The 54326-nt window shown below is 59.7% G+C and carries 55 protein-coding genes, 2 tRNA genes, 1 pseudogene and 1 riboswitch (1 of these 59 running past the window's edge); of the genes and pseudogenes, 26 read left to right on the top strand and 32 right to left on the bottom strand.

All coding sequences use genetic code 11. The annotated features are described in order from the left end of the window. The 4 genes in view from AC27FC_RS12370 to AC27FC_RS12355 are tightly spaced (at most 9 nt apart) and all read right to left on the bottom strand, a layout consistent with a single transcriptional unit that may run on beyond the window. Nucleotides 1–696, bottom strand: partial view of an AMP-binding protein gene (locus tag AC27FC_RS12370; RefSeq protein WP_196354637.1) — the 5' portion only. Its footprint begins 738 nt before the window's first position; the window shows 696 of its 1434 coding nt (coding positions 1–696); it begins with the start codon at nucleotides 694–696; its stop codon lies beyond the left edge, outside the window. Next, nucleotides 693–1811 (bottom strand): MBOAT family O-acyltransferase, encoded by a 1119-nt coding sequence (locus tag AC27FC_RS12365; protein WP_196354808.1) that lies wholly within the window; start codon nucleotides 1809–1811, stop codon nucleotides 693–695. Before AC27FC_RS12365 ends, AC27FC_RS12370 begins: the two co-directional genes overlap by 4 nt. Nucleotides 1812–1820: 9 nt before the next feature. Then, nucleotides 1821–1943 carry a hypothetical protein gene (locus AC27FC_RS12360; protein WP_023335174.1) on the bottom strand — a complete coding sequence of 41 codons (123 nt, stop codon included), beginning with the start codon at nucleotides 1941–1943 and terminating at the stop codon, nucleotides 1821–1823. Further along, nucleotides 1940–3076, bottom strand: a complete 1137-nt coding sequence (locus AC27FC_RS12355) for a D-alanyl-lipoteichoic acid biosynthesis protein DltD (RefSeq protein ID WP_196354807.1) — start codon at nucleotides 3074–3076, stop codon at nucleotides 1940–1942. The genes AC27FC_RS12360 and AC27FC_RS12355 overlap by 4 nt, the downstream gene beginning before the upstream one ends. 276 nt (nucleotides 3077–3352) lie before the next feature. On the opposite strand from AC27FC_RS12355, the gene AC27FC_RS12350 reads away from it, so the two are divergent. Then, nucleotides 3353–3440, top strand: a tRNA-Ser gene (locus tag AC27FC_RS12350). A gap of 44 nt (nucleotides 3441–3484) precedes the next feature. Here AC27FC_RS12350 and AC27FC_RS12345 read toward each other — a convergent pair. Genes AC27FC_RS12345 through hpxO form a run of 3 tightly spaced genes read right to left on the bottom strand, consistent with a single transcriptional unit; the run spans nucleotide 3485 to nucleotide 6638 of the window. Further along, on the bottom strand, nucleotides 3485–4420 hold the full coding sequence (locus AC27FC_RS12345; protein WP_196354636.1) for a PDR/VanB family oxidoreductase: 936 nt from the start codon (nucleotides 4418–4420) through the stop codon (nucleotides 3485–3487). A gap of 11 nt (nucleotides 4421–4431) precedes the next feature. After that, nucleotides 4432–5466 (bottom strand): molybdenum cofactor-independent xanthine hydroxylase subunit HpxD, encoded by a 1035-nt coding sequence (gene hpxD / locus AC27FC_RS12340; protein WP_196354634.1) that lies wholly within the window; start codon nucleotides 5464–5466, stop codon nucleotides 4432–4434. Nucleotides 5467–5483: 17 nt separating this feature from the next. Next, nucleotides 5484–6638 (bottom strand): FAD-dependent urate hydroxylase HpxO, encoded by a 1155-nt coding sequence (hpxO, locus tag AC27FC_RS12335; RefSeq protein ID WP_196354632.1) that lies wholly within the window; start codon nucleotides 6636–6638, stop codon nucleotides 5484–5486. Between the two features lie 239 nt (nucleotides 6639–6877). Here hpxO and uraD point away from each other — a divergent pair, with 239 nt between their 5' ends. Next, complete coding sequence (gene uraD / locus AC27FC_RS12330) at nucleotides 6878–7378, top strand: 2-oxo-4-hydroxy-4-carboxy-5-ureidoimidazoline decarboxylase (RefSeq protein WP_196354630.1); 501 nt, start codon at nucleotides 6878–6880, stop codon at nucleotides 7376–7378. Then, a complete protein-coding gene (gene uraH / locus AC27FC_RS12325; protein ID WP_196354629.1) occupies nucleotides 7375–7698 on the top strand; it encodes a hydroxyisourate hydrolase in 324 nt (107 codons plus the stop codon). Before uraD ends, uraH begins: the two co-directional genes overlap by 4 nt. Here the strand turns inward: uraH and guaD are convergent. Both guaD and AC27FC_RS12315 read right to left on the bottom strand, forming a co-directional pair. Then, nucleotides 7678–8997, bottom strand: coding sequence for a guanine deaminase (gene guaD / locus AC27FC_RS12320; protein ID WP_196354627.1), 1320 nt, complete (start codon nucleotides 8995–8997; stop codon nucleotides 7678–7680). The two genes, uraH and guaD, sit on opposite strands and share 21 nt — an antisense overlap. A 99-nt stretch (nucleotides 8998–9096) precedes the next feature. Next, nucleotides 9097–10593, bottom strand: coding sequence for an NCS1 family nucleobase:cation symporter-1 (locus tag AC27FC_RS12315; protein ID WP_029741848.1), 1497 nt, complete (start codon nucleotides 10591–10593; stop codon nucleotides 9097–9099). A gap of 144 nt (nucleotides 10594–10737) precedes the next feature. Between AC27FC_RS12315 and AC27FC_RS12310 the strand changes: the two genes are divergently transcribed. The 3 genes and pseudogenes from AC27FC_RS12310 (at nucleotide 10738) to puuE (ending at nucleotide 13145) form a co-directional block, all read left to right on the top strand. Then, complete coding sequence (locus AC27FC_RS12310; protein ID WP_010429412.1) at nucleotides 10738–11454, top strand: GntR family transcriptional regulator; 717 nt, start codon at nucleotides 10738–10740, stop codon at nucleotides 11452–11454. Then, nucleotides 11454–12328 (top strand): annotated as a pseudogene (gene hpxA / locus AC27FC_RS12305) (allantoin racemase). The gene AC27FC_RS12310 and the pseudogene hpxA overlap by 1 nt, the downstream one beginning before the upstream one ends. After that, entirely contained in the window at nucleotides 12246–13145 is a 900-nt protein-coding gene (gene puuE / locus AC27FC_RS12300) for an allantoinase PuuE (protein ID WP_224435153.1), read from the top strand. Before hpxA ends, puuE begins: the two are co-directional and overlap by 83 nt. A gap of 48 nt (nucleotides 13146–13193) precedes the next feature. Here the strand turns inward: puuE and hpxZ are convergent, their stop codons facing one another. The 4 genes from hpxZ to hpxW are packed head-to-tail and all read right to left on the bottom strand — an operon-like array spanning nucleotide 13194 to nucleotide 16753. Next, a complete protein-coding gene (gene hpxZ, locus AC27FC_RS12295; RefSeq protein ID WP_196354625.1) occupies nucleotides 13194–13580 on the bottom strand; it encodes an oxalurate catabolism protein HpxZ in 387 nt (128 codons plus the stop codon). Continuing rightward, the gene (locus AC27FC_RS12290) at nucleotides 13577–14974 is read right to left on the bottom strand and encodes an AtzE family amidohydrolase (protein ID WP_196354623.1); all 1398 of its coding nucleotides are present in this window, start codon (nucleotides 14972–14974) and stop codon (nucleotides 13577–13579) included. Before AC27FC_RS12290 ends, hpxZ begins: the two co-directional genes overlap by 4 nt. After that, nucleotides 14971–15159 (bottom strand): oxalurate catabolism protein HpxX, encoded by a 189-nt coding sequence (hpxX, locus tag AC27FC_RS12285; protein ID WP_033145148.1) that lies wholly within the window; start codon nucleotides 15157–15159, stop codon nucleotides 14971–14973. The genes AC27FC_RS12290 and hpxX overlap by 4 nt, the downstream gene beginning before the upstream one ends. A 10-nt stretch (nucleotides 15160–15169) precedes the next feature. Beyond that, nucleotides 15170–16753, bottom strand: a complete 1584-nt coding sequence (gene hpxW, locus AC27FC_RS12280; RefSeq protein ID WP_196354621.1) for an oxamate amidohydrolase — start codon at nucleotides 16751–16753, stop codon at nucleotides 15170–15172. Nucleotides 16754–16896: 143 nt separating this feature from the next. Here hpxW and hpxU point away from each other — a divergent pair, with 143 nt between their 5' ends. The 7 genes from hpxU to hpxK all read left to right on the top strand — a co-directional run bounded on the left by hpxU (nucleotide 16897) and on the right by hpxK (nucleotide 23268). Next, nucleotides 16897–17736, top strand: coding sequence for a MurR/RpiR family transcriptional regulator HpxU (hpxU, locus tag AC27FC_RS12275; RefSeq protein WP_087822306.1), 840 nt, complete (start codon nucleotides 16897–16899; stop codon nucleotides 17734–17736). Between the two features lie 191 nt (nucleotides 17737–17927). Then, on the top strand, nucleotides 17928–18710 hold the full coding sequence (locus AC27FC_RS12270) for a transporter substrate-binding domain-containing protein (protein ID WP_023311064.1): 783 nt from the start codon (nucleotides 17928–17930) through the stop codon (nucleotides 18708–18710). A gap of 4 nt (nucleotides 18711–18714) precedes the next feature. Beyond that, a complete protein-coding gene (locus AC27FC_RS12265; protein ID WP_087822307.1) occupies nucleotides 18715–19380 on the top strand; it encodes an amino acid ABC transporter permease in 666 nt (221 codons plus the stop codon). Continuing rightward, nucleotides 19380–20036 carry an amino acid ABC transporter permease gene (locus AC27FC_RS12260; protein ID WP_071884868.1) on the top strand — a complete coding sequence of 219 codons (657 nt, stop codon included), beginning with the start codon at nucleotides 19380–19382 and terminating at the stop codon, nucleotides 20034–20036. The genes AC27FC_RS12265 and AC27FC_RS12260 overlap by 1 nt, the downstream gene beginning before the upstream one ends. After that, on the top strand, nucleotides 20017–20754 hold the full coding sequence (locus AC27FC_RS12255) for an amino acid ABC transporter ATP-binding protein (protein ID WP_032638731.1): 738 nt from the start codon (nucleotides 20017–20019) through the stop codon (nucleotides 20752–20754). The genes AC27FC_RS12260 and AC27FC_RS12255 overlap by 20 nt, the downstream gene beginning before the upstream one ends. Before the next feature lie 13 nt (nucleotides 20755–20767). After that, on the top strand, nucleotides 20768–22009 hold the full coding sequence (locus AC27FC_RS12250) for a pyridoxal-phosphate-dependent aminotransferase family protein (RefSeq protein WP_487160223.1): 1242 nt from the start codon (nucleotides 20768–20770) through the stop codon (nucleotides 22007–22009). After that, on the top strand, nucleotides 22006–23268 hold the full coding sequence (gene hpxK / locus AC27FC_RS12245) for an allantoate amidohydrolase (RefSeq protein WP_196354618.1): 1263 nt from the start codon (nucleotides 22006–22008) through the stop codon (nucleotides 23266–23268). Before AC27FC_RS12250 ends, hpxK begins: the two co-directional genes overlap by 4 nt. Here the strand turns inward: hpxK and AC27FC_RS12240 are convergent. Continuing rightward, complete coding sequence (locus AC27FC_RS12240; protein ID WP_029741838.1) at nucleotides 23234–24235, bottom strand: magnesium transporter; 1002 nt, start codon at nucleotides 24233–24235, stop codon at nucleotides 23234–23236. The genes hpxK and AC27FC_RS12240 overlap by 35 nt on opposite strands. Nucleotides 24236–24295: 60 nt before the next feature. Next, a riboswitch (M-box (ykoK) riboswitch) is annotated at nucleotides 24296–24465 on the bottom strand. A 159-nt stretch (nucleotides 24466–24624) separates the two neighbouring features. On the opposite strand from AC27FC_RS12240, the gene AC27FC_RS12235 reads away from it, so the two are divergent. Beyond that, nucleotides 24625–25128: a DedA family protein gene (locus tag AC27FC_RS12235; RefSeq protein ID WP_048976701.1), complete on the top strand. Its 504-nt coding sequence runs from the start codon at nucleotides 24625–24627 to the stop codon at nucleotides 25126–25128. 1 nt (nucleotide 25129) lies between these two features. Here the strand turns inward: AC27FC_RS12235 and AC27FC_RS12230 are convergent, their stop codons facing one another. Beyond that, entirely contained in the window at nucleotides 25130–25879 is a 750-nt protein-coding gene (locus tag AC27FC_RS12230) for an SDR family oxidoreductase (protein ID WP_033145156.1), read from the bottom strand. A 100-nt stretch (nucleotides 25880–25979) separates the two neighbouring features. Here AC27FC_RS12230 and AC27FC_RS12225 point away from each other — a divergent pair, with 100 nt between their 5' ends. Continuing rightward, nucleotides 25980–26339, top strand: coding sequence for a winged helix-turn-helix transcriptional regulator (locus AC27FC_RS12225; protein WP_023311072.1), 360 nt, complete (start codon nucleotides 25980–25982; stop codon nucleotides 26337–26339). Between the two features lies 1 nt (nucleotide 26340). On the opposite strand, the gene AC27FC_RS12220 is transcribed toward AC27FC_RS12225, so the two are convergent. Together AC27FC_RS12220 and AC27FC_RS12215 are read right to left on the bottom strand one after the other, a co-directional pair. After that, nucleotides 26341–27135, bottom strand: coding sequence for an SDR family NAD(P)-dependent oxidoreductase (locus AC27FC_RS12220; protein ID WP_033145158.1), 795 nt, complete (start codon nucleotides 27133–27135; stop codon nucleotides 26341–26343). A 125-nt stretch (nucleotides 27136–27260) separates the two neighbouring features. Next, nucleotides 27261–27704 (bottom strand): winged helix-turn-helix transcriptional regulator, encoded by a 444-nt coding sequence (locus AC27FC_RS12215; RefSeq protein WP_032658095.1) that lies wholly within the window; start codon nucleotides 27702–27704, stop codon nucleotides 27261–27263. A gap of 152 nt (nucleotides 27705–27856) precedes the next feature. Between AC27FC_RS12215 and agp the strand changes: the two genes are divergently transcribed. After that, nucleotides 27857–29098, top strand: a complete 1242-nt coding sequence (agp, locus tag AC27FC_RS12210; protein ID WP_033145159.1) for a bifunctional glucose-1-phosphatase/inositol phosphatase — start codon at nucleotides 27857–27859, stop codon at nucleotides 29096–29098. A 33-nt stretch (nucleotides 29099–29131) separates the two neighbouring features. On the opposite strand, the gene AC27FC_RS12205 is transcribed toward agp, so the two are convergent. After that, a complete protein-coding gene (locus AC27FC_RS12205) occupies nucleotides 29132–29359 on the bottom strand; it encodes a YccJ family protein (protein WP_008499832.1) in 228 nt (75 codons plus the stop codon). Between the two features lie 20 nt (nucleotides 29360–29379). Then, nucleotides 29380–29976 carry an NAD(P)H:quinone oxidoreductase gene (gene wrbA, locus AC27FC_RS12200; protein WP_094934934.1) on the bottom strand — a complete coding sequence of 199 codons (597 nt, stop codon included), beginning with the start codon at nucleotides 29974–29976 and terminating at the stop codon, nucleotides 29380–29382. Nucleotides 29977–30366: 390 nt separating this feature from the next. Between wrbA and AC27FC_RS12195 the strand changes: the two genes are divergently transcribed. Next, nucleotides 30367–30537, top strand: a complete 171-nt coding sequence (locus AC27FC_RS12195; protein ID WP_023311077.1) for a con-10 family general stress protein — start codon at nucleotides 30367–30369, stop codon at nucleotides 30535–30537. Nucleotides 30538–30654: 117 nt separating this feature from the next. Further along, nucleotides 30655–31578 (top strand): DMT family transporter, encoded by a 924-nt coding sequence (locus AC27FC_RS12190; RefSeq protein ID WP_063439637.1) that lies wholly within the window; start codon nucleotides 30655–30657, stop codon nucleotides 31576–31578. On the opposite strand, the gene rutG is transcribed toward AC27FC_RS12190, so the two are convergent. From rutG to rutA, 7 genes are read right to left on the bottom strand one after another with little or no spacing between them, the layout of a single operon-like run. Beyond that, a complete protein-coding gene (gene rutG / locus AC27FC_RS12185) occupies nucleotides 31566–32888 on the bottom strand; it encodes a pyrimidine utilization transport protein G (protein ID WP_048979074.1) in 1323 nt (440 codons plus the stop codon). The two genes, AC27FC_RS12190 and rutG, sit on opposite strands and share 13 nt — an antisense overlap. 21 nt (nucleotides 32889–32909) lie before the next feature. Beyond that, complete coding sequence (rutF, locus tag AC27FC_RS12180; protein ID WP_094934936.1) at nucleotides 32910–33404, bottom strand: NADH-dependent FMN reductase RutF; 495 nt, start codon at nucleotides 33402–33404, stop codon at nucleotides 32910–32912. Between the two features lie 9 nt (nucleotides 33405–33413). Continuing rightward, nucleotides 33414–34004: a malonic semialdehyde reductase gene (locus AC27FC_RS12175; protein ID WP_047061542.1), complete on the bottom strand. Its 591-nt coding sequence runs from the start codon at nucleotides 34002–34004 to the stop codon at nucleotides 33414–33416. Between the two features lie 9 nt (nucleotides 34005–34013). Next, complete coding sequence (gene rutD / locus AC27FC_RS12170) at nucleotides 34014–34814, bottom strand: pyrimidine utilization protein D (RefSeq protein WP_167818231.1); 801 nt, start codon at nucleotides 34812–34814, stop codon at nucleotides 34014–34016. 7 nt (nucleotides 34815–34821) lie between these two features. After that, nucleotides 34822–35208 carry a pyrimidine utilization protein C gene (gene rutC, locus AC27FC_RS12165; protein WP_010429508.1) on the bottom strand — a complete coding sequence of 129 codons (387 nt, stop codon included), beginning with the start codon at nucleotides 35206–35208 and terminating at the stop codon, nucleotides 34822–34824. 11 nt (nucleotides 35209–35219) lie between these two features. Continuing rightward, on the bottom strand, nucleotides 35220–35909 hold the full coding sequence (gene rutB, locus AC27FC_RS12160) for a pyrimidine utilization protein B (RefSeq protein ID WP_033145167.1): 690 nt from the start codon (nucleotides 35907–35909) through the stop codon (nucleotides 35220–35222). Continuing rightward, entirely contained in the window at nucleotides 35909–37000 is a 1092-nt protein-coding gene (gene rutA / locus AC27FC_RS12155; RefSeq protein WP_094934939.1) for a pyrimidine utilization protein A, read from the bottom strand. Before rutA ends, rutB begins: the two co-directional genes overlap by 1 nt. Before the next feature lie 245 nt (nucleotides 37001–37245). Between rutA and rutR the strand changes: the two genes are divergently transcribed. Further along, nucleotides 37246–37884 (top strand): HTH-type transcriptional regulator RutR, encoded by a 639-nt coding sequence (gene rutR / locus AC27FC_RS12150; protein WP_023311087.1) that lies wholly within the window; start codon nucleotides 37246–37248, stop codon nucleotides 37882–37884. A 73-nt stretch (nucleotides 37885–37957) separates the two neighbouring features. Here the strand turns inward: rutR and AC27FC_RS12145 are convergent, their stop codons facing one another. Both AC27FC_RS12145 and putA read right to left on the bottom strand, forming a co-directional pair. Then, nucleotides 37958–38350: a lysozyme inhibitor LprI family protein gene (locus AC27FC_RS12145; protein WP_094934940.1), complete on the bottom strand. Its 393-nt coding sequence runs from the start codon at nucleotides 38348–38350 to the stop codon at nucleotides 37958–37960. A gap of 51 nt (nucleotides 38351–38401) precedes the next feature. Further along, nucleotides 38402–42364 (bottom strand): trifunctional transcriptional regulator/proline dehydrogenase/L-glutamate gamma-semialdehyde dehydrogenase, encoded by a 3963-nt coding sequence (gene putA / locus AC27FC_RS12140; protein WP_232959936.1) that lies wholly within the window; start codon nucleotides 42362–42364, stop codon nucleotides 38402–38404. Nucleotides 42365–42786: 422 nt separating this feature from the next. On the opposite strand from putA, the gene putP reads away from it, so the two are divergent. Next, entirely contained in the window at nucleotides 42787–44295 is a 1509-nt protein-coding gene (gene putP / locus AC27FC_RS12135) for a sodium/proline symporter PutP (protein WP_039261698.1), read from the top strand. A 116-nt stretch (nucleotides 44296–44411) separates the two neighbouring features. Further along, a complete protein-coding gene (locus tag AC27FC_RS12130; protein ID WP_028019107.1) occupies nucleotides 44412–44831 on the top strand; it encodes a DUF3574 domain-containing protein in 420 nt (139 codons plus the stop codon). 70 nt (nucleotides 44832–44901) lie between these two features. On the opposite strand, the gene AC27FC_RS12125 is transcribed toward AC27FC_RS12130, so the two are convergent. Further along, complete coding sequence (locus AC27FC_RS12125; protein WP_029740188.1) at nucleotides 44902–46086, bottom strand: NupC/NupG family nucleoside CNT transporter; 1185 nt, start codon at nucleotides 46084–46086, stop codon at nucleotides 44902–44904. A 251-nt stretch (nucleotides 46087–46337) separates the two neighbouring features. Between AC27FC_RS12125 and efeU the strand changes: the two genes are divergently transcribed. From efeU to phoH, 4 genes are all read left to right on the top strand, one after another. Beyond that, nucleotides 46338–47171: an iron uptake transporter permease EfeU gene (gene efeU / locus AC27FC_RS12120; RefSeq protein WP_033145172.1), complete on the top strand. Its 834-nt coding sequence runs from the start codon at nucleotides 46338–46340 to the stop codon at nucleotides 47169–47171. Nucleotides 47172–47211: 40 nt separating this feature from the next. After that, nucleotides 47212–48339, top strand: a complete 1128-nt coding sequence (efeO, locus tag AC27FC_RS12115; RefSeq protein WP_094934942.1) for an iron uptake system protein EfeO — start codon at nucleotides 47212–47214, stop codon at nucleotides 48337–48339. 5 nt (nucleotides 48340–48344) lie between these two features. Further along, the gene (gene efeB, locus AC27FC_RS12110) at nucleotides 48345–49628 is read left to right on the top strand and encodes an iron uptake transporter deferrochelatase/peroxidase subunit (RefSeq protein ID WP_094934943.1); all 1284 of its coding nucleotides are present in this window, start codon (nucleotides 48345–48347) and stop codon (nucleotides 49626–49628) included. 500 nt (nucleotides 49629–50128) lie between these two features. Further along, complete coding sequence (phoH, locus tag AC27FC_RS12105) at nucleotides 50129–50917, top strand: phosphate starvation-inducible protein PhoH (protein ID WP_008503509.1); 789 nt, start codon at nucleotides 50129–50131, stop codon at nucleotides 50915–50917. A 221-nt stretch (nucleotides 50918–51138) separates the two neighbouring features. Here phoH and AC27FC_RS12100 read toward each other — a convergent pair. From AC27FC_RS12100 to AC27FC_RS12090, 3 genes are all read right to left on the bottom strand, one after another. Then, a tRNA-Ser gene (locus tag AC27FC_RS12100) sits at nucleotides 51139–51226 on the bottom strand. A 137-nt stretch (nucleotides 51227–51363) separates the two neighbouring features. Then, entirely contained in the window at nucleotides 51364–52041 is a 678-nt protein-coding gene (locus tag AC27FC_RS12095; protein WP_025755865.1) for an isochorismatase family protein, read from the bottom strand. Between the two features lie 21 nt (nucleotides 52042–52062). Continuing rightward, nucleotides 52063–52923: a pirin family protein gene (locus tag AC27FC_RS12090; RefSeq protein WP_196354610.1), complete on the bottom strand. Its 861-nt coding sequence runs from the start codon at nucleotides 52921–52923 to the stop codon at nucleotides 52063–52065. A gap of 109 nt (nucleotides 52924–53032) precedes the next feature. On the opposite strand from AC27FC_RS12090, the gene AC27FC_RS12085 reads away from it, so the two are divergent. After that, entirely contained in the window at nucleotides 53033–53938 is a 906-nt protein-coding gene (locus tag AC27FC_RS12085) for a LysR family transcriptional regulator (RefSeq protein WP_487160222.1), read from the top strand. Nucleotides 53939–54326: the final 388 nt, after the last annotated feature.

Below are 54326 nucleotides of genomic sequence, written 5' to 3'. Positions count from 1 at the left end.
AAAAGAAGGGGTGGAAACCCAGGCGGAGACCGCGTTGCTTTTCAGTCGCTCCAGCCAGTTCTCTTTCTGAATGTCCTCTTTGGCGTTCAGCACGATGTGTCCGCCCATCGCCAGATTCGCCAGCAAAGGGATCAGGGAGAGGTCAAAGCTGAATACCGCGTGGTTCATCAGGACCGGTTTTTCCGGCAGTGAAAAGTCCTGGCTGACCCATTTCATGAAGTGCCATACGCTTTCACGCCCAATCTGTACGCCTTTAGGTTTACCGGTGCTGCCTGAAGTAAACATGATGTAGGCCAGATCCTGCTCCTCCAGTACCTTGCCCGGTTCCCCGGTGGCGATGAACTGCCGGGTCACGACGTCGTAATAGTAAGGGGCGCTGGCCAGATGGCAGATCTCCCGAAGGCGCTCCTGCGGATAGATGCAGTCCACCGGGATGTACGGAATGTTGTGCAGCAGGCAGCTATAAATTGCCACGGCGAACTCGGCCTGCTGGTGACCGTACAATACGACCGGCGTACCGGCAACAGGCTGGCAGCGCTGATAGCGCTGCGCCCAGTCCGTCACGGCAGCGGAAAGCTGTAGCCAGCTTAAGGCTTCGTCGCTGCCGCTGATGACCAGCTGCTGCGGGGAGGCGGGATCGCACAATGCCGCACGTAAGAAATCCTGCAGTTCCTGAAGATCGGAGTGATTTTTCATAGAGGTGACATTCCACTAAAGATGTAAAGGGATCCCGCGGCGCTTCCCAGCGTCAGAATTCGCCCTAAAAACGCAACGGCCGGATACTGCAGGCCGCGGTGCAATGCCGGGCTGCGTTTGGCTGACCACAGCAGCATATTGTGAGCGACGGAAATCGCGCCAAACAGCGCGCCGCTGATGACGTAATGGCGTTCCAGGCCATTCCATGCCCCCATGCAGAATAAGGTGCAAAAAATACCGATATTTTGCGCCAGCGTTTTGTTCTGACGGAAAAAGTTCAATTTCATCAGGTTCATATAAACGGGCATAAACACCACATCGCGCAGCCATTCAGACAGGCTGATGTGGAAGCGGCGCCAGAAATCCTGCGGGTTCTTTGCCAGAAGCGGCATGTTGAAGTTTGCCGGAATATTGAGTCCAAACAGGCGGCCTGCGCCGATGGCCATATTGCTGTAGCCCGCAAAATCAAAGTACAGGTAGGTGCTGTAGGCAATCGACATCACCACGCCCACGGTCAGCGTAAACGGCTTATGGCTCCAGGGTTGCACGACAAGCGAATCAATCAGCATGGCAAACAGGAACTTCTGGACAATGCCGGTAATGATTTGCTCCAGCGCGACTAAAAACTGTTCGCGGTTAAGGGCAAATACGGGCTTGCTGACGTCACTCATCCACGTCCGCCAGCGGTACATTGGGCCGGCCAGGATAATAAAGGGCATAAACAGATAACAGAAATAGTGCAGGAAATTCTGACCTTCTTTTTTACTGCGATAGAGCAGCACGTCCAGCGCGCGGAACGTCATAAAAGAGAGGCCGATCATGCCCCAGTGGTTATTTAAATGTAATTTCACCAGCAGTAGCGGCAATAATGTCAGAACGACCGCCTGCCACGTTTTTAACCATCCCTTCTCTTTAAGCGTGGCAAAAACATAAAAGCTGAAAAAAACGGCGGCGGGGACAATATAATCGCCCTGAAATATATATCCCCATCCCAGCGCCGTTAACACCGAGAGCGCAGATAACCAGGTCAGACGATGGCGCAATACGCGATTAACCAGCGCAAACGCCAGCGCGGATGAAAACAAATAAACAAAAAACATTCCTGAGCTGTACATCATTCGGCCTCAGAACTTTTGATATTCAAAATGCAGCTGCATGCTCATGCTGTCATCGACAGAGGTCCACGCGACGATGGTGATCGCCAGCAGGAGATAAAGGAAAAAAAGACGGATCGCGATTTTCATCATTTAAAACTCTGTGCAATAAAGCGAATCATAGGAACCCAGGCCAGTTCGGAAGGGTGCAAACGATCCCAGTTCCAGCCATTCTGATAAGGCATGGCGTACATATCTAAATAAGGGATCTGGTTTTTTTCCAGAATGGTTTTTATTTGTTTATCAACCGGACGGAAGGTATCGGTATTGTAAAGCGCCCAGGGGTTAACCGGGTCGACGATAGCAATGACCTGCACGTGGTGTTCCTTAAGCAGCTGGACGGTTTTACTGAAGGCGGCGATTTGCGCAGGCACAACCGGCGTGTCATCCCACTGCTGCCGCGTACTGTCCTCCTCGTAAATCGTTTTGTCCATCCACAGGGTGGCCGCGCTCTGCTGGCGTTTTTTATTTAACTCGCGCGCATTCGCCAGCTCTTTATCCCAGTCGGGGGCAATGTGGGCGGCTGGCTGCTGCGGCCAGGGCTGTACCGTCTGGGGCGTGATGTTGAGCAGCGCCAGCCAGTCGTTTTTTATTAGGGTGCAGACGTTGGCAAACTGGAAGCTCAGCTCGTCCCACATCAGATCGGGGTGCCAGCCAAAGACGCGCATTTGGCCGAAGGTTAAATGGCTTATTTCTTTACTATCAATATGCTTTAAATAATTAACCAGCAGCGGGCGCGCCTGCGGATCCTTCATCAGCGGATTAAAAATAGAGCCGGGGAAATTATCGGCATAGATAGCCGGTGGCAGCCCTTTTGAATAAAAGCTGTCAGGAGCCAGAAGCAAAACAACTTTACTGTTTGCGTTAAGGCTATTTTTAAAACGAGAGAACAGTAAAAATTGCGTTTCATCATCGACGAACGCATCGCCATACGCCACGACGGGTTTGTGTAATTGCTTATTAAAGTAATTATATACAGCGTAATGTTCATCTTCTGAGGTGGCCACCTCAGACGCGCCAATGAAGAAAATAGCATTCCCTTCTAAGGCATGGGAAATAGTCGCAATTTTTTCCGCTTGTTCTTTCGGCGTGCCCACCATTGATTTAATCAGCGGCTGGAAGGTGAGGGGCGGATTGAAGCTCGTCACCAGCGGGTGAACACAAAGGAACAATATGGCCAGGGTCGCCATCAGGATATGTAAGCAAAGCGTATTTTTGATTTTCATCATCAACCAGTAACACTGCATGGCAGTAATTTCTAAATCTGCGGGTACTCAGATTTATAACAATTACACAACAAATGACCGTTTATTTTTGTGGCATTCTATACCAGAGCGATTTAAAAGGATGAGCGTTGCTGTGTAACGGTATGTACAAGGGGGCTGTGACCGATGCGCGGCAAGCGTCTGGGTGATTTTTGCGCAGTCAAACGCCGGCAGGTCAAAATAGAAAAATTCCTGCTTTACAAGGGGCTAATAGATGTTTATAGTGCGCCTCACTTTGGAAGCGTGGCCGAGCGGTTGAAGGCACCGGTCTTGAAAACCGGCGACCCGAAAGGGTTCTAGAGTTCGAATCTCTACGCTTCCGCCAAATTTGAAAACCCTGCGATAGCAATATCGCAGGGTTTTTTCGTTTTACAGGGCAATCACCAGCTCCCCGGAATGGCTCCGCGAACAGCACAGCGCCACCTGCTGGTCCGTCCCGCCTTTTTCCGCCTCCGACTGCACGCTATCCCGGTGATCCACCACGCCGTCAATCACCGGCGTCAGGCACGCCCCGCAGATCCCCATTTCGCATGACAGCGGTACGTCCACGCCGTTCTCCTGTAGTACCTGAGCGATGGTCTTATCCACAGGCACCGGCCAGCGCTCCCCGGTGGAGGCGAGTTTGACCGTAAAGATCTCGCCCGCGTCACCGCGTGTGGCAGGGACCGCGGGCTGAAACGCCTCGCTGTGGAGATGGCCATCATCCCATCCCCTGGCCGTCGCCACGTCTTGCACTTTTTCCATAAACCCTGCCGGGCCGCAGATCCAGGCGTGAAGCCCCGCCTCAGGTGCCGGGAGATGCTCTGCCAGCGCCGTGCGCGGGCTGGCGGTATGAATCTGGCACTCACCGAACCGGGAGAGTTCGCGCGCAAAGGCCGCGCTTTCGCGGCGTTTGACGTAATAGTGCAGCGTAAACGGCGTTCCGGCCGCCTTCAGCTGCAGGGCCATCGCATACAGCGGCGTAATGCCAATGCCTGCCGCCAGCAGCAAGACCCGCTCAGCCTGATGCAGCGGAAACAGATTGCGTGGGGCAGAGATCGCTAATTTCTGCCCGGGTCGCAGCGTCTCATGAACGTAACGCGATCCGCCGCGCGAGGCGGTTTGCCGCCCCACGCAGATAAGATAGCTCTCGTCTCCACACGCACCGGTCAGGGAATACTGGCGCACCGCGCCGCAGGGCAAGTGCACATCAATGTGCGCGCCGGGCTGCCACGCCGGCAGCGCGTTACCGTCTTCAGCCACCAGCCTGACGGCGAGGCTTTTGTCGCCCTCGCGCCACAGCCCGTCAACAATTACGCTCAGCATATCGGCCTCCGTCATACGAGGAAAAATTCGCCAAAGCCCATCTTCTTCAGTCCCCGACGGTAGGCAATTGAGCTCTTATCGGCGGGAATATGGGCTTCCAGCGTCAGATCCAGCGGCAGACTTTCCGGGCGCTGGGTTTCGACCATCAGGCGATCCTCTTCAAAAATGCGCAGATTGAAGGCATGCACATCCTCCACCGGAATATGCAGGTCAAAGTTACGCGCGATAGGGGCGAACATGCGGGTGACGCGCGATGACACGGGCGACGCGGCGTTCATGATGACCAGTCGCGATTCTCCCGGAAAATGAATCGTCAGGGTGGCGGTAAACGGCAGATGCATTTCAAAATGGCGCAGCCACTGGAACCCTTCCGGCGCCTGCACGGGTGAACTGGCGGGATAGTTGCTCACGGAGCTCCAGTAATCGGCAACAAAACCGAACGGCGTCTCCTGCGGCTGATAGGTGGGGACCCGCTGATTATTGGGGTCGGCAAAGGTATCGGTGTGGATCCAGGCAAAGTGCGCCACGTCCAGAAACCCCTCTACCTGACGACCGGCAAAGCCGTTCACCTCAAACGCCGGGCAGTTGATCTGCTGAAATCCGTCGTCATCCCAGTGCGGCATGGTGGGCAGCGGCACAGGATTGTCCGGGTCAAACGCCAGGCAGGTCCAGATCAGGCCGAAGCGCTCCTCCACGGCGTAGTTAATCAGGTTCAGCTTCGCCGGAACGGGCTGGTCGGGGCTGGACGGAATACGGTTGCAGCGCCCGTCTTCTCCAAAGCGTAAGCCGTGGTAGGGACAGATAATCCCGTACTCATCGTGAAAGCCGAGCGTCAGCGGCACGCCGCGGTGCGGGCAGACGTCACGGGCGACCACGACCTGGTCCTTAATCCGGTAAATCACCAGCTGTTCATCCAGCAGGGTCGCCTTGACCGGCGCCGGACCGACGTCGCAGGCGCGCGCGACCGGATGCCAGCATTTCGCCAGGCGCAGCCAGTCCTCTGGCTCAAACGTGCAGTGGGCGGGTGGAGTCGGTTCTCTTTTCATCGTTGTCCCTCTTGCGTTCAGCCTAACGGGCCGCCCTGAATGGTCTCGCACAGACCGTTGATGATGCGCTCACCGGTCTCCTCTTTGAGCTCCTGATACCAGGCCTGCGTCAACGCCATGTCTTTCCCGTGGGTGACGTCGCAGCGTTTACGCGCCTTCAGCACCAGGTCGCGCACCCGGTCGCAGCGCAGCGCTTCGTACTGGCGCAGCGCCAGCGTAATGCTGTGGTTTTCACGCAGGCACTCACCCAGCACCACGGCGTCTTCCATCGCCGCACAGCCGCCCTGGCCGATATCCGGCGTGGTGCTGTGCGCGGCATCGCCGAGCAGCGCGACGTTGCCGCGCACCAGGCTGTCGAACGGCTCAATGTCGTGGATTTCAATGCGGTTGGTCGTTTCAGGATCCAGCGCCGCGATAAGCTTCTGCACCGGCGGCGCCCAGCCGCGGAAGTAGCCCGTGAGGTCGGCGCGCAGGGTGGTGCGATCCTCCGCCAGGCCCGCGGGCAGCGGTACGTCAAAAAAGAAGTAGAAACGTCCGCCGGAAACGGGCATCAGCGACACGCGTTTGCCTTCGCCAACGAAGGTGGTCCACTGGTGCGCCGGGGCGATCTCTTCGTCAATCTTCACCAGCCCGTTCCAGTTCACGTACCCGGCGTAGCGGCGCTCCGGGGTATACCCCAGCACGTACGGGCGCACGGCGGAGTGGCTGCCGTCGGCGGCAATCAGAAAATCGCCGGCTGCCGTGGTGCCGTCGGTGAAGGTCACGCTCACGCCCGCGCCGTCTTCGCTTACGCGTTCGACGCGCTTGCCGAACTGCACCCTGTCGGGCCCCCAGAAATCCAGCATTTCGCGCTGAAGCTCAGCGCGCGAGACGGGGCAGGGGCGCCCGCCGGTACGCTCAACCAGCGGGGCAAGGCTGAAGCGGGTCAGAGTCTCGCCGCGCCGGTAATCCTTGTAGGCCATAAAACGCATCGGACCGCCGTACGTCTCGATGATGTCGCCCATGCCGAGGTGCTGCATGCATTTCACGCCGTTAGGCCAGATGGAGATGGCCGCCCCGACGGGCCGGATCTCTTTGACGGCTTCAAACACGGTACAGTCGATGCCCGCTTTCTTCAGCGCGATGGCGGCACTCAGGCCGCCAATACCCGCACCAATGACGATTGCTCTCATGCTTCTCTCCTTTTGCAGGGTGTAAAGACATTCAGCAATTTGCGTACCAGGCTGCAGAGTGGAGAAAACGGCGTTGTGGGGGCGACGTTTGCACTGCTAAGGTGCGCAAACGCGGTGAGCGTGCCTTTTTTTGAATCAAAAATTTCCAGTTGAGCTATACGGAATCGACTGTTTCACGCCCGCGCTCAGAGTGGCGTGGTTTGTGCAACAGCCCGGAGGAAGACAATAAAGGAGACGCTATGATCGCACTGCACGACTTCAATCATCTTCCCCACGAAAAGGCGTTAGCGCTGATTCACCCCTGCGTGGCGCTCCCCGGCTGGGCCGATGCGCTGGTTCGCTGGCGACCCTACGCCAGCCGGGACGAATTGTTCAGTACGGCAAACGCGCTGACGCAAAACTGGGACGAAGCGGCGCTGGCGCAGGCCCTGAGCGCCCATCCGCGCATCGGAGAAAAGCCCGCAGGTTCACAGGCGGAGGCGGCGCTGTCGCGCCAGGAGCAGGGCGCGGTGAATGAAGGCGATGCTGCCCTTGCCCGGGCGCTGCGTGAGGGCAATGCCCGCTACGAGGCCCGCTTCGGACGCGTGTTTCTGATCCGCGCGAAGGGCCGCAGCGGCGAGGAGATTTTACAGGCGCTGCACGCGCGGCTGGAGAACAGCGACGCGCAGGAAGTCCGTGCCGCGCTGGAACAGCTGCGGGAAATTACGCTGCTACGGCTGGAAGGAGTTATTAGCGAATGAGCACACTCAGCACCCATATTCTTGATATCTCGACGGGCAAACCCGCACAGGGCGTGACGGTCCATCTCGAACGGGAGGGCGAAATCATGGCGACGGGCGTGACCAATGCCCAGGGGCGCATCGCCGCGTTCGTTCCCTCTCTGCCCGCAGGCCGCTATCGGCTGGTGGCGGAGATCGGCGCGTGGTTTAGCGAAACCGGTCGCGACACGCTATACCCCTGCGCGCAAATTGATTTTGTGACGGGAGAAGCGGCAGACGAGCATTTCCATCTGCCGTTTGTGATTGCGCCCGGCGGATGGTCAACCTACCGGGGAAGTTGACCACACCCGCTCGCCGTTGACCCAGGTCTCGCTGATGTTGCGCTCGTCGCCGAGGGTCATCAGCACAAAAAGCTGCTCGTAGATATCCTGACAGCGGCGATTGCGCAGGCGCTGCAGCGGCGTCACGTCAGGGTCGATCACCACGAAATCCGCCTCTTTGCCGGGTGCGAAGTTGCCAATCTTATCGGCGAGCCTGAGGGCGTGCGCGCCGCCCAGCGTGGCGTGATAAAACGCCTCGCTGGCGCGCAGGCGGTAGCTCTGAAGCTGGCCGACCTTGTAGGCCTCCCCCAGGGTGCGCAGCATGCTGAAGGTGGTGCCCGCGCCGACGTCGGTGCCGATGCCCATCCGCACCTTGTGCTGCCAGCAGGCGGGCAGGCGAAACAGCCCGCTGCCGAGAAACAGGTTAGAGGTGGGGCAAAACGCCACCGCCGAACCGGTGTCATGCAGGCACTGCCACTCGCTGTGGTGAAGGTGAATCGCGTGGGCAAACACGCTGCGCTCGCCGGTCAGGCCGTAGTGGTGATACACGTCCAGATAGCGCTCGTGCTCCGGCCAGAGGTCGCTCACCCAGGCCACTTCGTTGGGATTTTCGCTCAGGTGGGTCTGCATCCAGGTATCCGGGAACTCCTCTCTGAGCAGGCTGACCGCGGCGAGCAGCTCGGGGGATGAGGTCGGGGCAAAGCGCGGGGTAATGGCGTAGCCCAGCCGTCCCCGGTGGTGCCAGCGCTGGATCAGCGCCCGCGTCTGCCGGTAGCTCTGCTTCGCGTCTTCGCTCAGGTAGTCCGGCGTGTGTCTGTCCATCATCACCTTTCCGGCGATTAGGCGCATGTTGAGGCGCAGGGCTTCGGTAAACAGCGCCTCGACCGATTCCGGATGCAGCGTGCAAAACACCAGCGCGGTGGTGGTGCCGTTGCTTACCAGCTGGTGAATGAAAAATTCGGCGATCTCTTTCGCGTAGGCTTCATCGGCAAACTGGCTCTCCACCGGGAAGGTGTAGGTGGTCAGCCACTCCAGCAGCTGCTCGCCAAAGGCACCGATCATCTCCGTTTGCGGATAATGGACGTGGGTATCGACAAAACCGGGCAGCAGTAGCTTACCGCGCAGGTCGGTGTAGCCCTTGTGGGGGTCAAGATACTGCTCGCCCTCCTGCCACGGCATGTGCGCCAGAATTTTTCCGTTCTGTATAAACAGCACCCCGTCCTCAAGGTAGCGCGCGTGCCGGGCAATCGCGTCTGCGCTATCGCAGACCTGGGCAATATCAAAAAATGCGCCGCGGATCGCTGTCTGGTAATCCATCATGGTTCCTGCCTTATTGTGTACATAACGGGGTGATAAGGCGCAGCAAGAACGGTGCCAGAATGAACGGGCCGCAGCTAAGCTGCGGCCGGAAGGAGGAAGTTACTCTTTTTGCGTCGCCACGCGGGAGCTGAACGACGTCGCGCCCGCCGTCTCGCGATCTTCCCGCGCCAGCCAGCGGTAGGTCACGCCGCCGAGGAAGACGCCGATAAACCAGCTGAAGTTCGCCACCTCATGCAGGGCCGGGATGAAGCTAATCACCAGGCCCACGGCAACGGACGGGATCAGCGCGCCAATGGCTTTCGGGTTGAAGCCGTTGCGGTACCAGTATTTGCCCTTTGGCGTGTCGTCGAACAGATCGTCAACCGACACCTTGCCGCGCTTAATCAGGTAGAAGTCGGCAATCAGAATGCCGAACAGCGGGCCGATGAACGCCCCGAGCACGTCCAGGGTGTAGTGGATAAGCTCCGGCGAGTTGAACAGGTTCCACGGGGTGAGCAGGATCGAGCCGACGGCGGCAATCATGCCCCCGGTGCGGAAGCTGATTTTCTGCGGCGAGCAGTTAGAGAAATCAAACGCCGGGGAGACGAAGTTCGCGACGATGTTGATCCCGATGGTGGCGGTGATCATCGTCAGCAGGCCAATCGCTACGGCCAGATCGTTGCCCACGCGGCTGACGGTTTCGATCGGGTCGGTGATCATGCGGCCAAACAGCGACTGGGTGCCGGAGACAATCACTACGGTGACGATGGAGAACAGCAGGAAGTTAAACGGCAGGCCCCAGCGGTTTCCGCGGCGGATCTCGCCCATGCTTTTGCCGTAGCGGGAGAAGTCGCCGAAGTTGAGCAGCGGGCCGGAGAAGTAAGACACCACCAGCGCGGTCGCGGTGATCATCTGCCAGGTCTGCTCGCCCGCGCTCAGGGATTTGCTGGCGAGAGTGAAGGAAATGCCGTCAAAACCGGTCTTGTATACAATCCAGCCTGCGAGGGCCAGCATCACCACATAGACCGCCGGACCGGCGATATCAATAAAGCGCTTGATGGCGCTCATGCCGTGCCAGAAGACCATCGCCTGCAGCACCCACATGATGGCAAAGCAGATCCAGCCGAGATGCGACAGGCCCAGGAATGCGCCGGTAGTGAGCGAAGAGAGCGACGGCCAGAACTTGAGCGCCACCAGCATCAGGGCGTTGGCGGCCAGGTAGGTCTGAATGCCGTACCACGCGAAGGCGATCAGCCCGCGGATCACCGCCGGAATATTGGCCCCGAACACGCCAAACGCCTGACGGCTGATTACCGCGTAGGGCACGCCCGCCATCTGGCTCGGTTTGGCTACCAGGTTGGCGCACAGCTGCACGATGCAAATCCCCACCAGCAGGCACAGCAGCACCTGCCAGCTTGCCAGCCCGAGCGTAAAGAAGCTCGCGGCGACAACATAACCCCCCATGCTGTGAACGTCCGACATCCAGAACGAAAAGATGTTGTACCAGCTCCAGTTCTGGTCACGCGTCGGTGCCAGATCCTCATTGCAAAGACGTGGGCTGTAAACCGCACCGGAATCAGCGGCCGTACCCTGCTGCGCGTTTTGACTGTTTGGCATGAAACCTGCTCCTGTGAATGAAAACCCGTTAAGCGGGAGTGCAGACGGTGTTGCAGGATCCAGGCCAAAATAATAAATCTTGTATGCAATATTTTATTTTTATGTATACGATTCGATAACGAAGAGTAAAAGACGGAGTGATGAATGAACAACATAAACGCCCTGCAGACCGCGCCAGACCTGCATGACAAAGACGAATCGATCTTTCAGGCGCTGATGACCGCGATTGTCGAACATCAGCTGCTGCCGGGGAGCAAACTGCCGGAGGAGGCGCTGGCCGAGGTCTTTGGCGTAAGCCGCACGGGCATCCGCAAGGTGCTTCAACGACTCGCGGCTGTGCAAATGGTCACCTTAACGCCCAAGCGTGGTGCACACGTTGCCAGCCCGACGGTGGAAGAGGCGCAGCATATCTTCCGCACCCGCGCGCTGCTGGAGGTCGCCAACCTGCCGGACGTGCTGGCCCGCTGCCAGCCGCCGCACCTTGCCGCGCTGGAGGCCATTATTCGCCAGGAGCAGCAGGCGCACGAGGCGTACGACGGCCCGGCGGCAATCCGCCACTCCGCCAATTTCCACATTCAGCTGCAGGCCATCTCCGGCAACCAGGTGCTGACGGAGATGGTGACCGGCCTGAGCCAGCGCTCGTCGCTGGTGATTGCCACCTGGGGCGCGCCGTGGCGTCAGGGGTGCCGCTGCAACGATCACGAACAGCTTGTGGATCTGCTGCGCCAGAAGGCGCTCCAGCCGCTAAGCGATGCCTTAATGCACCATTTTGAACACATCGTTGCCAGCCTTTGCTTCGAGCGGGCGGGCGAGTGCCTGCCTGATTTTGCCCGGCTGTTTGCCGGCCACAAGGAGTCGTAATGTCATCTGTCTGTATACAAGTGATCAACCCCAACACCAGCCTCGCGATGACGGAAACCATCGGCGCGGCGGCCCGCGCGGTGGCGGCGCCGGGAACGGAGATCCTCGCGGTCTGCCCCAGCGCGGGCGTGCCGTCTATAGAAGGCCACTTTGATGAGGCCATCGCCGCCGTGGGGGTTCTCGAACAGGTTAAGCTCGGCAGAGAGCAGGGCGTCGATGGTCACGTCATCGCCTGCTTTGGCGATCCGGGCCTGCTGGCGGCGCGCGAGCTGGCGCAGGGGCCGGTGGTCGGTATCGCCGAAGCCGCCATGCATATGGCGACGCTGGTGGCGACGCGCTTTTCGGTGGTCACCACGCTGCCGCGCACGCTGATTATTGCCCGCCATCTGCTGCACCAGTATGGCTTTCAGGACAGGTGCGCGGCGCTGCACGCTATCGATCTCCCGGTGCTGGCGCTGGAAGACGGCAGCGGTGTGGCGCAGGAGAAGGTGCGCGCGCGCTGTATACAGGCGCTGAAAGAGGATGGCTGCGGCGCCATCGTGCTGGGCTGCGGCGGCATGGCGACGCTGGCGCAGGAGCTGACGCGCGAGCTGCGCGTGCCGGTCATCGACGGCGTCAGCGCGGCGGTGAAGATGGTGGAATCGCTGGTGGCGCTGGGGCTGTCGACCAGCAAGCACGGGGATCTGGCGTTCCCGGAGAAAAAAGCGTTAAGCGGACATTTTCAGGCACTGAATCCATTTTAATTTTTGGGGGTGGCAATGGGGCTTTTTGAACAGGATTACCCGCGGGATCTGCGCGGCTACGCGGGCAACCCGCCGCACGCGCGGTGGCCGAATCAGGCGCGTATCGCCGTGCAGTTTGTGCTCAATTATGAGGAAGGGGCGGAAAACCACGTTCTGCACGGCGATGCCGGATCCGAGCAGTTCCTGTCGGACATTATCGGCGCGGCCAGCTACCCGGATAAACACATGTCGATGGACTCCCTCTACGAATACGGCAGCCGCGCCGGGTTCTGGCGGATCCACAGTGAATTTCAAAAGCGCGGCCTGCCGCTGACGGTCTTTGGCGTAGCGATGGCGCTGGCGCGTCATCCTGAGATCGTCGAGGCAATCAAGGCGGCGGACTACGACGTGGTCAGCCACGGCTGGCGCTGGATCCACTATCAGAGCATGGATATCAGCCAGGAGCGCGAACACCTGCACAAGGCGGTGCACGTGTTGACCGACCTGTTCGGCAAGCCGCCGACGGGCTGGTACACCGGGCGCGACAGCCCCAACACCCGCCAGCTGGTGGTGGAGCACGGCGGCTTCGACTATGACAGCGACTACTACGGCGACGATCTGCCCTTCTGGACGGAAGTGGCCTGCAGCGACGGTACCCGTAAACCGCACCTGATCGTGCCGTATACGCTGGATGCGAACGACATGCGCTTCGCCACCGCGCAGGGGTTTAACACCGCCGAGCAGTTTTATACGTATCTGAAGGACAGTTTTGACGTGCTGTACGAAGAGGGGGAAAGCGCGCCGAAGATGATGTCCATCGGCATGCACTGTCGCCTGCTGGGGCGGCCGGGGCGTTTTCGCGCGCTGCAGCGGTTCCTCGATTACGTGCAGCAGCACGAGAGGGTGTGGGTCTGTACCCGCCAGCAGATTGCCGACCACTGGCGGGATGTGCATCCGTTTAAGAAGTAAGTGTGCCGTGTTTAGCCGGGTGGCGGCTGCGCCTTACCCGGCCTACGACTACGACATCAAACTCACCTGTGCCGCCACGATCCGCCATCCGTAGGCAAACCGCACCCACGTCTGCTGCTGGCGGCCAATGCGTTCCGCCCCCTCGCGGGTAAACTCGGTGCTGCACACGGCATAATCCTCGCCGAAGGTGGTGATGACGGTGTGGCGCAGCGTCCGTTGCAGCCCGGCGGCGGGGCGCGCCGCCCGAAAGGCGCGGATTTCATCAATCCCGTACAGGTTTTCACCCGCCCCCAGACGCACCGTGTTTTTGTCGTGCCAGAACAGCTCGTCCAGCACCGCAACGTTGTTGCTGACCAGCGCGTCTTCATAGCGGTAAAACGCGGCGGTCACCTCGGCGACTACCCACGGCAGGTTAATGTCATCGTGATTCATCATGCGGCCACCTCCGCCGGGCTTGCATCGGCGATGCCGCTCTCTTCCAGCACGCGCGCGACGCGCAGGCAGGCCTGCTCGTTAAACGGCGCGGCAATCAGCTGCAGGCCAATCGGTGCACCCTGCGCGGTACGCAGTGGAACGGTGGTCACGGGCAGGCCCAGAAATGAAATCGGCTGGGTCAGCATCCCCATGCTGGCGCGAATGGGGAGCGGCTGACCGTTAATCTCCATGGTCTGCTCACCCGCGAGCGTGGCGCTGCGCGGCGTTGCCGGAGCGATCAGCACGTCGGCCTGCGCGAACAGGGTTTTAAACGCCTGCCGGGCGTGCGCGCGAAACCGCTGGGCCTGAATGTACCAGGCTGAGGGGATCATCGCGCCTGCCAGCAGGCGTTCCCGGGAGTGCGGCTCAAAACGCTCGGGCTCGCGGCGAAGCGCGGGCAGGTACTGGTTTCCCCCTTCGGAGGCGCTGATGATAAACGCCGCGGAGCGCGCCAGCTCGGCGTCCGGGAACTGCAGCTCATCCTGCACGTCGAGCGCCTTCGCCGCCCGCGCCACGGCGTCTCTGGCATCCGCGTCGCACCAGGTGGTGAAGTAGCCGCCGAGCACCGCGCAGCGCAGGCCGTCAAGGCCGCGATCGAGCAGGGGGCGCGTCTGCTCGCGCGAGCTCTCTGCCTGAAAAGCGTCGCTGCTGTCCCGGCCCTGCAGCGCGTCGTAGACTGACGCCAGATCGCACACGCGGCGGGCAAAGGGGCCGATATGATCGAGGCTCGCGACAAACGGATGGCTGCCGGATCGCGACAGGCGTCCAAAGGTGGGCTTCAGGCCGTAGATGCCGCACAGGGAGGCCGGAACGCGAATCGAGCCGTTGGTGTCGGTGCCGAGCGAAAAGTGCACCAGCCCGGCGGCCACGGCGGCGGCCGAGCCCCCGGACGAGCCGCCCGCAATGCGCGCCAGATCGTGCGGGTTACGCGTCGTGCCGTAGTGGCTGTTTTCGGTCGTGAAGCCGTAGGCGTAGGCGTCCATATTCACCATCCCGGTCAGCAGCCCGCCCGCGCTGCGCAGCTGGCGCACCGCGAAGCTGTCAGCGGCCGCGGCGGGGCGCTGGCTGAACAGCTCTGCCCCGGCAAGGGTGGTGTGGCCGGCAACGTCGAACAGGTTTTTTACCGCGTAGGGCACGCCTGCCAGCGGGGGCAGGGGGCGCTTTTCGCGGCGCAGGGTATCGATGCTCTCGGCCTCGGCGAGCATGCGCGCTTCCGTCACGGCGGTCCAGGCGCCGATCTGCGGGTTAAAGCGCGCAATCGCCTCCAGCGTCTGGCGGGCAATCTCGCGAGCGCTCAGCTCGCCCGCGCCCAGCGCATGCTGGATCGCGCTGATACTCATCTCGTGTAGCCTCATGCTTTGTACACTCCTGCGATCTCCAGACGGTCATCGAGCGGCAGCGCCATCAGCGGGGCGGCCATGTTTGCTATGCGGCTGAACTGCACCTGCAGCTCGGCGCGGCGGGCATCGTCCAGCGTCACGCCGAGCACGGACTCCATTTGCGCCAGATACGCCTGCCAGTCGGGTTGTTGTGTCGTCATAGTTTTCTCCTCAGAATCCGGCGGCCGCGCCGTTGCTGCGCGGGTCAAATGCCCCTTCGAACAGCCCGTTGGGGTGGCGGACAATCGCGCCCGCGTGGCCCATCGCTTCGCTGAAGTCAGGGAACATTTCCACCTCGTGCCCGAGTGCCTGAAGCCGTGAGACCGTCTCAGCGGTAAAGCGTCCTTCCAGCTTTAACGTGTCCGAGGTTTGTCCCCAGGTGCGCCCCAGCAGCCAGCGCGGGCGGGAAATGCTCTCCTGTAAAGGCACGCCCTGAATCGCGTAGCGGGTAAAAAGCGCGGCCTGGGTTTGCGGCTGTCCGTCACCGCCCATCGATCCGTAGACCATCACGCGCCCGTCCTTAAGGCGCGCCGCCGCCGGGTTCAGGGTATGGAAAGGCTGTTTGCCCGGCGCGAGGGCCAGAAGATGATTGGGATCGAGGCTGAACGATGCGCCCCGGTTCTGCCAGACGATGCCGGTGTCGGGCAGCACAACGCCGCTGCCGAACTCGTGATAGATACTCTGGATAAACGACACGGCAAGCCCGCTGTTATCCATCACTCCCATCCACACCGTATCACCGGGGCCTTTTCCGATGCCCCACGGCGCGGCGCGGCCGTCGTCAACCCTGTCGGCAAGCGCCTGCAGGGCGGCGGGATCCAGCAGACCCTGAATATCGGTTTTCAGCTCGCGCGGGTCGGTGATGTGGGCATCGCGCAGGCCAAAGGCCAGCTTGGTGGCTTCAACGATGCGGTGAATGGTGTCGGCGTCGTCGGCCTCGGCCATGTTCAGGCGGTCGGTGATGCCGAGTATCGCCAGCGAGACCAGCCCCTGCGTCGGCGGGGCATGGTTAAAGATCTCCCCCTGCTGATGCTGCAGCGTCAGCGGCGCGGTTCGCCGGGCAGCGTGCGCGTTAAGATCGGCCAGCGTCACGGGCAGGCCCAGCGTCTCCATGCCGTGCGCCATCACGTCCGCCAGCGGGCCGCGGTAAAAGCTGTCCAGACCGTCTTCCGCCAGGCGCGTCAACGTCGTGGCCATGGCGGGCTGGTAAAAGCGGCTCCCGACCTGCGGCGGCTTACCGTCCACCAGCCAGGTTTCCGCGAAGCCGGGAACGTCCTTCAGCTCGTCGAATTTGCTGGCCGTGGCATGGGCCTGAGAGGCCGTAACCGGCGTGCCGTTTTGCGCATAGTCAATGGCGTCGGCCAGCAGGCGGGCCAGCGGCAGCGCCTTGCCGGTCAACTCGCGCGAGACCTTCAGCGCCTCGTCCCAGCCGCTCACCGTGCCGGCGACGGTCAGCGCCGCGCGGGGGCCGCGATGGGGGATATGCGCCAGACCGTCGTAGGCGGCGAGCGTCGCGCGCGATCCCGCCGCGCCGCTGGCATCAATGGCGACAGGTTCGCCTTCCGGCGGCACGATAAGCCAGAAGCCATCGCCGCCCAGCCCGTTCATGTGCGGATAAACCACGGCAACGGTGGCCGCCGCGGCGACCATCGCCTCTATCGCGCTGCCGCCTTCGCGCAGCACAGCCAGCGCGCTCTGGCTGGCAAGATGGTGGGGCGCAACGGCCATGCCGTGCGTGGAAACATTACTTTGCATAGAGAGTCCTCGTAACCCTGAAAGTCACAAGGCGCTGCAAAAGCTGTTCCAGTTCTGAAAGAAAAGTTTCAGTAAACTGGCACGTATAATGAATACGCATAATAAAAGGTACAATGTGATGAAACAAAAGTTACAGAGGCGCTATGGAACAACTGGATGAACGTCTGAAAGCACAGTACCCCTCGCTGTCGCCGCAGGAGCAGCGGGTGGCGGACTTTATTTTCGATCATTTTGACGATCTCATTAGCTACAACAGCGCCGAGCTGGCGCAGCTGAGCGGGGTGTCGAAAGCCACGGTTAGCCGCCTGTTTAAGCGTCTGGGCTATGAGAAATATAAGGACATGCGCGACGAGCTGCGCACCCTGCGCCAGAGCGGGATGCCGCTCACCGATAACCGCGACGCGGTTCAGGGGAACACGCTGCTGGCGCGCCACTATAAGCAGGAGATGGCGAACCTGACCCAGTGGGTCAATGCCCTCGACGCGCAGCAGTTTGCCGACGCGATGGCCTGCATGGTGAAGGCGCGGCGCATCGTCATTATCGGCATGCGTAACGCCTATCCGGCGGCGCTGCACCTGCGCCAGCAGCTGCTGCAGGCGCGCGGTCAGGTGCTGGTCCTGCCGCAGCCGGGGCAGAGCCTGAGCGAGGAGCTGGTGGATTTAACGCCGGACGATCTGGTGGTCATGATGGCCTTTCGCCGCCGCCCGCGCATCATCCGCCCGCTGATGCAGCAGCTTCAGAGCGGCGGTATTCCGGTGCTGCTGATGTGCGAGCCGCAGGCGCACAGCCTGTTTCCGCTGGCGAGCTGGCAGCTCTGCGCCCCGCTGGACAGCGTCTCGGCCTATGACAGCTACTCCTCGGTCAATAGCCTGATTAACCTGCTGGCGAATGCCTTCCTGCATGACAGTCTCGATAAAGGCCGTCCGCGCATTCACGAGATTGCCTCCCTTTACCAGCAGCTGGACGAACTCGAACAGCGATAATGGGGCATCAGGCTGGTGCTTTGCATTAAAATGGTGCATCTGACGGGTCGGGAAAATAGACGTTTTTTCGACCCGTCCGCGTTTTATCAGGCTTCGCAAGAATATTTTCCGCTTCGCCCTATCTGGCACATTAGTTGCAAAATCACACTCAAAGAATCTTTTGTTTCATGTTAACGTTACGGGGAAGCACCATGAAAAAATTGTTGATTGCACTGGCCGGGGCCGCATGTCTCTTCACACAGCTGCCGGCAAAGGCTGACCAGCTTCAGGATATCGAGAAGCGCGGCACCATTCGCATTGCCGTTCCGCAGGACTTCCCGCCGTTTGGCTCGGTGGGGACCGATCTGCAGCCGCAGGGCTATGACATCGACATGGCGCGCTATCTGGCCAAACAGATGAAGCTCAAGCTGCAGCTGGTGCCGGTGACCAGCGCCAACCGCGTGCCGTACCTGCAAACCGATAAGGTGGATCTGGTCATTTCCAGCCTCGGTAAAAACCCGGAGCGCGAGAAGGTGATCGACTTCAGCCGCGCCTACGCGCCGTTCTTCCTCGGCGTGTTTGGGCCGAAAGGGGCCGAGCTGAAAGACGCCGCCGCGCTGAGCGGAAAAACCATCGGCGTGACGCGCGGGGCGGTGGAGGATATGGTGCTGACCGGCCTGGCGCCGAAAGACGCGGACGTGAAGCGCTACGAAGATAACAACACCACGCTCTCCGCCTACCTCTCCGGACAGGTGCAGTACGTGGCAACCGGTAACCTCGTGGTGGCGGCCATTTCGCGCCAGAACGCGGATAAAGCTCCCGTGCCGAGCTTTATGCTGAAAGATTCGCCGTGCTTTATTGGCCTGAAGAAAAACGAACCGGCCCTGAAGGCAAAAGTGGACGCGCTGATTGAGCAGGGCATCAAGGACGGCACGCTGAACGGCCTGTCCGAGCAGTGGCTGAAGGCCCCGCTGCCGGCCAACCTTGGCGCCTGAGCCGATGACTGAGCAACTTCATTTCTCCGCGCTCTGGCCGCACTGGCCGGAGCTGCTGGCGGGGCTGTGGGTCACTATTCAGCTGACGGTGATGGCGACCGTCGGCGGGCTGGCGATAGGGATTTTCGGGGCGGCGATCCGCAGCGGACGCACCACCTGGTTCAGCCGGATCTGGGGCGCGTACGTGGAAATCATCCGCAACACGCCGTTTGTGGTGCAGCTGTTTTTCATCGTCTTCGGCCTGCCGAATCTCGGGCTGAAGATGACGGCGGGGGAAGCGGCGCTGCTGGCCATGGTGGTGAACCTGGGCGCCTACAGCACCGAGATTATCCGCGCGGGCATTCAGGTCACGCCGAAAGGGCAGTGGGAAGCCGGACGCGTGCTGGGGCTGACCCGCCTGCAGACCTTTATTCGCGTGGTGCTGCCGCCCGCGCTGCAGCGCATTTACCCGGCGCTGGTGAGCCAGTGCATTATCGTGATGCTCGGCTCGTCGGTGGTGTCGCAGGTCTCGTATGAAGAGCTGACCTTCGCCGCCAACCTGATCCAGTCCAGAACGTTTCTGAGCTTTGAGGTTTATCTGGTGACAACCGGGATTTACTTAGCGCTGTCGATTACCCTGCGCCAGCTGATGATGGCGGCGGGACGCAAATGGCTGGGGGTGCAGGCATGATGACCACCTTTACCGACTGGGACATTATTCGCAACCTGCTGCTGGCCGGACGCTGGACGGTGCTGCTGTCGCTGGTGGCGTTTGTCGGCGGGGCGGCGGTGACGCTGCCGCTCCTGCTGCTGCGCCTGACGGGCGGGCGCACGGTCAGGCGCATCATCCGCGGCTATATTGAGCTGTTTCAGGGCACGCCGCTGCTGATGCAGCTGTTCCTGGCCTTCTTCGGCGTGGCGCTGTTCGGCATCGACGTCTCGCCGTGGACCGCCGCCTCGCTGGCGCTCACCTTCTACACCAGCGCGTTTCTGCTCGACATCTGGTTTGGCAGTATTCGCGCCTTGCCAAAAGGGCAGTGGGAAGCGTCGCGCTGTCTGGGGCTGACCTTCGGCCAGACCCTGTTTCGCGTCGTCGCCCCGCAGGCGCTGCGCATCGGTATCGCCCCGACGGTCGGCTTTGCCGTGCAGGTGATCAAGGGCACCGCGCTGGCGTCGATTATCGGTTTTATCGAGCTGACCAAGGCTGGGACCATGCTGACCAACGTGACGTATCAGCCGTTTAAGGTTTTTGCGCTGGTGGCGCTCGGCTACTTTATTCTGTGTTATCCGCTGTCGCGCTACAGCCGCTATCTGGAGACGAAATTCAATGCCTCTCATCACCATTAATCAGGTGCAGAAGTACTACGGCGATAACCACGTGCTCAAGGGCGTCGATCTGGATATCGACATGGGCCAGGTGATCTCCATTATCGGGCGCAGCGGATCGGGCAAAAGCACGCTGCTGCGCTGCATCAACGGCCTGGAAGGCTATCAGGACGGCAGCATCAAGCTGGGCGGCATGACCATTACCGACCGGGATTCTCAGGCGCGCGAAATCAGCCGCTCGGTCGGGATGGTGTTCCAGAGCTTCAACCTGTTCCCGCACATGACTGCGCTGGAAAACGTGATGCTCGCCCCGCGTCGGGTGCTGAAGAAAAGCGCCGCCGAATGCCGCGAGCTGGCGCAGCAGATGCTGGAGAAAGTGGGCTTAGGCGATCGTCTGGATTACTACCCGTCGAGCCTCTCCGGCGGCCAGCAGCAGCGCGTGGCGATTGCCCGCGCGCTGGCGATGTCGCCTAAAGTTTTACTCTGCGACGAGATCACCTCCGCGCTCGACCCGGAGCTGGTGGGCGAAGTGCTCAAGGTGCTGGAGCAGCTGGCGGCCGAGGGGATGACGCTGATACTGGTTACCCATGAAATGAATTTTGCCCGCGAAGTGGGCGACCGCGTGGTGTTTATGCACCAGGGGAAAGTCTGGGAGCAGGGCGACAGCAAAACGCTGTTCGCCAATCCGCAGACCACGGAACTGAAGCAGTTCATCTCCTCCGTGCGCGGCCTCAACTGATAAGGACTTAACAATGGATATCGCACAATTTCCGCAAATCAATCCGCCCCAGCGCCTGCTGATGGGGCCGGGCCCGATCAACGCCGACCCGCGCGTGCTGCGCGCCATGTCGAGCCAGCTGATCGGCCAGTACGATCCGGCCATGACCCACTACATGAACGAGGTGATGGCGCTCTATCGCGGGGTGTTCCGCACCGAGAACCGCTGGACGATGCTGGTGGACGGCACCTCCCGCGCGGGAATTGAAGCCATTCTGGTCTCCGCCATCCGCCCGGGAGATAAGGTGCTGGTGCCGGTCTTTGGCCGCTTTGGTCATCTGCTGTGCGAAATTGCCCGCCGCTGCCGCGCGGAGGTGCATACCATCGAGGTGCCGTGGGGCGAGGTGTTTACCCCGGACCAGGTGGAGGATGCGATTAAGCGTATTCGTCCGCGCCTGCTGCTGACCGTGCAGGGCGATACCTCCACCACCATGCTGCAGCCCCTCGCCGAGCTTGGCGCCATCTGCCGCCGCTACGACGTGCTGTTTTATACCGACGCCACCGCGTCGCTCGGCGGCAACGCGCTGGAAACCGACGCCTGGGGACTGGATGCGGTATCGGCCGGGATGCAGAAGTGCCTCGGCGGCCCGTCGGGCACCTCGCCGATCACCCTGAGCGCGCGCATGGAGGAGGCGATCCGCCGCCGCAAATGCGTTGAGGAGGGCATCCGCACCGACGCCCACCGCGACGGCGACGAGGAGATGATCTACTCCAACTATTTCGATCTCGGCATGGTGATGGACTACTGGGGGCCGGAGCGCCTTAACCACCATACCGAAGCCACCACCGCGCTGTTTGGCGCCCGCGAGTGCGCGCGTCTGATCCTGCAGGAAGGGCTGGATAACGGCATCGCGCGCCATAAGCTGCACGGCGATGCGCTGATGAAGGGCATTCAGGCGATGGGGCTGGAGACCTTCGGCGACCTGAAGCACAAGATGAACAACGTGCTGGGCGTGGTTATCCCGCAGGGCGTCAACGGCGACCAGGTGCGTAAGCTGATGCTGGAGGATTTCGGGATTGAAATCGGCACCTCGTTTGGCCCGCTGCACGGCAAAGTGTGGCGCATTGGCACCATGGGCTACAACGCGCGCAAGGACTGCGTGATGACCACCCTGAGCGCGCTGGAGTCGGTGCTGAACTACCTGAAATTCAACACCACGCAGGGTGCCGCCATGCAGGCCGCGTGGGACCACTATCGCCGCGAGACGCCGCAATGAGCCCGGCGGCAGAACGGGTGATGGCCCGCGCCGACGCGCTGGCCGCCATCAGCGAAACCCCGGATGCGCTGACGAGGGTTTATCTCTCCACCCAGCATCTGCAGGCCAACCAGCTGGTGGGGCAGTGGATGAGCCAGGCGGGAATGACCGTCTGGCAGGACAGCGTGGGCAACATCTGTGGACGCTATGAGGGCGCGCAGGAAGGGGCGCAGGCGGTGCTGCTCGGCTCGCATCTCGATACCGTGCGCAATGCCGGGCGCTACGACGGCATGCTCGGCGTGCTTGCCGCCATTGAGGTGGTGGACAGCCTGCACCAGCAGGGGGTGCATCTGGCCCAGGCCATCGAGATTGTCGGCTTTTGCGACGAAGAGGGAACCCGCTTTGGCATTACGCTGTTAGGTAGCCGGGGGCTGACGGGCACCTGGCCGCAGGGCTGGCTGGAAAAAGCCGACGCCAGTGGAATCAGCGTGGCGCAGGCGATGACCCTGATGGGGCTCGATCCTGCCCGCGTGCTGCATGCCGCGCGCCGTCAGGAGGATTTCAGCGCCTATCTGGAACTGCATATTGAGCAGGGGCCGTGCCTTGAGCAGGAGGCGCTCGCCCTTGGCGTGGTGGAAGCCATTAACGGCGCGCGCCGTCTGAACTGCCGCTTCACCGGCGATGCCGGGCACGCGGGAACCGTGCCGATGCTCCACCGCAGGGACGCGCTGGCCGCCGCCGCCGAGTGGATGGTTATCATTGAAAACGCTACCCGACAGCAGGGCGGGAACCTGGTGGCGACGGTTGGCGAGCTGCGCTGCCTGCCGGGGGCGGTGAACGTGATCCCCGGCGAGGTTCAGCTCTCGCTGGATATTCGCGGGCCGCAGGATGCGCCGCTGGATCGGTTGCTTAACGACCTGCTGGAACATGCGCAGGCGATCGCATCGCGCCGCGGTCTGGACTTCAGCGCCGAGGAGTTTTACCGCATTGCCGCCACGCCGTGCGATATCCACCTGCAAAACGTGCTGGGGGAGGCCGTTACATCGGTACAGGGTCGCTCGCTATCGCTGCCCAGCGGTGCGGGACACGACGCGATTGCCATCGCGGAACGCTGGCCGGTCGGCATGCTGTTTGTGCGCTGCAAAGGGGGCGTCAGCCACCATCCGGCGGAATCGGTGATGGCTGAAGATGTCGCCCTGGCGATTGAGGCGTTTTCGCGAGCGGTGATCCAGCTGGCGAACCGCGTTACTCCAGCCCCAGCGTATATTGCGCGATCTTGAAGTAGATAATCAGCCCGGTGCCGTCGATAAGCGTCGCGATAAACGGCGCGGAGACGACCGCCGGGTCAATGCCGCAGCGCTTGAGCACCATCGGGATCACGGACGACACAATCGCACTCCACAGCGTAATGCACACCAGCGTCAGGCTGACGATAAGCGTAATTTCCAGCCCAATCCCCATCATCCAGGCGCGAATGCACCCGGCGATACCGAGCGTGGCGGCAATCATCAGCGAGGTGGTCATCTCTTTACGCAGCACGCGGCCAACGTCGCGCAGGCGGACTTCCCCCAGCGCCATGGCGCGCACCAGCGTGGAGGTGATCTGCGTCCCGCTGTTCCCGCCCGTGCCGATCAGCAGCGGTATAAAGAACGCCAGCGCGATGGCGGACTCCAGCGCCTCTTCAAAATGCTGGATCACCGAGCTGGTGTAGGCCTCCGCGACAAACAGCAGCAGCAGCCAGACGGAGCGTTTCTTCCACAGGCTATACGGGCTGGTGTCCAGATAGGGCTTCTCCAGCGGCAGCGTCGCCCCCTGAAGCTGGGCGTCTTCGGTGACGTCATCTTCCAGCAGATGGGCGATTTCGCGCTCGGTCAGGCAGCCGACGAGCTTGCCGTGGGTGACCACGGGCACCACATCCGCGCCGCCGTGCGCCAGCAGTCCGGCGACATCGGCACGTTCATCCTCCGGTTTGACCTGCAAAAACTGCGAAATCATCAGCGATTTCACCGGCTGTACCGTGTCGGCGGTCTGCAGCAATTTACGTACGGCAATCATGCCCGCCAGGCGGCCATTGTCTTCAATAAAAATATGAGACGGAATATCGTCGTCTTTTAATTTTTCGAAGAATTGCTCGCGCGCCAGCGCCACGCATAATGAAATATCGAGGACAATAAAATCGGTATTCATATATTGCGCGATCGCGCTGTCATTGAATGCCAGGTTCTGGTTGTGAATAGCGTAAGACATAGTGAATTCCCTTTGAATAATAACATCTCTCAGGGGCGAGCAAGACAGGGCATGTCGAAGAGGAGATCCCCACGTCCTGGGTTCAGCACTGTACACCGTATCCCACGAGGGAAGTTATACTGACAAAGCCTTGATTCGACAGTGCCTGTTTTACCCTGTGCCGGTTCTCTCGAACCTACCAGAGCGATAACGTGTATTTGTACAGGAGCCTCGCCATAACGAGATCGTTGTAAAACGTGAGGAATAATACGCTTATTTAAATTTACCGCTCAGGAAATTAAATAATGTTTAAGAACGGTTTAGATGATTTTTATTAATAAAATGTTGAGGGTTTATTTAAGTTAATTCATTTCTAATGGAGGATTAAATAGTCAGCGGAGGAGAGGATAATGGCGTGGTTTGATAATCTGCTGAATCATTTTGCGCTGTATCCGGCACATCTTTTCGCGCTGTTATTTGTGATGGCGCTGAGTAAATCGACGGTGCTAGTCTCCTCCGTGCTGCCGCCCGCCTCGGTGATGCTGCTGGCGGGCATTACCGTTAGCCAGACGAGCATGCCTCCCGCGCTGGCGTGGCTGGCGGTGGTGTTGGGGGCCACGGCGGGTTCGGTGCTGAACTACCATATCGGCCAGCTGATGGGGCACACCCGGCTGGTCACGCGTTTTACCTCAAAGCATGCCGATAAGTTCTTGCGGGTACAGCATCAGCTGCAAAAGAACGGCGTCATCGTGCTGTTTACGTCGCGTTTTCTGGCGGTGTTGCGCTACATCGTGCCGCTGGCGGCGGGAATGCTCAGGCTGAATGCAGTCAAGGTCTACGCCGTCAGCCTGCTTTCCGCCTGCGCATGGGCGGCGCTGTATGTCGGCATCGTCACCGGCATCAGCGCCTTTTGAATTACAAACTCCCCATTCCGCCGTCAACCAGCAGCTCGGTTCCCACCGTGTAGCTCGACTCGTCGGAGGCCAGATAGAGCGCGGCTTTTGCCAGCTCCGTCGTCGAGCCCATTCTGCCGAGCGGCACCAGCTTGATGATCTCCGCCATCATCGCGTTAAGCGCCTCGTCGCTTAAGCCCGTTTTGGTAAACGCCGGGGTCTCCACCGGACCGGGGCTCAGGCCGTTGACGCGGATCCCGCGCGGCAGCAGCTCCGCCGACAGCGTGCGCGCCAGCGACAGCAGGGCGGCCTTGCTCGCGGCATACACGCTGCTGGTCGGCAGGCCGATACGCGCGCTCACCGAGCCGCAGAGGATCACCGACGACGGGTTATTCAGCAGCGGCAGCAGCGCCTGAATTAAAAAGAACGGCCCCTTCAGGTTGATGCCCATCAGGCGGTCCCACGCCTCCTCCTGCCAGGCTTCCAGCGGCGCGTGCGTCACGTCACCGGCGTTGAGAAACACCGCGTCCAGGCGTGGCCAGCGGGCGGCGAGGGTTTCCGCCAGTGCTTTTTGCGAGGCGATATCTCCCGCATCGGTCGGGATCACCCAGGCCTTATCGCCAAGAATACGTTCTGCTTCGGCGAGGGTGTCCGGGTTGCGTCCGGTCACGGCGACGCGCGCGCCTTCGGCGATAAACGCCTGCGCGGTGGCAAGACCGATGCCGCTGGTGCCGCCGGTAATCAGCGTATATTTATCTGTTAAACGACCCATGTTCTTCTCCTGAAATGTCTCTGGAGAAAGCACTATAGAAACGTTAGTATCGAAAGGAAACCAGGTACCAAATGGATACTAAAGAGGCAAGAGGTGTGCTATGGCAGAAATGCTGGAGGTGTGCTGTGAAAAAAAATCTGAGGCGTATACCTGCCCGATGACGCAGTTTGTGAACCTGATTTCCGGTAAATGGGCGATCCCCATTCTGTACCGTCTGATTGTGTTCAACACGCCCGTACGCTTTGGCGATCTGCTGCGGGCCGCTGCCCCCATCACGCAGAAAGAGCTGACCAAGCAGCTGCGCCTGTTTGAGCAGCGCGGGCTGGTGACGCGGACGGTCTACCCGGAGATCCCGCCGCGCGTGGAGTATCAGATCACCGCGCTGGGGTTAACCCTGCAGGACGCACTCTCCCCGCTGGCCGCCTGGATGAGCGAGTACGGCGACCAGCTTGAGCGTTAGGCTACTGTTTTGCGTAGCGCGGTGCCGGAATGCCGGTGCGCGCGCTGTTAAACAGCTCAAGACGCGCCGCTTCGTAGCGATCCCACAGGCCGGCGTCATGCATCGGCGGGATGGTGATCGGTTCACCCTGATCCAGACCCGCCAGCGATGCATCTACCATATCGTCGGTGGTCATCACCGATCCTTCCGGCAGATCGTTCACCGTGACGCCCGAATGGCTCCAGATTTCTGTCGCCGTGGCGGCGGGCAGCACGGCCTGAATGCGCACGCTGCTGTCGGCAAATTCTTCCTGTAACCCACGGGTAAAGCTCAACACCCACGCCTTGGTGGCGCTGTAGAGCGCGCTGCCCGCCCGGACGTGCAGGGCCAGCACGGATGCGATGTTGATCAGCGTGCCGCGATTGTTCTGCGCCAGGCGGGGCAGGATGGCGTAGGTCAGACGCATCAGCGCCGTGGTGTTCAGGGTATTAATGGCCTGATGCTGCGCCACATCGCCCGCGAGGAACGGCGCCATCTGCGCGGTGCCCGCGTTGTTAATGAGCGTATCAATGGCGGTATTGCTGCGCAGCGCCTCTTCCACGGCGCGGATCCCGGCTTCATCGGTAAGATCGGCCACCAGAATATCGACGGCCACGCCGTAGCGCGCGCGAAGGTCGGCGGCAAGGGTGTTCAGGCGATCTTCGCGACGGGCGACCAGCACCAGGTTAGCGCCGCGCGCGGCAAGGCGATCGGCATAAACAGCACCAATTCCGGAAGAGGCGCCCGTAATCAGGGCGGTGGTGATTTGCGTAGTCATCGTGTGTTACCTCAGGGCAAAGTGGGTTATTTGGTTTCAAGATGAAACTGAATAAACTCTCTGTCATTTGGTTTTATAATGCAACTATATTTGCGAGCATTTTGTGCTTTTGCCGTCGGGAACGATCAGGAGGGGAGTTTTGCCACGATCTCTTCAGGCGTCAGTTCGCGGCCATCGTCGGCGATAAGCGCCAGTTTGCGCAGGGGTTTGCGCTGTTCGGTATCGACCAGCACGGTGCCGCATTCGTTATCCGCAAACAAAAATTCATTGCCCCACTGGGAGAGGGCAACCAGCACCGTTTGCAGGGCACGCCCTTTATCGGTCAGGACATACTCCTGCCAGGCGCTGCCGTCGGACGCGGGCTGAAGCCGGAGGATGCCTTCGTCGACCAGCAGTTTTAGCCGCGTGGTCAGCATGTTTTTCGCGATGCCGAGGCTTTTCTGGAACTCGCCGAAGCGTTTAATCCCGCGCAGCGCGTCGCGAACAATCAGCAGCGACCACCAGTCGCCGATGATATCCAGCGAACGGGCGACGGGGCAGGTGCTCTCTTCGAGGCGGGTACGTTTCACGGTCAATTCTCCGGTGGGGTGTGGTTTTATTATAAAACTTATTGGCACACACCGTAAGCACGTTAATCATCAGTTTGAGAAATGCTTCCCGGAAAATTGTCACCAATCTGTCACACTGAACGCGACATTTTAAAACGAGTGAGGAATTAGGGATGAAAAAAGCACTACTCGCGCTGGCAGTCGCCGGTTCCATTTCAGCAACGTTTGGCGTGCAGGCGCAAGAGACGCCGGAAGGGTATCAGCTGGAGCAAGTTTTAATCATGAGTCGCCATAACCTGCGCGCGCCGCTCGCCAATAACGGTAGCGTGCTGGAGCAGTCCACGCCGAAGCAGTGGCCGGAGTGGGAGGTGCCGGGCGGTCAGCTCACCACCAAGGGCGGCGTGCTGGAAGTCTATATGGGCCATTACATGCGCGAGTGGCTGGCGCAGCAGGGGATGGTGAAGACGGGAGAATGCCCAGCGGCGGATAGCGTTTATGCTTACGCCAACAGCCTGCAGCGTACCGTCGCCACCGCGCAGTTCTTCATCACCGGTGCGTTCCCGGGCTGCGACGTTCCCGTGCACCATCAGGAAAAAATGGGCACCATGGATCCGACCTTTAATCCGGTGATTACCGATAACTCGCCGGAATTTCGCGAAAAAGCGCTCAAGGCGATGGAGTCCGAGCGGCAGAAAATGCAGCTGGGCGAAAGCTATAAGCTGCTTGAGCAGATGACGAACTACGCCGATTCTCCGTCCTGCAAAGAGAAAAAGGTCTGCTCGCTGGCGGACGCGAAAGATACCTTTAGCGCCGACTATGAAAAAGAGCCTGGCGTATCCGGGCCGCTGAAGGTGGGTAACTCGCTGGTGGACGCGTTCACGCTGCAGTATTACGAAGGCTTCCCGGCCGACCAGGTAGCCTGGGGCGAAATCAAAACCGACCAGCAGTGGCGCGTGTTGTCGAAGCTGAAGAACGGCTATCAGGACTCGCTGTTTACCTCCACCGAAGTGGCGCAAAACGTGGCGAAGCCGCTGGTGAAGTACATTGATAAAACGCTGGTCACCGAGCAGGCAAAAGCGCCGAAAATCACCCTGCTGGTGGGGCACGACTCGAACATTGCTTCCCTGCTGACGGCCCTGGATTTCAAACCGTATCAGCTGCACGACCAGCAGGAGCGCACCCCGATTGGCGGCAAGATTGTCTTCCAGCGCTGGCATGACAAAAATGCCAACCAGGAGCTGATGAAAATTGAGTATGTCTACCAGAGCTCAGAGCAGCTGCGTAACGCCAGCGTCCTGTCGCTGCAGTCGCCCGCGCAGCGCGTGACGCTGGAGCTGAAAGGCTGCCCGGTGGATGCGAACGGCTTCTGTCCTGTCGATAAATTCAATGCGGTGATGAATAACGCGGCGAAGTAAAAGAGAACCCCCCGCTGCGGCGGGGGGAAACGCTTAGACGTTTTTACGTTCGATGGTTTGCTCGCCCCAGAAGAGCGAGTCTTTATCCGTTTTTTCGAAGGCGCGCACCAGCACCTCATCGTTACCTTCCTCCCAAATCTGCTCGGCCAGCTTTTCATCGTACTTTGCGACTTCAAAGATAGCTTCGGCAATCTCCGGAGAGGTGTTGCGTAAACTTGCCCATTCGCCCACGTGGTGAGCTTTGGATTCTTGAGTTGGCATGCTTGTCCTCCTGTTGGGTGTTAGCCGTTCAGTTTTTTGGCCAGACCCGCGACGTATTCACCCTGATAGCGGGCGATAGACAGTTCTTCATTGCTTGGCTGACGTGAGCCATCCCCACCGGCAATGGTGGTTGCGCCGTAAGGCGTACCGCCACGCACCTGGGAAATGTCAAACAGCTCCTGGGCGCCGTAGCCAATCGGCACAATCACCATCCCGTGATGAGCAAGGGTAGTCCAGGTTGAGGTAATCGTCTGCTCCTGACCGCCGCCGGTGCCGGTAGAGCTGAATACGCTGGCGAGTTTGCCGTAAAGCGCCCCGGATGCCCAAAGTCCGCCGGTTTGATCGAGGAAGGTGCGCATCTGGCCCGACATATTGCCGAAGCGGGTCGGGGTGCCGAAGATGATGGCATCATAGTCCGCCAGCTCCTGCGGGGTGGCGACCGGGGCGTTTTGCGTTTTCCCCCCGGCTTTCAGGAAGGCTTCCGCATGCATGGTTTCCGGTACGCGTTTCACCACAACCTCAACGCCATCAACCCTGTTCGCACCTTCTGCTACCGCGTGAGCCATGGTTTCAATGTGTCCATACATGGAATAATAGAGCACCAGAACTTTTGCCATTTTGCATCACTCCTCGTTGGTTTTTCTGACAGCGGATCGCTGCGTTCTTTTAAAGATATGCCATCACAGCCAGACTGCAAAAATGAACGGCATTTCTTTGATTTATAACAATATGGTTACAAAAAGGCTTTGTAGCAAAATGAAACAACTTTTTGGCAGCAGATTTTTGAAATGATAAGAAAGGTTTATGAATCGCCGCCGCGTCATCTCACCCGAAAGGCTGAGTTCATGTTGCAGAATATTACCTGCGGCTTGCCGGATAGCGGCATTCCACTAAGCTTAGTTTCACGCGGCACAGATAAAGGCACTGTCCTTGTGTTGCGAGGTGAAAGAATCCTCTTTTACTGAATGCAATATGATGTCTAATGTTTCACATTCTGGAGGTTAGAGATGGCAAACCATCGTGGTGGTTCAGGTAATTTCGCAGAAGACCGTGAAAGAGCATCAGAAGCAGGCCGTAAAGGTGGCCAGCATAGCGGGGGCAACTTCAAGAATGACCCGCAACGCGCATCTGAAGCTGGCAAGAAAGGGGGGAAAAACAGCCACGGCAGCAGTAAGTAACACGCCGGGTTGAACCCCTGCCGCCGGGATCTCCCGGCGGTTTTTTTATTTCTGCAACATTGAACTGTAACCAAAGGCAACGCACACTAGGGAATTGATCTTAACTGCGAGTGCCGCATGTCTGTCTCACGCTTCAAATTCTCCGTTAAACCGCAGGAAGCCATCCTGATTCTCATCACCATGTTCTGGGGCGGGACGTTTCTGGCCGTTCAGTACGCGGTGACCCTCAGCGATCCGTTCTTTTTTGTTGGCCTGCGCTTTGCGACGGCGGCGCTTGCCGTGGGGCTGATTTCGCTTAAAACGCTGCGGGGGCTGACGCTGAAAGAACTTAAGGCCGGCGTGGCGATTGGGGTGGCGATAGCGATGGGCTACAGCCTGCAGACGTGGGGATTGCAGACCATCTCCAGCAGTAAATCCGCGTTTATCACCGCCATGTATGTGCCGCTGGTGCCGCTGCTGCAGTGGCTGTGCCTGGGGCGGCTGCCGGGGCTGATGTCCTGTATTGGCATCGTGCTGGCGTTTATCGGCCTGATCTTACTGGCCGGGCCGGAAAACAACCTGCTGGCGCTGGGGCCGGGCGAAATCATCACCCTGATTGGGGCGATTGCCATTGCGGCGGAAATTATTCTGATTAGCGCCTGGGCGGGCAAGGTCGACGTCAAGCGGGTAACGGTGGTGCAGCTCGCCACGGCGTCGCTGGTGGCATTTGCGACGATGGTGCCGGCAGGGGAGTCCGTGCCGCCGATGTCCACCGGCCTGGTGGTGGTCGCACTGGGGCTGGGTATTTTCAGCGCCATTATTCAGGTCACCATGAACTGGGCGCAGCGCAGCGTATCGCCAACCCGCGCGACGGTGATTTATACCGGTGAACCGGTCTGGGCGGGGATTTTCGGACGCATTGCAGGTGAGCGTTTGCCGCTTCTGGCGCTGGTGGGCGCGGCATTTATTGTCGCCGGGGTGCTGGTGAGCGAGTTAAAGCTCAAACGGAAGAAAAACGCGCTGCCAGAAAATGACAGCGCGGCGTTAAATCAGGAATCCTGATGCACCACGGCGCCCTGCGGCGCGGCGGCCATCCGGCGGCTCAGCAGGGCGTTAAGCAGGATCGCACCGAAGGTCGCCGTGCCAATCCCGCCAATCGTAAACCCGCCCAGCGTCAGGGCAAAATCGCCTGCGCCCAGCACCAGCGTGACCGCCACCATAATCAGGTTACCGTTCTGGCTGAGATCGACGCGATGCTGCACCCAGATGCGCGCGCCGGCTACGGCGATCAGTCCAAACACCACAATCGATGCCCCGCCGATAACCGGGGACGGAATGGTGTGGATCAGCGCGCCGAACTTCGGTGAGAAGCCGAGCAGCATCGCCATCACCGCCGCCGCCACGAAGACCAGCGTCGAGTAGACCTTGGTTACCGCCATCACGCCGATGTTTTCAGCATAGGTGGTGACGCCGCTGCCGCCTACGGAACCGGAGAGCATGGTCGCCAGACCGTCACCGACGAACGCGCGGCCCATGTACGGATCCATGCTGCGCCCGGTCATCCCCGCAACCGCCTTCAGGTGGCCTAAGTTCTCTGCCACCAGGATCACCGCCACCGGTGCGATAAGCATCATCGCCTGGGTGTTAAAGGTGGGCGAGGTCATTTTCGGCAGGCCGAACCAGGCGGCCTGATGGAGCAGCGTAAAGTCAACCGGCTTGCCCAGACCGAAAACGTTGGCCAGCAGGGCGTAGACCAGACAGGCGACAATCAGCCCAACCAGGATCAGCAGCCGCTGGATCATGCCGCGCGTGAACACCGCCACCAGGCCGATGCACAGCACCGTGATCACCGCCATCCAGCTTTCAAACGGCGAGGCGGAGACGCTCCTGACCGCAATCGGCGCGAGGTTGAGGCCAATCGCCATCACCACGGCGCCCGTCACGACGGGAGGCATCATTCGCTCTATCCAGCGCGTGCCGATTTTCATCACCACCAGACCAATCAGGGTGTACACCAGGCCGCAGGCAATGATGCCGCCGAGGGCCACGCTCAGGTTGGGGTTGATCCCCTGGCCGTTAAACCCGGTGGTGGCGATGACGACGCCGACAAAGGCGGCGCTGGATCCGAGATAGCTGGGCACGCGCCCGCCGGTGACGAAAAAGAACAGCAGCGTGCCGATACCCGACATCAGAATAGACAGGTTGGGATCGAGTCCCATCAGCATCGGCATCAACACCGTGGCGCCAAACATGGCGACCGCGTGCTGAACGCCCATCACCATCGTCTGCCCGAGCGGGAGACGTTCATCCGGCGCGACCACGCCTGCTTCTGTGGAGGTCGATTTCAACTGCCAGTGGGGAAATCCGAACATGGTCTGTCTCCTTAAGGCGGGTTAACAGGCGGGTCGCATAAGCGCGTGATAGCCGCGGTCAAACCACACCAGCCCTTGCGGCGCGGGGTGGCGAATAATCGAAATAATGTCGCAAAACAGAATGTCGTGGGTGCCGACGCTCACCACCTGGCTGATGCGGCAGTCAAACGAGGCCAGCGCATCTTCCAGGCGCGGACAGCCCGTGTCGCCCGTCTGCCAGCGGGCGGCGGCAAAGCGTTCCGCCATCGGCGTTTTCCCGCCAAACAGGTTAGATAAAGGCTCCTGTCCGGCGCTCAGGGTATTCACGCAAAGGGTGCGGTTTTCGCTAAACGTTGGCCAGACGGACGCACCGCGGTTCAGGCACACCAGCAGGGTGGGCGGTGAATCCGTGACGCTGCACACCGCGCTGGCGGTGAAGCCTGCTATCCCCGCCGGGCCGTCGGTGGTGATGATGTTGACCGCCGCGCCAACGCAGGCCATGGCGTCGCGAAAGGTTTGTTTATCCGGTGATGTCATCATCGCTCCTTACGCCAGCCCGCAGGCATCGTCGAAGTCCAGGCGCGGCAGGCGCCCGTAAAGTTTGCGGGTATCGCCATAGCCTATGTTGATCAGCAGATTGCTTTTAAGCGTCGTGCCGGTGAAAAAGGCTTCGTCGACCTTTTGGCGGTCAAATCCCGACATCGGGCCGGTGTCCAGCCCCAGGGCGCGACAGGCGAAAATCAGGTAGGCGGCCTGCATTGAGCTGTTGCGAAAGGCGGTCTCTTCCGCATGCGCGGGGCTGGTGGTAAACCAGCTCTTTGCATCGCCGTGCGGGAACAGCTCGGGCAGGCGCTCGTAGAATTCACCGTCCCAGGCGACAATCGCCGTGACCGGGGCGGTGAGCGTTTTCTCGAGGTTGCCGCTGGAGAGCGCCGGGCGCAGCTTTTCTTTTCCCTCCGCGCTTCGCACAAACACAATTCGCGCCGGGGAGCAGTTGGCGGACGTGGGCCCCCATTTCATCAGGTTGTAGATTTCGCGCAGCGTTTCGTCGCTGACGGGCATATCCTGCCAGCCGTTATGGGTGCGGGCGCCGGTGAACAGCGTTTCCAGCGCGGCGGGGGTAATGGCTTCGCTCATTAAAGCTCCTTATAAAGCGGGTTCCGGGCTGTGCAGCAGGCTGGCAAGCCCGTTCAGCAGCAGGGTGTTGAAGGTATCCGGCTCGGTGACGTTGCAGGCATGTCCGCCCTGGCGCATCACCGCGCTGCGGCTGTGCGGGATCGCTGCCTGCAGTTCCGACGAGCAGACGGAGGGCACAAGCATGTCGTCGGCAGAACAGATAATCTGTACCGGGCAGCGAATGCGCGCGGCATGGCGGCTGAAGTCGGCCTTTTTCAGGGCGCTGAGCCTGTGCAGCAGGTTGGTTTTACCCTGGAAATGGGCCAGCGCCAGCGCTTCTTCGGCCTCCAGACGGGGCGCGCGGGCGGCCATCCAGTCCGCCGGGTAGAGAAACAGCGGCTGCGCCTCGACCCACGCCTGTGCGCCGCCGTAATGCAGCAGGCGCTCGCGGATCTGAAAGCAGCGGCGGGTGTGGGCGTTGAGGGTCAACCAGCCGTTGACGCACACCAGCGCGGTGAGGGCGTCGGGCCTGTCGAGGGCCAGCTGCAGGCCGACCAGCGCCCCCAGCGCGTGACCCACGACGCTGTAGCGGACAATCCCGGCTTCAGCCAGCGCCTGGGCCAGCTCGTCCGCCATCTGCGCAAGGCTGTACCCTTCCGGCAGGGTGGCGGGGTTATTGCCCGTTCCCCGCTGGTCATAGCACACCACCTGATACTCCGGCTCCAGCGCGGCCAGCTGGGGCAGCCAGTAGCTGCCGCTGCCGCCGAGACCGGAAATAAAGACCACCACGGGCGCGCCCTCGAACGGGGGCGGCGAGACGGAAAGTTTCATACCTGCCTCACTTCGCGATGTGCGCAACGGTGGCGATCTCAACCAGCGCCTCTGGCTTCACCAGCCCGCACTGAATGCAGAACCGCGCCGGTTTATCGCCGGGGAAGAACTCGGCGTAAATCTCGTTAATCGCGGCGTAGTTTTTCCAGTCGGTGATAAAGATGCTGTTGAAGGTCACGTCCTCCATCGTGCCACCCGCCGTTTCGATCACGGTTTTGATCGTCTCCAGCACGTGGCGGGTTTGCGCCTTTGGGTCGTTGATAAACACCACGTTGTTGTCTTTATCAAACGGCAGCGTGCCGGAGACATACACCACGCCGTCGGCGAGGGTGCCGGGCACAAACGGGGCAATGGGCGTGCTGGTGCCCGGCGGAATAATCACGGATTTCGGCATCAGATGTCTCCTCAGGCGATACGGGCTAGCGGGGGAGTCAGGGCGTCGCAGAAATCATTGACGTTACTGACCCAGCCAAAAAAGGTTTCGATGTTGAACAGGGCCGCCTTCTGGGCGAATTCCGGCCCGGCCTGGTGGGTCGCGTCTTCCAGCACCACGCCAAAATACTCGAGGAAAAAGCCGTCGCGCAGGGTCGACTCCACGCAGACGTTGGTGGCGATGCCGGTGAACACCAGATGACGAATGCCCCGGCTGCGCAGCAGGCTGTCGAGAGGCGTGTTGAAAAAGCCGCTGTAGCGCGGTTTGGGCAGGACAATATCGCCCGCCTGCGGTACCAGCTCATCCACCAGCTGATAGTCCCAGCCGCCTTTCGCCAGCAGCTTGCCCTGCAGTTCGGGCCGTTTACGCATGGTTTTCAGGGCGTTCGACTTGTGGAAGTTGGGCGAGCCGGGGCCGCCTGCCTCGACGTACTGGTCATCCCAGCCGTTCTGGAACCAGATGATGAGCATGCCCGCGGCGCGCGCGGCGGCGACGGCGGTTTTAATGTTCTCGATCACCGGCCGGGTGGCGGAGACGTCGAACCCCGCCAGATCCAGATAACCGCCCTGGCTGGCGTAGGCGTTTTGCATGTCCACCACGATCAGCGCGCTTTGCTGGGGCGCGAAGGTGATAGCTTCCGGGCGTGCGTTAAGGGTTGTCATTACGCCACCTCCTTCGTGACGGCAGGAATGTGGGCGCGGCACTGCATCAGCGGCTGGATGCGCTCGCCGAAGGTCTCCACGCCGGTGAGGAAATCGTCGAAGGTCAGCAGAACGCCTTCCGCACCGGGAACGGCCGCCACTTCGTCAAGCATTCTGGCGACGCTGGCGTACGAGCCGACCAGCGTGCCCATGTTGATATTGACGGCGGAGGTCGGGTCAGCCATCTGGCGAACGTTGGTATCCGCCCCGGAGCGGGTATCCTTCTGGCTCTGTTCGGTGAGCCAGCTCAGGGCCTCCTCGTCGGCGCCGTCCTTATAGCGCTCCCATTTGGCGCGCGCGGCGTCGTCGGTCTCGTCGGTGATCACCATAAACAGCACGTAGGAGCCCACGTCGCGCCCGGTTTTGTCGGCGGCCTCTTTCATGCGCGCGGCGGTCGGGGCGAAGGCGGCAGGCGTGTTCACGCCTTTACCGAAGCAGAAGTTGAAGTCGGCGTATTTCGCGGAAAACTCCATCCCCGCGTCGCTTTGTCCGGCGCAAATCACCTTCATCGGCACCGACGGCTGCGGGCTGACGCGGCAGTCGTTCATGGTGAAGAAATCGCCCTTGAAATCGCTTTTGCCGGTCCCCCACAGGTCGCGCAGCACCTGCACGTATTCGGTCAGGTAGTCGTAGCGACGCGAGAAGTAATCGTCACCCGGCCAAAGCCCCATCTGCTCGTACTCCGGTTTTTGCCAGCCGGTGACCAGGTTGACGCCAAAACGCCCGCCGGAGATGGAGTCGATGGTGGAGGCCATGCGCGCGACGATCGCCGGGGGCAGGGTGAGCGTGGCGGCGGTGGCGTAGATTTGGATCCGCGAGGTGACCGCGGCCAGCCCGGCCATCAGGGTAAAGGACTCCAGGTTGTGATCCCAGAATTCGGTTTTGCCGCCGAAGCCGCGCAGCTTGATCATCGAAAGCGCAAAGTCGAAATGGTAGTGCTCCGCTTTCTGCACGATGGCTTTATTCAGCTCAAAGGTTGGCATGTATTGCGGTGCAGTGGTCGAGATAAGCCAGCCGTTGTTGCCGATGGGTACAAATACGCCAATTTTCATCACGAACCTCTCTTCATTACGTCGCAGGTGTAACGGTGTTTTTGCAAAGGCAGTGCCAGTTTTGAAAATGGCAGTGTTATTAATGTGTTAATCAGAGGTTGGTGGATTGATGCGGCTAAATGTGGACTAACTGGTCAAAAACATTGCACAGAAAACAGGCATTCATGCGCGATCGGAGTGCAGGATGTCGTGGCGAGTCGGGGGTTTTGCTATGCTGAGGGCAACGCAGAATAAGGAGAGCGGGAATGACACAAGGCGCAGTGAAAACTCCAGGTAAACGTTCGCAGGCGGTGAGCGCCAAGAAGCAGGCGATCCTCAGCGCGGCTCTGGAGACTTTTTCGCAGTTTGGTATTCACGGCACGCGCCTGGAGCAGGTGGCGGAGCAGTCCGGCGTATCCAAAACCAATCTGCTTTACTATTACCCGTCGAAAGAGGCGCTCTATGTGGCGGTGATGCAGCAGATCCTCGATATCTGGCTGGCGCCCCTCAAAGCGTTCCGCGCGGAGCTGGCCCCGCTGGTGGCGATCAAAGAGTACATTCGCCTGAAGCTGGAGGTGTCGCGCGATTACCCGCAGGCGTCGCGACTGTTTTGTCTTGAGATGCTGCAGGGCGCGCCGCTGCTGCAGGCGGAATTAACCGGAGATTTAAAGCAGCTGGTGGACGATAAGTCGGCCATTATTGCCGGATGGGTCGCCAGCGGAAAACTGGCCCCGGTCGACCCGCATCATCTGATCTTTATGATCTGGGCCTCCACCCAGCATTACGCTGACTTTGCGGCCCAGGTTGAGGCGGTGACCGGTAAAACGCTCCAGGACGAGGCGTTTTTCCACAGCACCCTGGAAAACGTGCAGCGGATGATTATCGAAGGGATCCGCCTGCGCTAGTTTCCCCTCACCCCAGCCCTCTCCCTCAAGGGAGAGGGGGCCGTCCGTGCAGGTATTATTTTGTGGGGATCCCTCAGCCCGGCGGGAGAGGGCAGCTTAAGTCGCCCTCTTCACACTGCATCAGCGAGGCCAGAAACGCCTCGCGCTCCACGGTTTTCTCCGCCAGGCACTGATTCACGATCATCGGCTGAACGCTGCCGCCTTCCGTCCCCGAACCGATAAACGCACAGTCCGCGTCGCGCAGGGCAATCCAGGCCTGCTGCGCCTTTTTCAGCAGCTCGCGCTGAGGGGCTTCCGCACGCTTGACGGCGGCCTGATAGGTCTGGTTGAGCTTTTTGTCGGCAGCCTGGTACTGCTGCGCGCTACAGGTATTCAGCTCAAGCTGGGTGGTCGCTTTGTCGCACTCGTCGGCCAGCGCGCTGGCGCTCAGCAGCAGTGCCGCACTGGCGATAAGATATCGTTTCATATACTCCCCAAAAAAATAAGGCTCCGTCTCCGGAGCCTTATTAACACAGCGTTAGCCTATTGTCATCAGGCTGGCGTTACCGCCTGCCGCCGCGGTGTTGACGCTGAGCGAGCGCTCCACGTACAGACGCTCCAGCAGCAGGTTGGTTTCCCCGCGCGCAAAGCCCTGCACGGAAACGATGGCGCCGCTGCGGGCCGCAACCTGCTCGCACAGTTCGCGCAGCTGATCGGAATCACCGTGGTAGATCACCGCATCAAACGGCTGGGTCAGCAGGTTATCGGCTTTCGCGAAGCGAATGCGGGCCGAGACCGCCTTCGGCAGCTGTTTGGCGAGATCGCGATGCAGGGCATCTTCCGGCCACAGCACTTCACAGCCGGTTGCCATGGCGGCGGCCAGCTGCACCAGCGCGTCCTGCTCGTTATCGGCCACGCACAGCACGCGCTCGCGCGGCATCAGCGTCCAGGTGTTGCGCTCGCCGGTTGGCCCCGGCAGCAGACGCTGCGTGCCCGCCTGCGCCAGCTCACCGTACTGCTTCGCGACGGCACGCAGTTCAGGACGTTTTTCTGCCCATGTAATGAGCGCCTCCAGCGGCTGGGTCAGCACGGTTTTCAGCTGCGCATCCACCGGATAGTCCGCATCCTGGCGTGCCAGGGTGACGCCCAGGGCGTTCTCCGGACGGTTCGCCAGCAGGCGGTACAGGTAGAGCGGACCGCCCGCTTTCGGACCGGTGCCGGAAAGGCCTTCGCCGCCGAACGGCTGTACGCCCACGACCGCGCCAACCATGTTGCGGTTAACGTACAGGTTGCCCACTTTGGCGCTGCCGGTGACCTGCGCGATAGTCTCGTCGATACGGGTATGCACGCCGAGCGTCAGGCCATAGCCGGAGGCGTTGATCTGCTCAACCAGCTCGTTCAGGTTGTTACGGTTGTAGCGCACCACGTGCAGCACCGGGCCGAAGACCTCTTTTTTCAGCTCGTCGAAGCTTGCCAGCTCAATCAGCGTTGGCGGCACAAAGGTGCCGGTCCGCCATTCGCGGGCATCTTCGCTGTTCTCGCGCACCGCCTGGAACACCGGGCGGCCTTTCGCGCGCATGGTCTGAATGTGGTTTTCGATGTTGGCTTTGGCTTCCGCGTCGATCACCGGCCCGATATCGGTAGTGAGACGGCCCGGGTTGCCCATGCGGCATTCGGCCATCGCGCCGCGCAGCATCTTCAGCGTGTGGTCCGCCACGTCGTCCTGCAGGCACAGCACGCGCAGGGCGGAGCAGCGCTGACCGGCGCTGTCGAACGCGGAGGCCAGCACGTCGACCACCACCTGCTCGGTAAGGGCAGAGGAGTCTACGATCATGGCGTTCATCCCGCCGGTTTCCGCGATGAGCGGCGTAGGGCGGCCCTGCGCATCCAGACGGGTGGCAATATTGCGCTGCAGCAGTGACGCCACTTCGGTCGAACCGGTGAACATCACGCCGCGCACGCGGTTGTCGGAGGTCAGTTTGGCACCGACGGTTTCACCGCGGCCCGGCAGCAGCTGAACCACGCCCGCCGGCACGCCGGCTTCCAGAAGAATATTGATGCCCTGCGCGGCAATCAGCGGGGTCTGCTCTGCCGGTTTTGCCAGCACGCTGTTGCCTGCGGCCAGCGCGGCGGCAATCTGGCCGGTGAAGATCGCCAGCGGGAAGTTCCACGGGCTGATACAGACGACCGGACCCAGCGGACGGTGGGTTTCGTTATCGAAATCATCGCGCACCTGACCGGCGTAGTAGTGCAGGAAGTCGACGGCCTCGCGCACTTCGGCAATCGCGTTGCTGAAGGTTTTACCCGCCTCGCGCACCAGAATGCCGATGAGCGACTGCATCTGATCTTCCATCAGCACCGCCGCGCGCTCCAGAATCGCGGCGCGCTCCTGCGGCGGCGTGGCAAACCAGATAGGGGCGTTGTTCACCGCGCTGTCCAGCGCCTGATCCACTTCCGCTTCGGTCGCTTCACGCGCGTGGCCGACGATATCCTTCGGCTCGGCCGGGTTGATCACCGGCTGCATTTCGCCGTCTGCAACGGGCTGCTCCAGCATCGGTTTGGCCTGCCACTTCTGCAGCGCGCTGTTGAGCAGGGCAGAGGAGAGGGACGCCAGACGGTGTTCGTTGGCGAGATCCAGACCCGCCGAGTTGACGCGGCCTTTGCCGTACAGCTCGCGCGGCAGGGCAATCTTCGGATGCGGCAGGCCAACCTGGCCTTCCTGCGCCGCCATCTTCTCAACGGCCTGCACCGGGTCGGCCACCAGTTCGTCCAGCGGCAGCGTGGTGTCGGCGATGCGATTAACGAAGGAGGTGTTCGCGCCGTTTTCCAGCAGACGACGCACCAGGTACGCCAGCAGGGTTTCGTGCGTTCCCACCGGAGCATAGATTCGGCACGGGCGGTTCAGCTTGCCGTCCGCCACTTTACCGGTGACCTGCTCGTACAGCGGTTCACCCATGCCGTGCAGGCACTGGAACTCGTACTGGCCCGGATAGTAGTTTTGCCCGGCCAGGCTGTAGATCGCCGCCAGGGTGTGGGCGTTGTGGGTAGCGAACTGTGGATAGATCAGGTTCGGCACGCCGAGCAGCTTTTTCGCACAGGCGAGGTAAGAGACGTCGGTGTAAACCTTGCGGGTATAGACCGGATAGCCTTCCAGCCCTTCCATCTGGGCGCGTTTGATTTCGCTGTCCCAGTAGGCGCCTTTTACCAGACGGATCATCAGGCGACGGCGGCTGCGGCTTGCCAGGTCAATCAGGTAATCAATGACGAACGGGCAGCGCTTCTGGTAGGCCTGGATAACGAAGCCAATACCGTTCCAGCCTGCCAGCTCCGGCTCGAAGCACAGTTTTTCCAGCAGATCGAGGGAGATCTCCAGACGGTCGGCCTCTTCGGCGTCGATGTTAATGCCGATGTCATACTGGCGCGCCAGCAGGGTCAGGGACTTCAGGCGCGGGTAGAGTTCTTCCATCACCCGGTCGTACTGCGCGCGGCTGTAGCGCGGGTGCAGGGCGGAGAGCTTAATGGAGATGCCCGGGCCTTCATAAATACCGCGACCGTTGGACGCTTTACCGATGGCGTGGATCGCCTGCTGGTAAGAGACCATGTAGGCCTGCGCGTCGGCGGCGGTCAGGGCCGCTTCGCCCAGCATGTCGTACGAGTAGCGGAAACCTTTATCTTCCAGCTTGCGGGCGTTCGCCAGCGCTTCGGCAATGGTTTCCCCGGTCACAAACTGCTCGCCCATCAGGCGCATCGCCATGTCCACGCCTTTGCGGATCAGCGGCTCGCCGCTCTTGCCGATGATGCGGTTCAGGGAGCGGGAGAGGTTGGCTTCGTTATGGGTGGAGACCAGTTTGCCGGTAAACAGCAGGCCCCAGGTGGCGGCATTGACGAACAGCGACGGGCTGCGGCCAATGTGTGAATGCCAGTTACCGTTGCTGATCTTGTCGCGGATCAGCGCGTCGCGGGTGGCTTTATCCGGAATACGCAGCAGCGCTTCCGCGAGGCACATCAGCGCCACGCCTTCCTGAGACGAGAGGGAAAACTCCTGCAGCAGACCCTGAACCATCCCGGCGCGGCCGGTGGCGGTTTTCTGGTTGCGCAGCTTGTCGGCTAACTGATACGCCAGGCTGTGCGCCTGTGCGGCAATGGCTTCCGGCAGGCGAGCCTGCTCCAGCAGCATCGGCACGGCGTCGGTTTCGGCACGGCGGTAGGCGCCGGTAATGGCGGCACGGCTGACGGACTGCGGCAGGATCTGCTCGGCAAATTCGAGGAACGGCTGATGGTTCTCGTCGCCAGCGGCTGGAGCCTCCTCGCTTTCGTTCGCCGCGCCGGCCAGTAGGGCAGGCAGCTCCGGCAGACCCTCATCGCTCTCAAGTCTTTCGAGATAGTTAAAAATCGCCTGCTTAATTAACCAGTGCGGCGTGCGGTCAATGCGGGTTGCTGCGGTCTTAATCCGTTCGCGGGTAGCGTCATCCAGCTTAACCCCCATGGTGGTCATACCCATGCCAAAGCTCCTGTTGTTCTGTAATAGCGTTCTGTTGATAGCGTGAAATATCCACCATGTTGCAACTTTGTGCAACCGTGTTAAATGTGACCTGGTTTGCAACCCGGAAAATGAATGGATTGTTAACGAATGGTTAGCTGTAAAAACGCGCTGGCTTTTGTGCGGGAAGCCTGGTTTTATGCGGTGGTTAACACTTTTCAAAGGTGCAACCCGTAAAAGCGTGAGCGAGTGCAACCTATAGGAAACTCGTATCAAACCGGGGATGAAATTGATGTAAATGCAGTGTTAAATCGTTTGTCAGCGGAAGGCGCATACGGCAGGATAGCGCGCCCAACCGAAACACAAGATACATTCACCTCGTTCCGGTGATCATATAACAAGGCAGCCCGGATGGTTGTCGCTCGACATTTTGGAGAATTTGAATGGCTATTAGCACACCGATGCTGGTGACATTTCTCGTTTATATTTTTGGCATGATCCTGATAGGGTTTTTGGCGTGGCGTTCTACAAAGAACTTTGACGACTACATTCTGGGCGGACGCAGTTTAGGCCCGATGGTGACCGCACTCTCTGCGGGCGCCTCCGACATGAGCGGCTGGCTGCTGATGGGGCTGCCCGGCGCGATTTTTATCTCCGGTATCTCGGAAAGCTGGATCGCCATCGGCCTGACCGTCGGCGCATGGATCAACTGGAAGCTGGTGGCAGGCCGTCTGCGCGTGCATACCGAGGCCAACAACAACGCCCTGACGCTGCCGGATTACTTCACCGGACGTTTTGAAGATAACAGCCGCATCCTGCGCATTATCTCTGCGGTAGTTATCCTGCTGTTCTTCACCATCTACTGTGCCTCCGGCATCGTGGCCGGCGCGCGTCTGTTCGAAAGCACCTTCGGCATGAGCTACGAAACTGCCCTGTGGGCCGGTGCGGCGGCGACCATCCTCTATACCTTCGTGGGCGGATTCCTGGCGGTAAGCTGGACCGACACCGTGCAGGCGAGCCTGATGATCTTCGCCCTGATCCTGACTCCGGTGATTGTGATTTTCACCGTTGGCGGCTTTGGCGAATCGCTGGAAGTGATCAAGCAGAAGAGCATCGAAAACGTCGACATGCTGAAAGGGCTGAACTTCGTGGCCATCGTCTCGCTGATGGGCTGGGGTCTGGGCTACTTCGGTCAGCCGCATATCCTGGCGCGCTTTATGGCGGCGGATTCCCACCACACCATCGTTCATGCCCGTCGCATCAGCATGACGTGGATGATCCTGTGTCTGGCAGGGGCGTGTGCGGTCGGCTTCTTCGGCATCGCGTACTTCAACAACAACCCGGCGCAGGCGGGCGCGGTCAACCAGAACGCCGAGCGCGTGTTCATCGAGCTGGCGCAAATTCTGTTTAACCCGTGGATTGCCGGTATTCTGCTCTCCGCAATCCTGGCGGCGGTGATGTCCACCCTGAGCTGCCAGCTGCTGGTTTGCTCCAGTGCGATCACCGAAGACCTTTACAAAGCCTTCCTGCGTAAAAATGCGAGCCAGAAAGAGCTGGTGTGGGTAGGGCGCTTTATGGTGCTGCTGGTGGCGCTGATTGCCATCGCGCTGGCGGCCAATCCGGAAAACCGCGTGCTGGGCCTCGTGAGCTACGCGTGGGCGGGCTTTGGCGCCGCGTTTGGTCCGGTCGTGCTGTTCTCCGTCATGTGGTCACGTATGACCCGTAACGGCGCGCTGGCGGGGATGATTATCGGTGCGCTGACCGTTATCGTCTGGAAACAGTTCGCGTGGCTGGGCCTGTACGAAATCATTCCGGGCTTCATCTTCGGCAGCATCGGCATCGTGGTGTTCAGCCTGCTGGGTAAAGCCCCGTCTGCCTCCATGCAGAAACGCTTTGCTGAAGCCGACGCGCATTACCACACTGCGCCGCCGTCTAAGCTCCAGGCAGAATAATTTTTCTCGCAGCACAATGCAGGCCGGGTGAGCGCAAGCGCACCCGGCTTTTTTCTTGCCAAAATCCGCAATTTCCTGTGATATCCATGTGCTTATAACAATGAGGATAGCGAAGCATGACAATCAAAACAGGGGTAATGGCAGCGGCACTATTGATGCTCGCTGGCTGCACGGCGCCATCGCAACACGCGGCTGTAGAGACCTGCAAAGCGGATAACCAGATGCAGCAAACCACGCTCTATTTCGGCTTAAATCGTCCTGCCGGGGCGCAAATCACCAGCAACGAGTGGCAGCAGTTTGTTGACCAGGACGTGACGCCGCGTTTCCGCGATGGCTTAACGGTGTTTGACGCGCGCGGGCAGTGGCTGGGGAACGACGGGAAAGTGGCGCGTGAACCCAGCAAAGCGCTGATGCTGATCCACGGTAAGGATGCGCAGAGCGAGAAGAACATCGAAGCGTTACGCGGGATTTATAAATCACGCTTCGCGCAGGAGTCGGTGATGCGCGTCGACCAGCCGGTGTGCGTGCAGTTCTAATAAAAACGGCGGGAAATCCCGCCGTTGTTGTTTTGTAGGCCGGGTAAGCGAAGCGCCACCCGGTATTGCATCAGAGCACCAACCCCGCAAAGCTCGCCGACAGCAGGCTCACCAGCGTCGCGCCGTACACCAGACGCAGACCAAACCGCGACACCACGTTCCCCTGCTGCTCGTTAAGGCCCTTAATCGCCCCGGCCACAATGCCGATGGACGCGAAGTTCGCGAAGGACACCAGGAAGACGGATAAAATGCCCAGCCCGCGCGGGGACATCTGATGCGCGATTTTTTGCAGCTCAATCATCGCCACAAATTCATTCGCCACCAGCTTGGTCGCCATAATACTGCCCGCATTTAAGGCATCGCTCAGCGGAATACCCACCAGCCACGCCAGGGGGTAAAATACATAGCCCAGGATCTGCTGGAAGCTCATGCCAAATACGCTGGAGAAGAGGGCGTTAACGGCGCTAATAAGCGCGATAAAGCCGATCAGCATGGCCAGAATAATCATCGCCACCTTAAAACCGGCCAGAATATACTCGCCGAGCATTTCGAAGAAGCTCTGCGATTCATGCAGTTTTTCCAGCTTGATATCCGGCTCCGCTTCCGGGCGCGCCGGGTTGATGACGGAGAGAATAATAAAGGTGCTGAACATGTTCAGAATCAGCGCCGCGACGACAAATTTGGCGTCGAGCATGGTCATATAGGCGCCGACAATCGACAGGGAGACCGTCGACATGGCCGTGGCCGCCATGGTGAAGAGACGACGAGAGGAGAGATCGCCCAGCACGCCTTTGTAGGCAATGAAGTTTTCCGACTGGCCGAGGATCAGCGAGCTCACCGCGTTAAAGGATTCCAGCTTGCCCATACCGTTCAGTTTTGACAGCAGCGTGCCGATGACCCGAATAAAAATCGGCAGGATCCGCCAGTGCTGAAGAATACCAATCAGCGCGGAAATAAAAATAATTGGGCAAAGCACGCCGAGGAAAATGAACGCCAGCCCTTTTTCCCCCATTCCGCCAAAGACGAAATTGGTCCCTTCCGAAGCAAATTTCAGCAGTGACTCAAAGAAGCCGGAAACATATTTAATCAGGAATAACCCGCTTTCGGCGTGCAGGAAAAAGAACGCCAGCGCAATTTCAATAACAATCAGCTGTAAAACATAACGAATGCGAATTTTTCGGCGGTCGAAACTTACCAGCCAGGCAAGCGCGAGAATAATGACCAGCGCCAGCAGGAAATGGACAATTTTAAACATAATTAATTTTCACCAGGTGTTTGAGGCGGATATTTAGCCACAGCCCCGTACCAGCGTAAATGGGCATTTTCGTTATAACTTATAAACCTGAACGTAACGTATGTAACTATTACCAGACTCGGCGTTTACAACTCGTCATCAAAACACCACACATTTCGCTTGTGTTTCTTTTCGCCGTAATGATAATCACTATCACAAGAATTTACCTTTCTTTGCATCAGTTGACCGCGATAAACATTTAAGGTGTCGGCATGTTTGTTCCATTTCTCATTATGTTACGTGAAGGGCTTGAAGCTGCCCTTATCGTGAGCCTCATCGCCAGCTATCTGAAGCGAACCCAGCGCGGACGCTGGATTGGCGTCATGTGGGTCGGGGTATTCCTTGCCGCGGCACTTTGTCTGGGCCTCGGTATCCTCATCAACGAAACCACCGGGGAGTTCCCGCAGAAAGAGCAGGAGCTGTTTGAGGGGATCGTCGCCGTAATTGCGGTGGTGATCCTGACCTGGATGGTGTTCTGGATGCGTAAAGTCTCCCGTAACGTGAAGGTGCAGCTGGAGCAGGCGGTGGATAACGCGCTGCAAAAGGGCAATAACCACGGCTGGGCGCTGATCATGATGGTCTTTTTTGCCGTCGCGCGTGAAGGCCTGGAGTCCGTTTTCTTCCTGCTGGCGGCGTTTCAGCAGGATGTCGGTATCTGGCCGCCGGTTGGCGCGATGCTCGGGCTGGCAACCGCCGTTGTGCTGGGCTTTCTGCTCTACTGGGGCGGTATTCGCCTGAACCTGGGCGCCTTCTTCAAGTGGACCAGCCTGTTTATTCTGCTGGTGGCGGCTGGGCTGGCGGCAGGGGCGATTCGCGCCTTCCACGAGGCGGGCCTGTGGAACCATTTCCAGGACGTGGCGTTCGATCTCAGCAACGTGCTCTCCACGCACTCTCTGACCGGCACCCTGCTCGAAGGTATCTTCGGCTATCAGGAAACGCCGAGCGTCAGCGAAGTGGCGATGTACTTTATTTATCTGGTTCCGGCGCTGGTGCTGTTCGCAATGCCGCCGCGTACCGGCACGCAGGCGTCGCGCGTTACGCCATAATTTTTGTTTTAGTTACAACATACTTTTAAAGGGAAGAGTCATGGCAATTCAGTTCCGTCGTAGTGCGTTATGCGCAGGCATTGCCGCGCTGTTCGCTTCTGCATTCTCCGCCTGGGGCGCGGATGTACCTCAGGTTAAAGTCACCGTTAATGATAAGCAGTGTGAGCCGATGACCCTCACGGTGAACAGCGGCAAAACCCAGTTCATTATTCAGAACCACAGCCAGAAGGCGCTGGAGTGGGAGATTCTGAAAGGGGTTCTGGTGGTGGAGGAGCGTGAAAACATCGCCCCTGGCTTCAGCCAGAAGATGACCGCCAACCTGCAGCCGGGCGAGTATGAGATGACCTGCGGTCTGCTGACCAACCCTAAAGGGAAGCTGATCGTCAAAGGTGAAGCGACGGCCGATGCGGCGAAAGGTGCTGCGGTGCTGAGCCTGGGCGACGCGATTACGGCGTATAAAGCCTACGTCACGAAAGAGACGGCGGACCTGGCGGCGGCAACCAAAGCCTTTACCGATGCGGTGAAGGCCGGTGACATCGAAAAAGCGAAATCCCTGTATGCGCCAACCCGTCAGCACTACGAGCGCATCGAGCCGATTGCCGAACTGTTCTCTGACCTTGATGGCAGCATTGATGCCCGCGAAGATGATTACGAGCAGAAAGCCGCCGATCCGAAATTCACCGGTTTCCACCGTCTGGAGAAAGCCCTGTTTGGCGTCAACTCTACCAAAGGGATGGAGAAATACGCCGAGCAGCTGAACGGCGACGTGCTGGAGCTGCAAAAGCGCATCAGCGAGCTGGCCTTCCCGCCGTCAAAAGTGGTGGGCGGCGCGGCTGGTCTGATTGAAGAAGTGGCCGCGAGCAAAATCAGCGGCGAAGAAGATCGCTACAGCCATACCGATCTGTGGGACTTCCAGGCCAACGTCGACGGCGCGCAGAAAATTGTTAACCTGCTGCGTCCTCAGCTGCAGAAAGAGAACGGCGAACTGCTGGCCAAAGTGGATGCCAACTTCAAAAAAGTCGACACCATTCTGGCGAAGTATCGTACCAAAGACGGGTTTGAAACCTACGACAAGCTGACCGATGCCGACCGTAACGCGCTGAAAGGCCCGATTACCGCCCTGGCGGAAGATCTCTCTCTGCTGCGCGGCGTACTGGGTCTGGACTAAGCACGATGAATAAGCATAGCGATAACGATGTGGTTGAGCCTTCACGTCGTCGATTGTTAAAAGGAGTAGGGGCGCTGGGGGGCGCTCTTGCTCTGGCCGGTGGCTGTCCGGTAGCGCATGCGGCGAAACCGCAGAGCGCGCCCGGCACGCTGTCACCCAATGCCCGCATGGAGACGCAGCCGTTTTATGGCGAGCATCAGTCGGGCATCCTGACGCCGCAGCAGGCGTCCATGATGCTGGTGGCCTTTGATTCGCTGGCCAGCGATAAAGCCGATCTGGAGCGCCTGTTCCGCCTGCTGACGACGCGCATCGCGTTTCTCACCGCCGGCGGACCGGCACCCGATACGCCGAACCCGCGTCTGCCGCCAATGGACTCCGGCATTCTGGGGTCGTTTATCGCCCCGGATAACCTGACCATTACCGTTTCGCTCGGTGAGTCGCTCTTTGACGCGCGCTATGGGCTGGCAAAACAGAAGCCGAAAGCGCTGCAGAAAATGACGCGTTTCCCGAATGACTCCCTGGACGCGGCGCTATGTCATGGCGACCTGCTCCTGCAGATTTGCGCCAATACTCAGGACACGGTGATCCACGCCCTGCGCGATATCATCAAGCACACGCCGGATCTGCTGAGCGTGCGCTGGAAGCGGGAAGGGTTTATCTCGGACCACGCCGCCCGCAGTAAAGGGAAAGAGACGCCGGTGAACCTGCTGGGCTTTAAGGACGGTACGGCCAACCCTGACAGCCACGATGGTGCGCTCATGAAGGAGGTGGTGTGGGTCACTGCCGATCAGGGCGAACCGGCGTGGGCGGTGGGCGGCAGCTATCAGGCGGTGCGGATTATCCAGTTCCACGTGGAGTTCTGGGACCGTACGCCGCTGAAAGAACAGCAAACGATCTTTGGTCGCGATAAGCAAAGCGGCGCGCCGCTTGGCATGAAGAACGAGCATGACGTGCCCGACTACGCCAGCGATCCCAATGGCGATACCATCGCGTTGGACAGCCACATTCGTCTGGCTAATCCGCGCACCAAAGAGACGCAGTCCAGCCTGATGATGCGTCGTGGCTACAGCTATTCGCTCGGCGTGACCAACGCCGGACAGCTTGATATGGGGCTGCTGTTCGTCTGCTATCAGCACGATCTGGAGAAAGGCTTCCTGACCGTGCAGAAGCGGCTCAACGGCGAAGCGCTGGAAGAGTACATTAAGCCTATCGGCGGCGGCTATTTCTTTGCCCTGCCGGGCGTGCGCGATCGGAACGCGTACCTCGCTCAAGGTCTTATTGAAGCCTGATAATTGTCCCCGCAACCGTTCGCGGGGACATTATTTTTTCATATGACTATCCTCCTGTTATATTTCTGTAATATTTCTATATGAGACTGATTTCACCTGTAGGGACAGTCTTAAAAGTTGCATTCAGGTAAAATAAATGTTGCATTTATGATAACTCCTGATGTACTTAAGATAAGACAGCGGTAGTTCCCGGCAGTGATGCTGAATCACTATGGAGATCGCGAATGGTTGCGTCCTGTACTGGACAAGGTAAACATAACAACCGCAGCACCCGGCGCGGAGGCTCAGACTCCGGCAGCGATTTCCTCACCACTAAATTCTCCCCCCTTCCTCAAGAATCTGATTCGACCGACGTGCAGAACGGTGCGCGTAGCTGTTCCGTATCGTTATCCGATAAAGCAAGCAATGGCTTACAAGGAAGCCAACCCTCTGATGTTCGTGCGCATAATCGTGCCGAAGCTGGCGCGTGTGATGAATACCAACAACTCAAGGTGCTATCCATGGGAAGACAAAAAGCAGTGATCAAAGCTCGTCGCGAAGCAAAACGTGTGCTGAGACGGGATTCACGTAGCCATAAACAGCGTGAAGAAGAATCGGTCACCTCGCTTGTGCAGATGAGTGGCGTAGAAGCAATTGGCATGGCCCGAGACAGCCGTGATAATTCTCCAATTGTGGCGCGCAATGAGGCTCAGGCGCACTACCTGAATGCTATCGAGAGTAAACAGCTCATCTTTGCAACCGGTGAAGCCGGATGCGGGAAAACCTGGATCAGTGCAGCCAAAGCGGCGGAAGCGCTGATTCATAAGGATGTGGAGCGCATTATTGTTACCCGTCCTGTACTGCAGGCTGATGAAGATCTCGGCTTCCTGCCCGGAGATATTTCGGAGAAGTTTGCTCCGTACTTCAGGCCCGTCTATGACGTGCTGGTGAAGCGACTGGGTGCATCCTTTATGCAGTACTGCCTGCGACCAGAGATTGGCAAGGTGGAAATCGCGCCGTTCGCCTATATGCGCGGACGTACATTTGAAAATGCGGTCGTCATTCTTGACGAGGCTCAGAACGTGACCGCTGCGCAAATGAAGATGTTTTTAACGCGCCTCGGGGAGAACGTGACGGTTATCGTTAACGGCGATATTACCCAGTGTGACCTGCCATCCGGCGTGAAATCCGGACTGAGCGACGCGATGTCGCGTTTTGAGGAAGATGAGATGATTGGGGTGGTACGCTTCACCAAAGATGACTGCGTGCGCTCGGCGCTTTGCCAGCGCACGCTACAAGCGTATTACTGAGTGTGCAGTTGCGTTCAAGGCCCGGGAAACCGGGCTTTGTTTTATGTGCAGGCATGTTGTCGGGTGGCGCTGCGCTTACCCGACCTACAATACCCGTAGGCCTGGTAAGCGCAGCGCCACCAGGCATAAAGAGCGCAGGGAGTTTCAAGGTTCGAATCCCCCCTTTCGGAGAATATAAAAGAAAAAAGCCCGTACTTTCGTACGAGCTCTCATCTCGAATATGGCGGTGAGGGGGGGATTCGAACCCCCGATACGTTGCCGTATACACACTTTCCAGGCGTGCTCCTTCAGCCACTCGGACACCTCACCATATTTTTTTGCTGCCTGACCGCTTGGGGGGCAACGGGGCGCTACTATAGGGAGTTGCGCTAACACGGTCAAGCAGATTTTCTGTATTCGTGCTCGTTCGGTTAAGCCTTAATCAGCTCTTGTCGCAGCACGGGTAATTAACGCTGTGAATCGAGCACTTCGCTGTTTTTAACTACTTCCTGTGCTTTGCCGTAGCTTTCGATCAGCAGCTGGTAAGCCGGGAATATGTGGGTATACACCTCAGCCCACTCGGCTGCGTCCTCACGGTTCCAGGTTCTCTGGATCTCAGAGGCCACCGCCGCCGTATCCATCGGAACCACACCGGCCTGCACCACGCGCGCCAGGGTGATCTCCTGCGCCATTTTGCTGTAGGTGCCGGAGGCATCAATCACCGCAAACACCTTATAGCCGTCCGCCACCGCGCTGATTGACGGGAAGGCCATGCAGACGCTGGTGATAGTGCCCGCGATAATCAGCGTCTTGCGCCCGGTCGCTTTCACCGCAGCAACAAACTCCGGGTTATCCCAGGCGTTGATCTCGCCTTTACGGGCAACATACTGCGCATGCGGCGCGTTGGCGTGGATCTCCGGGATAAGCGGTCCGTTCGGTCCCTGCGGGACGGACGCGGTGGTGATCACAGGGATCTTCGCCAGAGTCGCGATTTTTGCCAGCGCAGCCGCACGGGCACGCAGTTCCGGCATTGGCATATCCCCAACGGTCTGGAACAGACCGCTCTGGTGATCGATAAGCAACATCACCGCATCGTTCACATCAATAACCGGACGTGCGCCATTAAAATTCGCAGGTGTAGACATTATCTTCTCCTTTTATTAATTTCAGATCTGGCCGAAGCGGCCGGAGTTAAAATCACGAATGGCTTCGTTGATTTCGCTTTTACTGTTCATCACAAACGGGCCATAGCCCACGATGGGTTCATTCAGCGGCTCGCCGGCCATCAGCAGCACTTTGGCATCGCTGTTCGCCTCCAGGTGCAGTTTGTCGCCTTCCTGACTCAAAACGACCAGCTGGGCTTCACCCGCCTGCGTTGTACCGTTCACCGTGGTGTTGCCTTCAAGCACGACCAGCGCGGTGCTCCAGCCTTCGGGCTGATTGAGCGTCAGATGGCTTCCCAGGTTCAGCGCGATGTCCCAGACGTTGAGCGGTGAGAAGGTGTGCGCCGGGCCGGTTACAGCCTCGTAGCGACCGGCAATAACCCGCAGCGAACCGCTGTTATCCGGTAGCGTCACGACCGGGATCGCATCCTTGGTAATGCTCTGGTAGCCGGGTGCCGCCATCTTGTCTTTGGCCGGCAGGTTGACCCAAAGCTGCATCATTTTCAGTTCTCCGCCTTTCTGCGAGAACGCGCTGGAGTGGAACTCCTCGTGCAAAATGCCTGCACCTGCCGTCATCCACTGCACGTCGCCGGGGCCAATGACGCCGCCTTTGCCCGTGGAGTCGCGATGCTCTACTTCACCGGAATAGACGATGGTGACCGTTTCAAAACCCCGGTGAGGGTGTTGGCCTACGCCGCGTTTCGCCCCATCTGCCGGAAAGGTGTACGGGCCCGCGTAGTCCAGCAGCAGGAACGGGCTCAGCGGCTCGCCGTGGGTTTGGTAAGAAAACATCGAACGGACCGGGAAACCATCGCCAACCCAGTGCTGGCGGGGAGCGGTATAAACGCCTGTTACGTTTTTCATGATTAACTCCTGATGTTCTGTTGATGTAATTAGCTTATATTCAGAGTTAATACTCCGGTAGATAGTGAAAATGGCATTCACTGTTCTGAAAATGGAACGATGAGGATTTATGCAGGATCTCAATGACTTCGTCTGGTTTGTAAAGGTGGTGGACTACGGCGGCTTTGCGGCGGCGGGAAGGGCGCTTGATCTGCCAAAGTCCAGGCTAAGCCGCCGGATAGCGCAGCTGGAAGAACGCCTTGGCGTGCGGCTTATCCACCGAACAACCCGACAGTTTACGGTGACCGAGGTCGGGCAGACCTTCTACCAGCACTGTAAAGCGATGATGGTGGAGGCCGAGGCCGCGGAGGAAGCCGTGGCGGCACTGCAGGCTGAACCGCGCGGTGTTGTCAGGATTACGTGCCCGATAACTCTGTTGCATGTCCACGTGGGTCCGATGCTGGCCAGATTTATGGCGCGCTACCCCGGGATTAATCTTCAGCTTGAGGCGACCAACCGGCGGGTAGACCTGGTGGGAGAGGGGGTTGATATCGCGATCCGCGTTCGCCCGCATCCGTTTGATGACAGCGATCTGGTATTAAGGGTGCTGGCTGACAGGGGACATTGTCTGGTCGCGGGTCCGGCGTTGATTCAACGCATGGGAGAACCCGTCGTGCCGTCTGAACTCAGTGCCTGGCCCGGGTTAAGCATGAACGAGGGGAAACATATTCATAAATGGGAGCTGTCCGGTCCCGGAGGTGCCAAAGCGGAGATCCATTACCATCCTCGATTGATCACCACCGACATGCTGGCGCTACGTGAAGCTGCCATGGCAGGCATCGGCGTGGTGCAGCTGCCGATTTTGATGGTCAAGGACCAGCTGGCGACGGGGGAACTGGTACGGGTGCTGGATGCGTGGGAACCCCGACGGGAAGTGATTCACGCGGTTTATCCTTCGCGGCGCGGCCTGCTGCCGTCCGTCAGGACGCTGGTGGATTTTCTGACCGAAGAGTATGCGCGGATGGTGGAAGAGTAACACTTCCCTCTCCCCTGGGGAGAGGGGCAGGGTGAGGGGCTCAGGCCGCACCGAGCTGCATATAGCGCCGGGGGGGATTGACTCGCTTCGCTCGCGGTTACTCGGCCCATCCATGGGCCTCGCCCCTTTGGGCCAACGCAGGCGTTGTTCAAAAATGCTCCCGGCGTTTTTGTGCGGGCAGCCTGTTCGCTGCGCTCTCAGTCTGTCCAACTGGCCGTCGGCAGTTGTCGAACCCCGGTCGGGGATTCTCATCCCCCGCAGGCATGCAATATGCGAAAGAAAAGCCCGCATTTTCATGCGAGCTCTTCTTTAAATATGGCGGTGAGGGGGGGATTGACTCGCTTCGCTCGCCCTGCGGGCAGCCTGTTCGCTACGCTCTCAGTCTGTC

It is taken from the genome of Enterobacter sp. C3_dUdeg (assembly GCF_057536195.1).
This window is presented reverse-complemented; position numbering and strand designations above follow the sequence as displayed.

Excerpts from the sequence above, each read along its gene's own strand:
- AC27FC_RS12365 (WP_196354808.1), bottom strand. The coding sequence starts at position 1,811 with ATGTACAGCTCAGGAATGTTTTTTGTTTATTTGTTTTCATCCGCGCTG.
- AC27FC_RS12360 (WP_023335174.1), bottom strand. The coding sequence starts at position 1,943 with ATGATGAAAATCGCGATCCGTCTTTTTTTCCTTTATCTCCTGCTGGCG.
- AC27FC_RS12355 (WP_196354807.1), bottom strand. The coding sequence starts at position 3,076 with ATGAAAATCAAAAATACGCTTTGCTTACATATCCTGATGGCGACCCTG.
- AC27FC_RS12345 (WP_196354636.1), bottom strand. The coding sequence starts at position 4,420 with ATGCTGAGCGTAATTGTTGACGGGCTGTGGCGCGAGGGCGACAAAAGC.
- hpxD (WP_196354634.1), bottom strand. The coding sequence starts at position 5,466 with ATGAAAAGAGAACCGACTCCACCCGCCCACTGCACGTTTGAGCCAGAG.
- hpxO (WP_196354632.1), bottom strand. The coding sequence starts at position 6,638 with ATGAGAGCAATCGTCATTGGTGCGGGTATTGGCGGCCTGAGTGCCGCC.
- uraD (WP_196354630.1), top strand. The coding sequence starts at position 6,878 with ATGATCGCACTGCACGACTTCAATCATCTTCCCCACGAAAAGGCGTTA.
- uraH (WP_196354629.1), top strand. The coding sequence starts at position 7,375 with ATGAGCACACTCAGCACCCATATTCTTGATATCTCGACGGGCAAACCC.
- guaD (WP_196354627.1), bottom strand. The coding sequence starts at position 8,997 with ATGATGGATTACCAGACAGCGATCCGCGGCGCATTTTTTGATATTGCC.
- AC27FC_RS12315 (WP_029741848.1), bottom strand. The coding sequence starts at position 10,593 with ATGCCAAACAGTCAAAACGCGCAGCAGGGTACGGCCGCTGATTCCGGT.
- AC27FC_RS12310 (WP_010429412.1), top strand. The coding sequence starts at position 10,738 with ATGAACAACATAAACGCCCTGCAGACCGCGCCAGACCTGCATGACAAA.
- hpxZ (WP_196354625.1), bottom strand. The coding sequence starts at position 13,580 with ATGATGAATCACGATGACATTAACCTGCCGTGGGTAGTCGCCGAGGTG.
- AC27FC_RS12290 (WP_196354623.1), bottom strand. The coding sequence starts at position 14,974 with ATGAGGCTACACGAGATGAGTATCAGCGCGATCCAGCATGCGCTGGGC.
- hpxX (WP_033145148.1), bottom strand. The coding sequence starts at position 15,159 with ATGACGACACAACAACCCGACTGGCAGGCGTATCTGGCGCAAATGGAG.
- hpxW (WP_196354621.1), bottom strand. The coding sequence starts at position 16,753 with ATGCAAAGTAATGTTTCCACGCACGGCATGGCCGTTGCGCCCCACCAT.
- hpxU (WP_087822306.1), top strand. The coding sequence starts at position 16,897 with ATGGAACAACTGGATGAACGTCTGAAAGCACAGTACCCCTCGCTGTCG.
- AC27FC_RS12270 (WP_023311064.1), top strand. The coding sequence starts at position 17,928 with ATGAAAAAATTGTTGATTGCACTGGCCGGGGCCGCATGTCTCTTCACA.
- AC27FC_RS12265 (WP_087822307.1), top strand. The coding sequence starts at position 18,715 with ATGACTGAGCAACTTCATTTCTCCGCGCTCTGGCCGCACTGGCCGGAG.
- AC27FC_RS12260 (WP_071884868.1), top strand. The coding sequence starts at position 19,380 with ATGACCACCTTTACCGACTGGGACATTATTCGCAACCTGCTGCTGGCC.
- AC27FC_RS12255 (WP_032638731.1), top strand. The coding sequence starts at position 20,017 with ATGCCTCTCATCACCATTAATCAGGTGCAGAAGTACTACGGCGATAAC.
- AC27FC_RS12250 (WP_487160223.1), top strand. The coding sequence starts at position 20,768 with ATGGATATCGCACAATTTCCGCAAATCAATCCGCCCCAGCGCCTGCTG.
- hpxK (WP_196354618.1), top strand. The coding sequence starts at position 22,006 with ATGAGCCCGGCGGCAGAACGGGTGATGGCCCGCGCCGACGCGCTGGCC.
- AC27FC_RS12240 (WP_029741838.1), bottom strand. The coding sequence starts at position 24,235 with ATGTCTTACGCTATTCACAACCAGAACCTGGCATTCAATGACAGCGCG.
- AC27FC_RS12235 (WP_048976701.1), top strand. The coding sequence starts at position 24,625 with ATGGCGTGGTTTGATAATCTGCTGAATCATTTTGCGCTGTATCCGGCA.
- AC27FC_RS12230 (WP_033145156.1), bottom strand. The coding sequence starts at position 25,879 with ATGGGTCGTTTAACAGATAAATATACGCTGATTACCGGCGGCACCAGC.
- AC27FC_RS12225 (WP_023311072.1), top strand. The coding sequence starts at position 25,980 with ATGGCAGAAATGCTGGAGGTGTGCTGTGAAAAAAAATCTGAGGCGTAT.
- AC27FC_RS12220 (WP_033145158.1), bottom strand. The coding sequence starts at position 27,135 with ATGACTACGCAAATCACCACCGCCCTGATTACGGGCGCCTCTTCCGGA.
- agp (WP_033145159.1), top strand. The coding sequence starts at position 27,857 with ATGAAAAAAGCACTACTCGCGCTGGCAGTCGCCGGTTCCATTTCAGCA.
- AC27FC_RS12205 (WP_008499832.1), bottom strand. The coding sequence starts at position 29,359 with ATGCCAACTCAAGAATCCAAAGCTCACCACGTGGGCGAATGGGCAAGT.
- wrbA (WP_094934934.1), bottom strand. The coding sequence starts at position 29,976 with ATGGCAAAAGTTCTGGTGCTCTATTATTCCATGTATGGACACATTGAA.
- AC27FC_RS12195 (WP_023311077.1), top strand. The coding sequence starts at position 30,367 with ATGGCAAACCATCGTGGTGGTTCAGGTAATTTCGCAGAAGACCGTGAA.
- AC27FC_RS12190 (WP_063439637.1), top strand. The coding sequence starts at position 30,655 with ATGTCTGTCTCACGCTTCAAATTCTCCGTTAAACCGCAGGAAGCCATC.
- rutG (WP_048979074.1), bottom strand. The coding sequence starts at position 32,888 with ATGTTCGGATTTCCCCACTGGCAGTTGAAATCGACCTCCACAGAAGCA.
- rutF (WP_094934936.1), bottom strand. The coding sequence starts at position 33,404 with ATGACATCACCGGATAAACAAACCTTTCGCGACGCCATGGCCTGCGTT.
- AC27FC_RS12175 (WP_047061542.1), bottom strand. The coding sequence starts at position 34,004 with ATGAGCGAAGCCATTACCCCCGCCGCGCTGGAAACGCTGTTCACCGGC.
- rutD (WP_167818231.1), bottom strand. The coding sequence starts at position 34,814 with ATGAAACTTTCCGTCTCGCCGCCCCCGTTCGAGGGCGCGCCCGTGGTG.
- rutC (WP_010429508.1), bottom strand. The coding sequence starts at position 35,208 with ATGCCGAAATCCGTGATTATTCCGCCGGGCACCAGCACGCCCATTGCC.
- rutB (WP_033145167.1), bottom strand. The coding sequence starts at position 35,909 with ATGACAACCCTTAACGCACGCCCGGAAGCTATCACCTTCGCGCCCCAG.
- rutA (WP_094934939.1), bottom strand. The coding sequence starts at position 37,000 with ATGAAAATTGGCGTATTTGTACCCATCGGCAACAACGGCTGGCTTATC.
- rutR (WP_023311087.1), top strand. The coding sequence starts at position 37,246 with ATGACACAAGGCGCAGTGAAAACTCCAGGTAAACGTTCGCAGGCGGTG.
- AC27FC_RS12145 (WP_094934940.1), bottom strand. The coding sequence starts at position 38,350 with ATGAAACGATATCTTATCGCCAGTGCGGCACTGCTGCTGAGCGCCAGC.
- putA (WP_232959936.1), bottom strand. The coding sequence starts at position 42,364 with ATGGGTATGACCACCATGGGGGTTAAGCTGGATGACGCTACCCGCGAA.
- putP (WP_039261698.1), top strand. The coding sequence starts at position 42,787 with ATGGCTATTAGCACACCGATGCTGGTGACATTTCTCGTTTATATTTTT.
- AC27FC_RS12130 (WP_028019107.1), top strand. The coding sequence starts at position 44,412 with ATGACAATCAAAACAGGGGTAATGGCAGCGGCACTATTGATGCTCGCT.
- AC27FC_RS12125 (WP_029740188.1), bottom strand. The coding sequence starts at position 46,086 with ATGTTTAAAATTGTCCATTTCCTGCTGGCGCTGGTCATTATTCTCGCG.
- efeU (WP_033145172.1), top strand. The coding sequence starts at position 46,338 with ATGTTTGTTCCATTTCTCATTATGTTACGTGAAGGGCTTGAAGCTGCC.
- efeO (WP_094934942.1), top strand. The coding sequence starts at position 47,212 with ATGGCAATTCAGTTCCGTCGTAGTGCGTTATGCGCAGGCATTGCCGCG.
- efeB (WP_094934943.1), top strand. The coding sequence starts at position 48,345 with ATGAATAAGCATAGCGATAACGATGTGGTTGAGCCTTCACGTCGTCGA.
- phoH (WP_008503509.1), top strand. The coding sequence starts at position 50,129 with ATGGGAAGACAAAAAGCAGTGATCAAAGCTCGTCGCGAAGCAAAACGT.
- AC27FC_RS12095 (WP_025755865.1), bottom strand. The coding sequence starts at position 52,041 with ATGTCTACACCTGCGAATTTTAATGGCGCACGTCCGGTTATTGATGTG.
- AC27FC_RS12090 (WP_196354610.1), bottom strand. The coding sequence starts at position 52,923 with ATGAAAAACGTAACAGGCGTTTATACCGCTCCCCGCCAGCACTGGGTT.
- AC27FC_RS12085 (WP_487160222.1), top strand. The coding sequence starts at position 53,033 with ATGCAGGATCTCAATGACTTCGTCTGGTTTGTAAAGGTGGTGGACTAC.